Here is a 46,010-nt window from a genome sequence, read left to right on the forward strand (position 1 = left end):
GCGATAGCTTTAGTGAATTCACTAAAGCTATCGCAGGCAAGCCAGCTCCCACATTAGACCGAGCCAAGCCGCCCCTCCCGCCCGTAAAACCCTATATAATGTGCGACTTTTAGCCATCCCTGACTCTCAAGGAGCTTTAGTGAGCACGTTGCCACCCTGCCCGAAATGCAATTCCGAATACACCTACGAAGACGGCGCCCAGCTGATCTGCCCGGAATGCGCCCATGAGTGGTCCGCCAATGGCGAGACCGAAGCAGCCGGCGATGAAACCGTGAAGAAAGACTCTGTGGGCAACGTCCTGCAAGACGGCGACACCATCACCGTGATCAAGGACCTCAAGGTCAAGGGCACCTCCCTGGTGGTCAAGGTCGGCACCAAGGTCAAGAACATCCGCCTGTGCGATGGCGACCACGATATCGATTGCAAGATCGACGGTATCGGCCCGATGAAACTCAAGTCCGAGTTCGTCCGCAAGGTCTGAACCTGCTGCTTCCATCCCGCGCCCGCCGCGGGATGGCGTTTCGCCCTCCCGTTTGATCCCGCGCAATATCCACACAGAAAAAACCACAAACCGCCAATAGGCACTTGCTATTCTACGAATAAGAATTATTCTCATTGAAACTTATCAAGGAGAACCACCATGACTTATTTGATAGATGCCTGGCTCGACCGCCCACATCCTTACCTGCGGATCCTGCATCGGGAAACCGGCGAAGTCTGTGCGGTGCTGGAAGAAGAAGCGCTCAGCGAGCTGCAAGACCAGGGTGACCTGGACGTGAATGGCTTGAGTTCGAGTGAACCGGGGGTGCTGAAGGAGGTGGTGCGTAATCTGTTTCTGTTCTGCTATGCCCGAGCGTTGCGCCCGGCCACCGAGTTGAATGGCAAGTTCCATCCATGAGCCCATCCTGTGCAAGCGAGCTTTGTGTGGGAGCGGGCTTGCTCGCGAAAGCGGTGGGTCAGTCAACAAATGAGCGACTGACACTCCGTCTTCGCGAGCAAGCCCGCTCCCACACAAGCCATTTCCCACAGTAATCAGCAGGTCTTACAGAACGTCGAGCAGCTCGACGTCGAACACCAGAACGCTGTGCGGCGGGATGCTGCCAACGCCTTGAGCGCCGTAAGCCAGTTCGCTCGGCACGTACAGGCGCCATTTGCTGCCGGCATTCATCAGTTGCAGGGCTTCGGTCCAGCCAGCGATCACGCCGCCCACCGGGAATTCTGCAGGCTGGCCGCGCTCGTAGGAGCTGTCGAACACAGTGCCGTCGATCAGGGTGCCGTGGTAGTGAGTGCGCACTTGGTCTTCACGGGTTGGCTTGGCGCCATCACCGGCAGTCAGCACTTCAAATTGCAGGCCGGAAGCCAGGGTGGTGATGCCATCACGCTTGGCGTTTTCAGCCAGGAAGGCCAGGCCTTCGCCAGCAGCCGCTTCTGCCTTGGCAGCCGCTTCGGCTTGCATGATTTCACGGATAACCTTGAAGCTGGCAGCCATTTGCTCTTGGTCAACACGGCTTGGCTTACCGGCAAAAGCGTCAGTCAGGCCCGCCAGGATCGCGTCCAGGCTCACACCCGGTGGCGGGTTGTCGCGCAGTTGGTCGCCCAGTTGACGGCCAATGCCGTAGCTGACGCGGGTTTCGTCGGTGGACAGATTAACTTCGGACATGAAGGTGCTCCGCTGTAGGACGACACACAAAAACCGCACGAAGGCCGCGTTTTCCCTGTCGCCCAGAACTAAAAGGGCCAGCAGACTAGCACACAACACCCGACCTTGATGAGCGCCCCGGCGTACCTATCTACAACCGGACACGTGTCGCCCCGCCCTGCCCATTCATCGGGCAGACCCGCTGTTTGCGCCTAACGGCGAAAAAGCCATTTCAGATTCACGTCTCGCCGCCGATACCCACCTACATACCTTGGCTGGCTCAAACAACAATACCGCCCAGCAAACAGATATCACCCTTGCGGAGCATTCGATGAATAGCTGGTTCGGCAACATTAGCGTCAACCTCAAACTGGGCCTGGGCTTCGGCCTGGTGCTGGTCCTCACCTCGATCCTGGCCCTCACCGGCTGGACCAGCCTGAGCGGTCTGATTGACCGCAGCAATTGGATGAGCGACATCACCCAGCTCAATGCCTCGCTGACCAAGCTGCGTATCGTGCGTCTGCAATACATGCTGGCCAACGGCGACGAAACCGTGGCCCAAAACGTCCAGACCAGCCTGGATGCCTTCGCCGCCCAGCAACAGAAACTGCTGGACAGCTTCAAGAGCCCGGAAAACCTCAAACTGCTCAATGAGCAGAAAGCCGTCATCACCGCCTACCAGCAGTCCCTGAACAAAATGCGCGAGGCCTACCGTAACGGCAATGCCGCGCGCCAGGTCATGGGTGACAAAGCCGATACCGCCAACACCCAGATCAACGCCCTCGATGCCAGCGTGCAGCAGATGGCCGAGAGCCCGGAGCGTTTCACCCAGTTCCAGGCCGTGACCCAGGCCAAGGAAGACTTCCAGTTGGCCCGCTACGAAGTGCGCGGCTACACCGGCAACGTCAACGCCGACACCGAAGCCCGCGCCGCTGCACAAATCGAAAAAGCCATCGGCGGCTTGAAAAAACTCAGCGCGGTCTTTGGCGCCGACCAGCAAACCGCACTGGCCGCCCTGGAAACCGCCCTCGGCGCCTACCGCACCGCGGTGCAAAGCTACAAGGCCGCCAATGCCAACATCGTCAGCGCCCGCGCCGAGATGACCACCCAGGGCGCCGATATCGTCACCATCAGCGACAAGCTCTACGACATCCAGCTTGACCGCCGTGACGCCGAAAGCGCCCAGGCCCGCAGCCTGCAATTGATCAGCACGTTGCTGGCCCTGCTGGTCGGCATCATTGCAGCCTGGGTTATCACCCGCCAAATCACCCGTCCACTTCAGGAAACCCTGGCCGTGGTCGAGCGCATCGCTTCCGGCGATTTGAGCCACAACATCCAGGTCACCCGCCGTGATGAACTGGGCGTGCTGCAACAAGGCATCCAGCGCATGGGCACGACCCTGCGCGAGCTGATCAGCGGTATCCGCGACGGCGTGACGCAAATCGCCAGCGCCGCTGAAGAATTGTCAGCCGTGACCGAGCAGACCAGCGCCGGCGTGAACAGCCAAAAGATCGAAACCGATCAAGTCGCCACCGCCATGCACGAGATGACCGCCACCGTGCAGGAAGTCGCGCGCAACGCCGAACAGGCCTCCCAAGCCGCGTCCGACGCCGACGGCCAAGCCCGCGAAGGCGACAAGGTGGTGGCCGAAGCCATCGCCCAGATCGAACGCCTGGCTGCCGAAGTGGCACGCTCCACCGACGCCATGGCGCACCTGCAACAAGAGAGCAACAAGATCGGCAGCGTGATGGACGTGATCAAGGCCGTGGCCGAGCAGACCAACCTGTTGGCGCTCAACGCAGCAATTGAAGCCGCACGTGCCGGTGAAGCCGGTCGCGGGTTTGCCGTGGTCGCCGACGAAGTGCGCGGCCTGGCCCAGCGCACACAGAAATCCACCGAGGAAATCGAAGGCCTGGTCGCCGGCTTGCAGAACGGCACCCAGCAAGTGGCCACGGTGATGAACAACAGCCGCAGCCTCACCGACAGCAGCGTCGAGCTGACACGCAAGGCCGGTGTGTCCCTGGAAAACATCACCCGTACGGTGTCGAATATCCAGTCGATGAACCAGCAGATCGCCGCCGCCGCCGAGCAGCAGAGTGCCGTAGCTGAAGAGATCAGCCGCAGTATCGTGAATGTGCGGGATGTGTCGGAGCAGACGGCTACGGCGAGTGACGAGACGGCAAAATCGAGTGTGGAACTGGCGCGCTTGGGCAGCCAGTTGCAGCAGATGGTCAGTCACTTCCGGGTGTAAAAAACCAAAAAGCCGCCTCGGCCTGAACCGAGGCGGCTCCACTTCTCAGACCTTAGCGGTCATCAAAGCTGTCCCGCAGGAACTTCCACACGTGATAAGCACGCAGGCAGTTCACTACGAGGTTCCACGTACGTCGTGCAAACTTGGACATACTCGGCCCTCCGTGAGTTGGGCCTTACCTCCAGCGCACTTACCGGAACACGTGGGCCTTCGGACGCAGGTCGATGCGTCCTTTGAGGTGGCCGGGCTAATGGTCCTTCCGCATCAATCCGGCACGGATTACTAGCCCGTGGCGGTCGGTCCAGAATTCGCGCGCATACCCGGCCCACCCAAAAAGCGACAAACGCAGAACGGAGGAAATCCTAACCAACAGTTCCGCCGAAGGTGTGTCGGACAGTGACCAAATATCCAGTATCGTGCGATGAATTCATTACAAGCTTTTGCAGTCAGTGCTTACCCGAGAAAATGCCGGAAAGTGTCCCTTTCCGAACATCGTTCAGCCTTGTGTGATGAAATTACCGGAGGTAATATCGGCCTGCGGGTCGATGCGTCCTTTGAGATCGCAACCCCAGCCACTAACTGGGTTTGCAATAAAAAACCGCCCTACTAAGGCGGTTTTTTATTGCCCGCGATTCCCCCCTCAGCCCTCACCATCCTCAACAAACACCAGCCGATTCCCAAACGGGTCCTTGATGCTCATCTCCCGCGAGCCCCAAGGCGTCTCTTCAACCTCAGGCTTGGCATAACGGTAATCCTTGCCCGCCAACTGCTGCCGGTAACCGTCCACCCCTTGCGCCTGAATCCGCACCGCCGCGCCCGGTGACGCATCGCCATGATGCTCGGACAAATGCAGCACGCACTCACCCAGCGACACCTGCAAATACAACGGGAAATTCGCCTCGAAGCGATGCTGCCAATCCACCGTGAACCCCAGGAAGTCGACGTAAAACTCCAGCGCCTTGGCCTCGTCGAAAATCCGCAAGATGGGGGTGACTTTTCCTAAGTGCATGGCGACCGCTCCGTGTGTGAAAAGCGACCACTATAGAGACGAAAACCCCTTACGCAAATCCCCGCTACGCGCCAGGAAGCGACCCGGCCGTTGGCCATTGGCCTGGCCGTCGCGGTAGCTCAACACGCCGTTGACCCACACCCCGTCAATCCCTTCTGCCGCGCGCTGCGGCTCCTTGAAATCGGCCACATCACGCACACGCAACGGGTCGAACAACACCAGGTCAGCCCAATGCCCTTGGCGAATCTCGCCCCGCTCGGCCAAGCCAAACCGCGCCGCCGACAACCCGGTCATCTTGTGTACCGCCGTGTGCAACGGAAACAAGCCCACATCCCGGCTGAAATGCCCCAACACCCGTGGGAAGGCGCCCCACAAGCGCGGATGGGGGAACGGATCTTCCGGCAACCCATCCGAGCCCACCATCGACAGCGGATGCGCGAGGATACGTCGCACATCCGCCTCATCCATCCCGTAGTACACCGCCCCCGCCGGTTGCAGGCGGCGCGCCGCATCCATCAGCGAAACGTCCCACTCGGCGGCGATGTCCTGCAAATCGCGCCCACCCAGTTCAGGGTGCGGCGTCGACCAGGTGATGGTGATACGAAACGCATCGGTGACCTGCTTCAGATCCAGGGTCGAAGAACTCGCCGCATAGGGATAACAATCACACCCCACCGGGTGGGTTTTCGCCGCCGATTCCAGCGCCGCCAATAGCTGTGGACTACGCCCCCAGTTACCCGCGCCGGCACATTTGAGGTGCGAAATGATTACCGGCACCCTGGCGTGCCGGCCGATCAAAAACGCTTCGTCCATGGCCTCCAGCACCGGTTCGAACTCACTGCGCAAATGGGTGGTGTACACCGCACCGAACGCCGTCAGTTCTTCAGTGAGCTGCAGCACCTCATCGGTCTCGGCATTGAAGGCACTGGCGTAGGCCAGCCCTGTGGATAAACCGAGGGCACCGGCCTCAAGGCTCTCTTGCAACTGCACGCGCATGGCGGCGATTTCATCCGGCGTGGCCGTGCGGTGCAGATCGTCCATATGGTTGCTGCGCAGCGCCGTATGGCCGATGAGTGCGGCGACGTTGACCGCCGGATGGGCGTTTTCGACGGCCGCTCGATAGTCGCTGAAACGCGGATAAACAAACGCCGAAGCGCTGCCGAGCAGGTTCATCGGGTCCGGCGGCTCACTGCGCAAGCTCACCGGCGAAGCGCTGATGCCGCAATTGCCGACAATCACCGTGGTCACGCCCTGGCTCAGCTTGGGCAGCATCTGCGGCTGACGGATCACCACCGTGTCATCGTGGGTGTGCACGTCGATAAAACCCGGCGCCAGCACGCGGCCGCTGGCATCCACCTCATGCTCAGCCGTCGCTGCCGACAAGTCACCAATCATCTCGATGCGTCCCGCAAGCAGCCCTACGTCGGCGAGGTAGCCGGGGGTGTTGCTGCCATCAATGATCAGCGCCTGGCGAATCAACGTGTCGTACTTCATTTCAGTCTCCAAGCGGCAGGCTGTCGGGGCCGCCGCGGTAATCGTCGAGGGCCAGCTTGATCCGGCGCAGGCGTTCCCGGTTGTCGTCCGGCATGGCCAGCGCCAGCTCGGTGGCGAGCAGGTCGATGGCCAGCAGCATGCCGTAGCGCGCTGCCGTGGGTTTGTAGATAAAACTGGTTTCGGCCGGTTGCAGCGGCAGCAGCACATCGGCCAGGTGCGCCAAGGGTGAATCGGCCAGGGTGATGGCGATGATGCGCGCGTCGTAGTTGCGCGCCAGCGCCACCACGTCGAGCAACTCGGGAGTGCGGCCGGTCAGGGAGCACACGATCAACGCATGCTCCGGGCCCAGGGTTGCCGCGGTGACACGCATCATCACCGGGTCATGGCAGGCCGCAATCGGATAGCCCAGGCGCACCAGGCGCACCTGCAACTCATCGCTGCACAGGCTCGACGGGCCGCCCATGCCAAATGCGTGGATCATCCGCGCCTGGCCCAGCACGTTCACAGCATCGACAAAACCCGCCTGATTGAAGCCGGACAAGTGCTGACGCAACGTCGCCTCGATATCACCGAGAATCTGCCGATGAAACGCCGACTGTTCCGGCTTGCCCGCCGGGTCGAGGAAGCGGCTGCCGACGCCACTGGCCTGGGCCAGTTGCAGGCGCAGGTCGCGCAAATCGCGGCAGCCCACGCTGCGCGCAAACCGCGACAGCGTGGCGGTGCTGACCTCGGCCCGCTGGGACAACTCTTCCAGGCTGGCCGACGCGGCAAAACCCACGTCATCGAGCATCAGCCTGGCGATACGGCCTTCGCCGGCGCTGAAGGAATCCTGGCGGGCGCGGATCTGGTAGAGGATGTCCATGAAGTCTCCGGGTTACAGGATGCAGGACAGACCATAGGTGAGACCGAAAGCGACCAAGGAAATCAGGGTCTCCAGCACGGTCCAGGTCTTGAAGGTCTGGATCACCGTCATATTGAAGTATTCCTTGATGAGCCAGAAGCCGCCGTCGTTGACGTGGGAAAAGATCACCGAGCCCGCACCGGTGGCCAGCACCAGCAATTCCGGGTGGGGATAACCCAGGCCCATGGCCACAGGCGCGACCACACCGAATGCGGTGGTCATGGCCACCGTCGCCGAACCCGTGGCGATACGCATCAACGCGGCGAACAGCCAGCCCATCACCAGCGGCGACAGCTGGAAGGCGTGGGCCAGGCCGAGGATTTCGTTAGTGACGCCGGCATCCACCAGAATCCGGTTCAAGCCACCGCCCGCGCCCACCAGCAGCGTGATGCTCGCGGTCGGCGCCAGGCATTCGTTGGTGAACTTGAGGATCGACTCGCGGTTGAAGCCCTGGGCGATGCCCAAGGTCCAGAAACTCACCAAGGTCGCCAGCAGCAGCGCGATCACCGAGTTGCCGATAAACAACAGGAACTGGTTGAAACCGCTACCCGGCGTGGAAAGCACGTTGGCCCAGCCGCCGATCATCATCAACACCACCGGCAACAGGATGGTGCCCATGGTCAGCGCAAAGCTTGGCAGGCGCGTGCGCGGTTCACGCTCGATGAACTGGCGTTCCAGCGGGTTTTCCGCCGGCAGGTGAATGCGCGGCACGATGTATTTGGCGTACACCGGGCCGGCGATGATCGCGGTCGGGATACCGATCAAAATCGCATACAGCACGGTCTGCCCCACCGACGCGTTATACGCCAGCACCGCCATCATCGCCGCCGGGTGTGGCGGCACCAGCGCATGCACCACCGACAAGCCGGCGACCATGGGCAAGCCGACCATCAGGATCGACACGCCTACACGCCGCGCCACGGTAAAGGCAATCGGCACCAGCAACACAAAACCGACCTCGAAAAACAGCGGCAACCCCACCAGGAACGCGATGCACACCATCGCCCAGTGCGCGTTGCGCTCGCCGAACCGGTTGATCAGGGTGCGCGCCACCTGCTCGGCGCCGCCCGACTCGGCCATCATCTTGCCGAGCATGGTGCCCAGCGCCACCACCAGGGCGATATGCCCCAGGGTCTTGCCGACGCCCGCCTCGTAGGAGCCCATGATGGTGTCTGCCGGCATCCCGGCCGTCAGCGCCAGGCCGATGGACACCAGAGTGATGACGATAAACGGGTTGAGCCGGTAACGTGCAATCAGCACGATCAAAGCAATGATGGCGATGGCAGCGTATGCCAACAGCCCGAAGCCCAGTGATGCGGCCATGCGGTACTCCTCGGAAAGGGTCACGTCGAATTGGTTGTGAAACTCATAAATCATTACCGAGGAGGATTTTCAATTTTTATGAAAATAATTTTCGCCCACAGACACGCGCTGTCGCGTTGGGACATGCCCGACGGCCGCTGATGAAAATTCGGGGGGTGTTCTTACATGAAGATCAGAGGATGGCGGAAACTCAAACGTCGCCATCCAGTCATAGACTGCGCAACCACTCACAGCCAGGAAAACCGCCCATGATTCGCACATCCCTCGCCGCCAGCGCCCTGCTCCTTGCCCTGTGCGGCAGCGCCTCGGCCGCCGATAACGCGGCGCTGAAAAAATGCATGGACGGCGCCAACACCACCGCCGACATGGTCAATTGCAATGCCAAGGAAACCAAGGTGCAGGACAAGCGCCTGAACACGGCCTACAAGACCGCCCTCGCCGCCCAGGAAGGGCCGCGCAAGCAGCAACTGCAAGACGTGCAGCGCCTGTGGATAAAGTACCGTGACGCCAATTGCGCCTTTGCCGGCAGCGCCACCGGTGGCAGCATCGACCGGGTCAACGGCTCCGGCTGCGTGCTGGACATGACCCAGACCCGCGCCCAGGAGTTGGAAGACCTGGTCGGGCCATGACCCTTCAGTCGTGATGAACCTTGGCGCGCTTGAGCAGCTTCTTGCAGCGCTCCGACAAGTGCAGCACCCGCAGGTGCTTGCCGGCCTTGGCGTAGCGCTCGCGCAGGGTCATCAGCGCGGCAATCGCTGAATAATCGACAAAGCTCAGGTGCCGGCAATCCAGCGTCACCTGGGCCGGGTCGTTGGCCGGGTCGAACCTGTTCAGAAACGGCGTGGTCGAGGCGAAGAACAACGTGCCGTGCAGGCGATAGAGCTTGCTGCCATCGGCCTCCAGATGCTCATCGGCATACAGCTCCCGCGCCTGCTGCCAGGCAAAGTTCAGCGCCGCAATCACAATCCCGCACAACACCGCCGTGGCCAGGTCGGTGAATACCGTGATCACCGTCACCGCGATAATCACCAGCACATCGTTGAGCGGCACCTTGTTGATCACCCGCAAGGAGGCCCAGGCGAAGGTCTGCTGGGACACCACGAACATCACCCCGACCAGCGCCGCCAGCGGAATGCGCTCGATAAACGGCGACAGGAACAAGATGAACAACAGGATCATCACCCCGGCAAACACCCCGGAGAAACGCCCGCGACCACCGGAACTTAAATTGATCACGGTTTGCCCGATCATCGCACAACCGCCCATGCCGCCAAACACGCCAGAGACCATGTTCGCCGCGCCCAGGGCCACGCTTTCGCGGTCGGGGTAGCCACGGGTCTCGGTGATTTCGTCGGTGAGGTTCAGGGTGAGCAGGGTTTCCAGCAGGCCGACCATGGCCATCAGGAACGCGTACGGCGCGATGATGCCGAGGGTTTCCAGGGTCCAGGGAATTTGCGGCAGGGCAAAGGTGGGCAGGCCACCGGCGATGTGGGCCATGTCACCCAACGTGCGCGTCGGCAGGCCGAGCAGGTAAACCGCCAGGCCGACGCCGAGGATCGCCACCAGCGCCGGCGGCACTGCACGGGTGATGCGCGGCAGCAGGTAGACAATGGCCATGGTCACCAGCACCAGGCCGATCATCACGTACAACGGCGTGCCGCTGAGCCAGTGCTCACCGCTCTTGAAGTGCTCCAGTTGCGCCAGCGCGATGATGATCGCCAGGCCATTCACAAAGCCGAGCATCACTGGGTGCGGCACCATGCGCACCAGCTTGCCCAGGCGCAGCAGGCCGAACGCGATCATGATCAACCCGCCCAGCAGCACCGTGGCCAGCAGGTAGTCCACGCCGTGTTGCACCACCAGCGCGACGATGACCACCGCCATCGAGCCCGCCGCACCGGAGACCATACCGGGCCGGCCACCGAACAGCGCGGTGAGGGTGCAGATGATAAAGGCGCCGTAGAGCCCCATCAGCGGGTTGAGGTGGGCCACCAGGGCAAAGGCGATGCATTCGGGCAGCAGCGCGAAAGACGTGGTGAGGCCGGCCAGGGCATCGGCGCGCAGACGGGTGAGGTTCATGAGGTACCAGGGTAATGCGGGGATAAGGCTGGGGATGGTACGGAATTGAGCGGGGTGGGGCTAGTCTCGAAGACCGCGTCGCCTTCATCGCAGGCAAGCCAGCTCCCACACTTGAATGTGTTCACAAATCAAAATGTGGGAACTGGCTTTTGTGGGAGCTGGCTTGCCTGCGATGGCCGCGACGCGGTGCTAAGCGAACATCAAACCATCTCGCGACGAATCCACTCAACCACCGAAGTCCGCTTCGGCACCCACCCCAACACCTCCCGCGCCCGCTGGCCGCGCACCCGGCTGTTGGAACCCAAACCATAGTTGGCCATTTCATAACCCCACTCAGCCTCAGCCTCGGCCAACGGCCAATCCTGCGGTTTACCCAGGTTCAAGGCTTCGGCAATCGCCGAGGTCATGTCGATAAACGACGCCTCGCTGCTTTCGACGAAGTAGAACGTACCCGGCACATTCTTGGTCAGCGCCAGCAAATACAACGCCATCACATCCTCGATATGCACGTTGGACCAGATGTTCTGCCCCGTCCCCACATGGCGCACCACCCCACTCTTGCGCGCCTGCTTGAGCAAGCGCGGCAATTGCACGCTGTCACGCTTCACGCCGAGGCTGTGGCCGTAGATCAGGGTGTTGCAGATGACCGCCGAATTCACGCCGTCGTTGGCGGCGGCCAGGATCAGGTTGTCGATGGCGACGCGTGCGGCCTTATCCACCGTCGGTTCCGGCAGGTTGTCCTCGAAGTAGATGACATCGCTGGCCTTGCCGCCCGACGCATCACCGACGATGCTCGACCCGCTGGTGTGCAGGAACGGCTTGTTCGACCCTTTCAGCGCCGCCAGCAAGGTTTCCACTGCCGCACGATGGTCACTGCTGGCGGCGTTGATCACCGCGTCAGCCTGCTGCGCCTGCTCGATCAATACGGCCGCGTCGTCCAGGCTGCCGATCACCGGAGTGATGCCCAAGGCGGTCATTTCAGCGGCTTGCTCGGCGCTACGCACCAGGCCGGTGACGGTGTGGCCAGCCTGGACCAGGCCGGTGGCAATGGAACCGCCAATAAAACCGGCGGCGCCGGTAACGAATACGTTCATGAAAGGTGCTCCTGACGGGGTAAGTGATGGGCCCAGTATCAATGCCCGAACCCCACCGAATAAGCCCGTGCCGCCCAATTCACTCTTGCGCGGCGGTCACGAATCAGCAGGCATACCGCGCCAGTTTGGCCTGGATAAAATCGAGGAAGCACTGGATGCGCAGCGCCAACTGCGAGTTGCGGTAATACACCGCGTGGATCGGCTGGCGATAACCGCTGTTGAACGCCTCCAGCACCGGCACCAGGCGGCCGGCGTCGATGTCGGCGCTGGTCATGAAGTTCGACAGGCAGCAAATGCCCTGCCCTTCCAATGCCAACTGGCGCAGGGTTTCGCCGCTGGACGCAGAAACGCTCGGTTGGATCAGCCAGCGGTCGCCTTCCACATGGCGCAGCGGCCAGTGGTTGAGGGTTTCGGTCTGGGTGAAGCCCAGCAAGGTGTGATCGGCCAACTCGGCCACAGTGGTCGGTGCACCGAACTGCGCGATGTAGGCGGGGCTGGCAAGGATATGCAGCGGCGTACAGCCGAGGGAACGGGCATGCAGGGTGGAATCAGCCAGCACGCCGATACGGATCGCAATGTCGGTGCTCTGTTCCAGCAGGTCGATGATCAAGTCATCGCTGTTCAGCTCCAGCTGGATGTCCGGGTACAAGCGGCGAAATTCGGCGATGTACGGCACGATCCCATGCAGCATGAACGGCACCGCCGCATTGATGCGCAGGCGCCCGGCCGGGTGTTTCTGGCGCGACGACAGGCGTTCTTCCAGCTCATCCATCTGCGCCAGGATCACCTTGGCGTGCTCGAAGAAGTACTTGCCCTCTTCGGTCAGGTCCATGCGCCGCGTCGTGCGGTTGATCAGCGTGGTGTCGAGCTTGGCCTCCAGGCGCGACAGCGTGCGGCTGACCGCCGACGGCGTCTGCCCGACCTGCTCCGCCGCCGCGGAAATCGAGCCGCACTCGATCACGCTGACAAAAATTTGTAGCTCGTCGGATCGGGCTTTCACAGGCGGTCCTCGTTATCGGTTCGCCGCAGCTTACACCGAGAGGTTGAACACCTGCGCCAAGTGCTGCTCATAGCGCGCCACGTCGGCTTCGATGGCCGGGCGTTTCATCACGTCCACACAGAGGAAGGTCGGCAAGGCGGTCATGCCGAGGAATTCGTTGGCCTTGTGGAATGGGAAGTACACAGCATCCACGCCCTTGGCTTCGAAGAAGTCGCTCGGGTCGTCGAAGGCTTGCTGCGGTGCGTTCCAGGTCAGCGACAGCATGTACTGCTTGCCCTGGATCAGGCCGCCGCTGCCGTATTTCTGCGACGCGTCGGAACGGGTGCGACCGTCGCTGGCATACAGGCTGCCATGGCCTTCGGTGAAGACTTCGTCGATGTATTTCTTCACGATCCACGGCGCGCCCATCCACCAGCCGGGCATCTGGTAGATGATCACGTCGGCCCAGAGGAACTTGGCGACTTCTTCGGCCACGTCGTAGCCAGCGTCGATATGGGTGACCTTGACGTCGATCCCGCCACGGTCCAGCACGGCCAGGGCGGTGTCATGCAGAGTGGTGTTGTAGCGGCCGTCGGAGTGGGCGAATTGTTTGCCGCCGTTGAGCAGGAGTACTTTTTTCATGGGAGGGTATCCAAGAGGTTGAAAATGTCTGGACGCAGACTATCGACCTCGGCCCCTTGGAATAAGCGGCAGCACGGCAAAATACATTTGACTGAAATGCACGAATACCTTGGCGATTGTTAACCACTGATCAGCAGATGAGCGCCCAACAGCGCCATGCCGATAAAAAATACGCGCTTGAACATCTGCGCACTGATGCGCTGACGCACCACCTGGCCGAGCCACATGCCCAACAACGCCGGCACCAGCGCCAGCAGCGAAGCATTGATCTCGCCGCCGCCCAGCGTACCGCGCCAGGCCAACCCGGCGGCCAGCGCCAGGGTCGAGACGGTGAATGACAGCCCCAGCGCCTGCACCAGCTGATCGCGATTCAAACCCAGCGCCTGCAGATACGGCACCGCTGGAATCACAAACACGCCGGTGGCCGAGGTAATGACGCCGGTGATCACGCCACACAGCGGGCCCAACCAGCGTTCGTTTGCAGGCTTGACCTTGAACGTGGGCAAGAACAGACCGCTTAACGCATACACCAGCAATGCCCCGCCCAATGCGTGAACGACCCAGCCACCGCCGTCCATCCCCAGCCACACCGTGCCGAGCCCGGTGCCGAGAGAGATCAATAACAGCATCGGCCACAGGCGTTTGAGCAAGGCGCTCAAGTGGCCACCGAACGCCAGTTGCCAGAGGTTGGTGACCGTCGAGGGGATGATCAGCAGCGCAGCAGCCTGCGCCGGCAGCATAGCCAGGCCGAGCAGCCCCATGGCGACGGTGGGCAGGCCCAGGCCGATCACGCCCTTGACCGTGCCGGCCAGCAGGAAGGTGCCGAATACCAGCAGGGTCAGGGCGGGGCCGATGTCTTGGTAGAACGCGAGAAGGGTATTCATGGGGAGATTGTGCGGGGTTGGGGCGGGGTTGGGAATTCGCCATATACTGAGGCAGCCTCTTGTTTTGCGTGAGGCTGATGCCGCCATCGCAGGCAAGCCAGCTCCCACCTTTGACTGTGTTCACACATCAAAATGTGGGAGCTGGCTTGCCTGCGATGAGGCCAGTCCAGTCACCGGAAGCCTCAAGCCATGCACTTTGACCTGATCGACCTGCGCCTCTACCTGCACATCCTCGACACCGGCAACATCACCGCCGGCGCCGCCCGCAGCCACCTATCCCTGGCCGCCGCGAGCGCACGCATCCGCGCCATGGAAGCCTCGCTGGGCATCGAATTCCTTGAACGCGGCCGCCGTGGCGTCACCCCAACACCCGCCGGCATCGCTCTCGCCCGCCACGCCCGCCTGCTGCTGCAACAGGCCGAGCACCTGCAACAGGACCTGGCGGAATACGCCAATGGCAGCAAAGGCCAGGTGCGCCTGCTGTGCAACACCACCGCCCTCAGCGAATACCTGCCGGAGCTGCTGGCGGATTTTCTGCGCGAACACCCCAACCTTGATATCGACCTGCAAGAACTGCCCAGCCTGCGCATCACCCAGGCGTTGCGCCAGGGTACGGCGGACCTCGGGATTATTTCCGACGCCGTCGACACCCACGGCTTGCAGACCCTGCCCTTTCGCGATGATCCGCTGGTGTTGATCATGCCGCTGGACCATCCCCTGGCCACGGGCAGCGTGAGTTTTATCGACAGCCTGCAACACGACTACGTCGGCCTGGCCGCCAGCAGCGCACTGGCGGTGTACCTGGAGGAACAGGCGCTGCACGCCGGGTTTCGCCTGCACACACGGATTCGCGCCGAGGGGTTTGATGGGGTGATCCGCATGGTCGCCGGTGGCGTCGGCCTGGGCATCGTGCCCCAGGCCGCACTGCTGCGGTGGCCGGCGGCGCAGCACTTCAAGGCCCAGCCGCTCAATGAGGACTGGGCCCGTCGCCGCTTGCTGTTAGCCGCACGCTCGTTCGATCAACTGCCCGGTTACGCCAGAGCCTTGTCGGACGCCTTGGCCCGGCCCTTGCGGAAGAACCCGTAATACACCGCCGATAGAATCACGAGAAACGGCACGCCAAACACCAAGGTCATCTTGAACGCCTCGGTGAAGTAGGTGGTGATCATCACCGCGCCCATCAGCACCAGGCCCAGCAGCGTGCTGTAGGGAAACAGGCGCAGCTGGAACGACAGCTTCGGCCCGCCATGGCGCTTGCGATAGCGGCGGAAGAACAGGTGCGTGAGAAAGATCATGAACCAGGTGAAGATCGCGCCAAACATCGAGATGGCCATCATCAGGGTGAACGAGCTTTTCGGGTACACCACGTTGAGCAGGGTCGCCAGGGCAATGCCCGAGCTGGACAGCAACAGCGCGTTCAACGGGATGCCGCTCTTGCTCAGGGCGCCCATGGACTTGGGCGCGAAGCCAGCGCGGGACAGGCTGAACATCATGCGCGTGGTGATATACAACTGGCTGTTCATTGCCGACAGCGCCGCGATCAGGATCACGAAGTTCATCACCCCGGTAGCGCCGGGAATGCCGATGGTCTGCATCACCGTGACGAACGGGCTCTGGGTCTGCCCGGCCTGGTTCCACGGCACGATGGCGAGCATCAGCGCCAGGGTCAGCAGGTAAAACACCACCAGCCGCACAATGGTGGCGCGGAAGGCTTTTTTCACCGCCTGCTCCGGGTCGGCCGCTTCACCGGCGGCCACGGCGATCATCTCCACGCTCAGGTAGCTGAAGATCGACACGATCACCGCCATCCACATGCCGCTCAGGCCATGGGGGAAAAAGCCGTCGTGGGCCGTGTAATTCTGCACGCCGTATTCCGGGTTGCCGGAACCGAACACCACGTACACCGCGAGGATGATGAAACCGACGATGGCGCTGATCTTGATCGTCGAGAACCAGTATTCGAAGTTGCCGAAGGTCTTCACGCTGATGGCGTTGAGCAGGATCAGCACGCTGGAAAACGACACGATCCACACCCACTCCGGCACGTTGGCGAACCAGTACTTCATGTACATCGCCACCGCCGTGACCTCGGCGCCCACCGCCAGCACAATCGCCGCCCAGTAGGCGTAACGCACCAGGAACCCGGCCAGCGGGCTGATATAGAACTCGGCGTAGGCGCCAAACGAGCCAGAGGTGGAATGGGCCACCGTCATCTCCGCCAGGCAGCCCATCAACAGCAAGGTGATCAACGCACCGATGGCGTAGCTCACCAGTACGCTGGGCCCGGCATAGCCGATGGCGTAGGCGCTGCCCATGAACAGCCCGGTGCCAATGGCGCCGCCGATGGCGATCATGCTCATCTGGCCGGAAGTGAGCTGGCGCCTCAGGCCCAGTTCGCGTTGGGTGATTTCTGCAAAGCCGGTGTCTGGCGTGGTCACGTGGTGTGCCCCTTTATTATTGTGATTGCACTGTTTTAGGCGGATGTCACAGATCCCTGTGGGAGGGAGCTTGTGTGGGAGCTGGCTTGCCTGCGATAGCGGTGGATCAGTCGATGTATAAGTGACTGAAACACCGCTATCGCAGGCAAGCCAGCTCCCACAGTTTGATCGGTGTTGTGTCAGGTGACGCTGTTGCGGACTTTGAATTGCGGCTGGTTCCAGGTGTTGTTGTCGAGGATTTCACCGAGGATCTCCACGGCATCAAATACCTCGGTAAAGCTTGTGTACAACGGCGTAAACCCAAACCGCATGATGCGCGGCTCGCGGTAGTCACCGATCACGCCCCGGGCGATCAGGGCCTGGATCACCGCATACCCTTCTGGATGTTCAAAGCTCACGTGACTGCCGCGCTGGGCGTGTTCACGCGGGGTAATCAGCGCCAGGCCATGGGCGGCACAACGCGCTTCGACCAAGGCAATGAACAGGTCGGTCAACGCCAGGGACTTTGTGCGCAAGCTGGCCATATCGGTCTGCGCAAAAATCTCCAGGCCGCATTCCACCATGGCCAGCGAGGTGATCGGCTGGGTGCCGCACAGGTAACGGGCAATCCCGGCGCTCGGCGCGTAGGTCGACTCCATGGCGAACTGGCGCGTGTGCCCAAACCAGCCCGACAACGGCTGGCGCACCAGGTCCACCAGCGCCGGGTTGACCCACACAAACGCCTGGGAACCCGGGCCGCCATTGAGGTATTTGTAGGTGCAGCCAATCGCGTAATCCGCCTCGGCCTGGTGCAGGTCGATGGGCACCGCGCCCGCCGAATGCGCCAGGTCCCAGATACTCAGCGCGCCGCATTCGTGGCTCAACGCGGTGAGCGCCTGCATGTCGTACATGTAGCCGGTCTTGTAGTTGACGTGGGTGAGCATCACCACCGCTACGTCGCTGTCGATGGCGTGTGGCAACTCGTCCGGGCTGTTGACCAGCCGCAGGGAGTAACCCTGTTGCAGCAGCTCGGCCAGGCCTTCGGCGATGTACAGGTCGGTGGGGAAGTTGCTCGCTTCGCTAACGATCACCTTGCGCTGCGGGTAACGCTGGCGCTGCACCGTCAACGCGGCGCTGAGCACCTTGAACAGGTTGATCGAGGTGGTATCGGTGATCACCACTTCGCCATCGCGCGCGCCGATCAACGGGGCCAGGCGATTGCCCAGGCGTTGGGACAACTCCGCCCAGCCGGCACTGTTCCAGCTGCGGATCAAGCCATTGCCCCACTCCTCGCTGATCACCTGTTGCGCCCGCGCCAGCGCCGCCACCGGACGGGCGCCGAGGGAGTTGCCGTCGAGGTAGATGACGCCGTCGGGCAAGGCGAACTGCTGGCGCAGCGGCGCCAGCGGGTCTTGATCGTCGAGGGTTTGGTAATGGCTTCGGGTGGTCATGGTCTGTCCTGGTTTTTATAAGTGAAGATGGACCAAATAATGAACGAAGATTTAGAGAATTTTCGTGCAAAGTGGTGGGTAACAAGCTAATTAAGCTGTAGGAAATTCGAATTAAACCTCTAAACACGCGGATTTATTCTAAGCATGATTCTCGACGCCACCGACCTGCGCCTCCTGCATTTTCTGCAACAGGATGGGCGTATCAGCAACCAGGAACTGGCAGAGAAAGTCGCGCTGTCACCGTCCGCCTGCCTGCGCCGTTTGCGCCTGTTGGAAAGCGAGGGAATCATCAGCGGCTACCGCGCCGTGCTGAATGCCGAGCAGTTGGGGATCGAGTTGGAGGCCATCGTCCACCTGTCCCTGCGCCAGGATGTAGAGGATTGGCATGAGACGTTCATCAAGAAGGTGCAAGGCTGGCCGGAAGTGGCCAGTGCCTATGTGATCACCGGCGCGAGCAACTATGTGCTGCGGGTGCAGGCGCGCAACCTCAAGCACTTTTCGGACTTTATCGTGAACCACCTGAACCGCACGGCGGGGGTGATGGATATCCGTTCGGAGATTGTGTTGCAGAAGATCAAGGATCGGGATGAGGTGTTGGACCTGGTGATCCGCAAGTAACCAGCAACCCCACAAAAAACCTGCGGAAACCGGAACCTGTGGGAGCTGGCTTGCCTGCGATGGCGGTGGTGAATGTTACATAGCTATCGCAGGCAAGCCAGCTCCCACAGGGTCCAGTTCCGACATTTTAGACCGTGTTATTCAGTCTTCCAGGGCGCGCACGCGCTGCATGCGCTTTTGCTCTACCGGCGCAGCCGCAGCCTGCAACTCAAAGTCAAAATCAATCTGCGCAAACCGCCCTTCCACCCCAAACTCCCGCGCCAGCTGCTGATCGTCACTGAAACGGATCTCGGCAATCAACTCATCCCGCGTCGCGTAGGCAAAATCATCGTGCAGGTATGGATCATCCGACAGGTTGATCTGCGTGGTCAGGTGCCGATGCCCCGGCGCCGAGATAAAGAAGTGAATATGCGCCGGCCGCTGCCCATGGCGGCCCAGTTGATCGAGCAACTGCTGGGTCGGCCCGGTCGGCGGGCAACCGTAGCCTGACGGCACGATGCTACGGAAACGATAGTTGCCCTGGGCATCGGTCTCAATGCGGCGGCGCAGGTTGAACTCGGACTGGGAAGGATCAAACCACGAGTAAGTCCCGCCCGTGTTGGCCTGCCACACATCGACAATCGCCCCGGCCAGCGGCTTGCCGTCGGTGTCACGCACCTGGCCGCGCATAAACAGCGGCGCCGCCGCGTCCGTGCCATCATCCAGCCGTGCTTCGTATTGGGAGAGCGGCGCGCCGGCCACGTACAGCGGGCCTTCGATGGTGCGTGGCGTGCCGCCGGATTTGCCGGCTTCCTCGTCGGCCGCGTCCATCAGCAAGTCCAGGTAGTGCTCCAGGCCCAACCCGGCAGCGAGCAAACCCGCTTCCTGGTTCTTGCCCAGCTCGTTGAGGTAGTTGACCGCCTTCCAGAATTCTTCCGGGGTCACTTCCAGGTCTTCGATGATGTTCACCGTGTCCCGCAGGATTCGGTAGATCAACGCCTTGGTGCGCGGGTTGCCGCCGTCGTTGAGGTTGCCGCTGGCTTCTTCGAGAAACCGTTGGGCATGGGCAGTCTGGGAAATTCGGATGGACATGGTGCAATCCTCATCTTGTAATTATTAGTGTTGAAAACAGGCTTAACGGTCGTCCTCATGGATCGACGAAGGGTGCCGGCACAGCGCGTTCACTTCGATGGCCATGTAGGGGTAAAGCGGCAGTTGCATCAGCAGGTCGTGCAGTTCTTGCACGCTGTCGACATCAAACACGCTGTAGTTGGCGTAGAGCCCGGCGATGCGCCACAGGTGGCGCCATTTGCCCTCGTGTTGCAGGCGCTGCGCCAGGGCTTTTTCTTCGGCCTTGAGGGTGGCGGCACGCTCGGGGTGCATGTCCAGCGGCAGGTTCACGGTCATTTTTACGTGGAACAACATGGCAGGCGCCTCTTAGTGTTTGTCACGACGGAAGAACGCCAGGCGCTCTTCATCAATGGCCAGGCCCAGGCCCGGGGCGGTGGAGACATGCAGGTGGAAGTCGCGGTACACCAGCGGCTCGGCGAGGATGTCCTCGGTCAGCAGCAGCGGGCCGAACAGCTCGGTGTCCCACGCCAGTTTGTTCAGGGTCAGGAACGCATGGGCCGAGGCCAGGGTGCCAATGCCGCCTTCGAGCATGGTGCCACCGTACAGGCCGATACCGGCCGCTTCGGCAATCGCGGCGGTGCGCAACACGGCGCGCGGGCCGCCGTTCTTGGCGATCTTGAGGGCGAACACCGAAGCCGCGCCTTCGCGGGCCAGGTTGAAGGCGTCTTCCACGCACTCGATGGACTCATCCGCCATGATCGGCGCCGGGCTCGACAGGTTGAGCCGGGCCATGCCGCCCCGGTTGTTGCGCGAGATCGGCTGCTCGATCAGGTCGATACCGTTGTCACCCAACACCTTGCAGGCACGCAGGGCGACGGCCTCATCCCAGGCCTGATTGACGTCCACCCGCACACTGGCGCGGTCGCCCAAGGCTTTTTTGATCGCGATCACATGGGCCAGGTCGTGGCTGACTTCGCCGGCACCGATCTTCAGTTTGAAGATGCGGTGGCGCCGTAGGTCGAGCATCTTCTCGGCCTCGGCGATGTCTTTTTCGGTGTTGCCGCTGGCCAGCGTCCAAGCCACCGGCAGCGCATCGCGCACACGGCCGCCGAGCAGTTCGCTGACCGGCAGGTTCAGGCGTTTGCCCAAGGCGTCGAGCAAGGCGCTTTCGATGCCGGACTTGGCAAAGGTGTTGCCACGGATGCTGCGCTCCAGGCGCAACATGGCGGCGTTGATATTGCTCGCATCCTGGCCGATCAGCAGCGGCGCAAAGTGGCGGTCGATGTTGACCTTGATGCTGTCCGGGCTTTCGTTGCCATAGCTCAAGCCGCCGATGGTAGTGGCTTCGCCGATGCCTTCGATGCCATCGGCGCAGCGCAGGCGGATGATCACCAGCGTCTGGTTTTGCATGGTGTGCATCGCCAGCTTGTGCGGGCGGATGGTAGGCAGATCGACAATAATCGTCTCGATCGACTCGATGGCGCAAATCGGCATGGCAATACCCGTTGGGTTCTTTATAGATTTGCGTCGATTCTGTCCCGCATTTTTTCTGGGTTCCAATATAGAATTAGTCTCAAACAATACTCTCAAGGTATGAAGGGAGCTGACATGGAACTGCGTCACCTGCGCTATTTCCAGGTGCTGGGTGAAACTCTCAACTTCACCCGCGCCGCCGAACGCCTGCACATCGCCCAACCGCCGCTGAGCCGGCAGATCCAGCAATTGGAAGAGGAACTGGGCGTGATCCTGCTGGAGCGCGGCCGCCCGCTGCGGCTGACCGAGGCCGGGCGGTTTTTCTATGAACACGCCAATGTGTTGCTGGAGCAACTGCACAAGGTGTGCGACAACACCCGCCGCATTGGCCAGGGCGAGAAGACCTGGCTGGGCATCGGCTTTGCGCCCTCGACGCTGTACGGTGTGCTGCCGGAGTTGATCCGCCGCCTGCGCAACCACGAGGCGCTGGAGTTGGAGCTGGGGCTGTCGGAAATGACCACCTTGCAGCAGGTCGAAGCGCTCAAGGCCGGGCGCATCGATGTGGGCTTCGGGCGGATTCGCATCGACGACCCGGCCATCGTCCAGCGCGTGTTGGTGGAAGATCGCCTGGTGGCCGTGCTGCCCGCCGGCCACCCGTTGCTCGCCGCGCCTGCCACGCTTGCGCAGTTGGCCGCCGAGCCGTTTGTGCTCTACCCCGGCAACCCGCGCCCCAGCTATGCCGACCACGTGATCGCCTTGTTCGACGCCCATGGCTTGAGCCTCCAGGTGGCGCAGTGGACCAACGAGTTGCAGACCGCCATCGGCCTGGTCGGCGCCGGGATGGGCGTGACGCTGGTGCCGGCGTCGGTGCAGGTGCTGCACCGGGCGGATATTGGCTACACGCCGGTGGTGGAGGCCACGGCGACGTCGCCGATCATCCTTAGCCGACGGGTGAATGATCAGTCGCCGGGGCTGAGGCATTGTTTGCAGTTGGTGGAGGAGCTGATCTGAGGTCTCACAAACACTGCACATCCAAAGTGGGGCCTGGCTTGTGTGGGAGCTGGCTTGCCTGCGATACAGGCGACTCGGTTTTCAGTTGGATCGAGTTGATGCCATCGCAGGCAAGCCAGCTCCCACACAAGCCAGCTTCCACAGTTTGATCTCCGTTGTGCTTAACAGCTGCGCAGGCGCTTGCGTTGCAGCGTCTGGCTGGGGGACTCGTCAAACAACTTGCGGTACTCCGCCGAGAACCGCCCCAAGTGGGTAAACCCCCACCCCAAGGCAATCTCGGAAATAGTCCGCGTCGCGCCAAGCTCAAGAATCTCCTGGCGCACCGCACTCAACCGGTACTTCTTCAAATAGACCATGGGCGACAGGGCAAAATACTTGCGAAACGCATCGAACAGCTTGAACCGCGACACCCCAGCAGCGGCTTCCAGATCTTCCAGGTGCACCGCTTCGCGGGCGTTTTCGTGGATAAACTGCCGCGCCCGGATCAGGTAGTGCGGCAATTTCACCCCCAGTACATCGCGCAGTTCTTCTGAATAATTGTTCGGCTGTGCGAGGATCAAGCCCTTGATCAGCGAGCTTTCCAGGTCCCGGGTAAATGCCGCCTGTTCATACAGTTCACTGCTGCCTTCCAGCTCGGCAATAAAGTACCGCGCCATGCGCCACCACGATGCCGACGCGCCCTCCACCGCATCCATCACCGATTCAAAGCGCAGCGGCGTGTCAATCGGACGTTGCAGCAAACCCTCCAGGGACTCGCTCATCGCCGCCCGCGTGATCACCACCTGCAACTTGCGGCAGTCGCCGGAAATCGCCAGCACCTGGTGTTCGTTGGGCGAGATGATCACGCCTTGGTCGCGGTTGGAGCTCAGGCGCTCGCCGTTCTTGCTCAACTCCTGCTCGCCTTCCAGCGGCAGGCTCAGGCTGTAGCTGCTGAAGTGCTCGGCGTCTTCGATGTCGATGGTCACGTCGGTGCCGTATTCGATCACGCCCAAGGTGGTGGCGCGGGACTTGAGCACATTGGCACTGTGGTGGAAACGCAAGCGCTCGGGTGTGGCGGTAGTGAGGCGATGGGGCCCGCAGATACCGGACATCCAGCTACGGGCGCCCTCCAGGTCGAAACGTTGAATCGTTTGGCTGCTCATCAGGATGCACCCACGGCGGTTAGGCGTTTGCGCGCTCTGGCGGCGCGTCATTGTGGTTGTTCGACAGCAAGTTCCACGCCACGCCGGGGGCATTGCCACTGAGTGGATAGCACCGACGGACTATGTGGATAAACGTGGGACTTTTCCGGCAATTGCCTGCCAAGACAGTAGCGCATTGCGTCACCGTCCTGCACCGCCGTGGGTATTTGCTGCCCAATTATCCGGCGCACCTTCCCCGATTAAGCGGATAGCCCGCGCCCTGCCCCGCTGCCTCTAATAAACCACCGATTAGCCCCTATCAAAAAAGGTGCCTCCCATGAGTGGTGCAAGAAGCGTCGAGCAGTGGAAAACGTTTATCGAAGGTTGTCTGGATTTTCGCCCGGTGGACGAGGTGTTCCGCATCGCCCGCGACATGTTCACCGAGCCGCAACTGTTCGACCTGGAGATGGAACTGATCTTCGAGAAAAACTGGATCTACGCCTGCCACGAAAGCGAACTGGCCCATAACCACGACTTCGTGACGATGCGCGCCGGGCGCCAGCCGATGATCATCACCCGCGACGGCGAGGGCCAGCTGAATGCGCTGATCAACGCCTGCCAGCATCGCGGCACCACCTTGACGCGAGTCGGCAAGGGCAACCAGTCGACCTTTACCTGCCCGTTCCACGCCTGGTGCTACAAGAGCGATGGCCGGCTGGTGAAGGTCAAGGCGCCGGGGGAATACCCGGAAGGTTTCGACAAGGCGACGCGCGGCCTGAAAAAAGCCCGTATCGAGAGCTACAAGGGTTTTGTGTTTATCAGCCTGGATGTGAATGGCACCGACCGCCTGGAAGACTTTCTCGGCGACGCGAAAGTGTTCTTCGACATGATGGTCGCCCAGTCCGCCAGCGGTGAACTGGAAGTGCTGCCGGGCAAGTCCGCCTACACCTACGACGGCAACTGGAAGCTGCAAAACGAAAACGGCCTGGACGGTTATCACGTCAGCACCGTGCACTACAACTACGTGGCCACGGTGCAGCATCGTCAGCAGGTGAATACGGAAAACGGCACCGCCTCCGGCAGCACGCTGGACTACAGCAAACTCGGCGCCGGCGATGCGAATACCGATGACGGCTGGTTTGCCTTCAACAACGGCCACAGCGTGCTGTTCAGCGACATGCCCAACCCGAGCGTGCGCTCCGGCTACGCCACCATCATGCCGCGCCTGGCCTCCGAACATGGCCAGCAAAAAGCCGAATGGATGATGCACCGCCTGCGCAACCTGAACATCTACCCAAGCCTGTTCTTTCTCGACCAGATCAGCTCGCAACTGCGCATCATCCGCCCGGTGGCGTGGAACAAGACCGAGATCATCAGCCAGTGCCTGGGGGTGAAGGGCGAGTCGGACGCCGACCGCGAAAACCGCATCCGCCAGTTTGAAGACTTCTTCAACGTCTCCGGCATGGGCACGCCCGACGATCTCGTGGAGTTCCGCGAAGCCCAACGCGGTTTCCAGGGCCGGCTGGAACGCTGGAGCGACATCTCCCGCGGCAGCCACCGCTGGCAAACCGGGCCCACGCCCAACAGCGAAGCCATCGGCATCCAACCGGCGATGACCGGCACCGAATTCACCCACGAAGGCCTGTATGTGAACCAACACCGCAACTGGCAACGATTCCTCTTGAGCGGCCTCGACAAACAAGCGCTGACACTGCGGGAGGTGGAGTGATGAATGCCCAATTGCAGTACCAGATCGAGCAGTTCTTCTACCGCAAGTCCGAGCTGTGCGACGCCCAGGACTGGGACGCCTACGTGCAACTGTTCGACCCGCAGAGTGAATTCCACCTGCCGCAATGGGACTCGGAACACGTCTACACCCGCGACCCCAAGCGCGAGATGTCGTTGATCTACTACGCCAACCGCTCGGGCCTGGAAGACCGCGTGTTCCGCCTGCGCACCGGCAAGGCGGCGTCGGCGACACCGATGCCGCGCACCTTGCACCTGATCAATAACGTGCGCATTGCCGAGCAGGCCGATGGCACGCTGCAAGTGAAGTTGAACTGGCACACGCTGTTTTATCGCCTGGCCACCTCGGAGCAGTTCTACGGCCATGCCACTTACAGCCTCAAGCCCCATGGCGACAGTTGGCTGATCACGCGCAAGCATGCGTTGTTGCTCAACGACACGATCAACTCGGTGCTGGATTTCTATCACCTCTAGGCACCGGGAGTGTTGTTGATGAATCACAAAGTGGCGTTCAGTTTTGCCGACGGCAAGACCCTGTTCTTTCCCGTGGGCAGCCATGAAATCCTGCTGGATGCGGCACTGCGCAACGGCATCAAGATCCCCCTGGATTGCCGCGAAGGCGTCTGCGGCACCTGCCAGGGCCGCTGCGAATCCGGCGATTACAGCCAGGACTATGTGGACGAAGAAGCCCTGTCCAGCCTCGACCTGCAACAGCGCAAGATGCTCAGTTGCCAGACGCGGGTGAAGTCCGACGCGACCTTCTACTTCGACTTTGATTCAAGCCTGTGCAATGCGCCGGGGCCAGTGCAGGTACGCGGGACGGTGAGCGCGGTGGAGCAGGTCTCGGCCAGCACGGCGATCCTGCACGTGCAACTGGACCAGGCGCTGGATTTTCTGCCCGGCCAATATGCGCGCATTGCGGTGCCGGGCACGGACAGCTGGCGCTCGTACTCGTTTGCCAACCGGCCGGGCAACCAGCTGCAATTTCTCGTGCGCCTGCTGCCCGACGGCGTGATGAGCAACTATTTGCGCGAACGCTGCCAAGTGGGCGATGAGCTGCTGATGGAGGCGCCGCTGGGGGCCTTCTACCTGCGCCACGTGACCCAGCCATTGGTGCTGGTGGCGGGCGGCACCGGGTTGTCAGCGTTGCTGGGCATGCTTGATGAGCTGGCCGCCAACGGTTGCGACCAGCCGGTGCACCTGTATTACGGCGTACGCGGCGCCGAGGACTTGTGCGAAGCGTCGCGCATCCAGGCCTATGCCGGGAAAATTCCGGGGTTCCGCTACACCGAAGTCCTCAGCGCGCCCTCGTCGCAATGGCTCGGCAAACGCGGCTACCTCACCGAGCATTTCGACCTGGCGCAATTGCGGGACAGTTCGGCGGATATGTACCTGTGCGGCCCCCCTCCAATGGTCGAATCCATCCAGCAATGGCTGGCGGATCAGGCACTTGTTGGCGTTCAGTTGTATTACGAAAAGTTTACGCAGAGTAATATCTGACCCCTCAGCACTTCTGAGGGGCTGATGCGGCGTGCACTCAACCCTGAGAAAAACAAGTAGAAGGGAATGTTAATGGCGGATGACATGGTTAACCCGGTAGGCCTCAAGCGAGGCCTGAAGAACCGGCACATTCAGCTGATCGCCTTGGGAGGGGCGATTGGCACGGGGTTGTTCCTCGGCTCGGCCGGGGTGCTCAAGTCGGCGGGCCCGTCGATGATCCTCGGCTACGCAATCGCGGGATTCATCGCGTTCCTGATCATGCGCCAGCTCGGCGAAATGATCGTCGAAGAGCCAGTGGCCGGCTCCTTCAGCCACTTCGCCCACAAGTATTGGGGCGGTTACGCAGGCTTCCTCGCGGGCTGGAACTACTGGGTACTCTACGTCCTGGTGGGCATGGCCGAATTGACGGCGGTGGGCAAGTACATCCAGTTCTGGTGGCCGGAGATTCCGACCTGGGTCAGTGCGCTGGTGTTCTTTGTCGCGGTGAACCTGATCAACACCCTGAACGTGAAGTTCTTTGGTGAAGCCGAGTTCTGGTTCGCGATCATCAAGGTGGTGGCGATTGTCGGCATGATCGTGCTCGGCTGCTACCTGCTGTTCAGCGGCACCGGCGGCCCGCAGGCGTCTATCAGCAACCTGTGGAGCCACGGCGGGTTCTTCCCGAACGGCGGCATGGGGCTGTTGATGTCGATGGCGTTCATCATGTTCTCGTTTGGTGGCCTGGAACTGGTGGGCATCACTGCCGCCGAGGCCAGCGAGCCGCGCAAGGTGATCCCGAAAGCGATCAACCAGGTGGTGTACCGGATCCTGATTTTCTACGTCGGCGCCCTCACCGTGCTGCTGTCGCTGTACCCGTGGGACCAACTGCTGCAAACCCTCGGCGCGTCGGGCGATGCCTACAGCGGCAGCCCGTTTGTGCAGATCTTCTCGCTGATCGGCAATGACACTGCGGCGCACATCCTCAACTTCGTGGTGCTGACCGCGGCGTTGTCGGTGTACAACAGCGGCGTGTACTGCAACAGCCGCATGCTGTTCGGCCTGGCCGAGCAAGGCGATGCGCCGAAAGCGCTGATGAAGCTGAACAAACAAGGCGTACCGCTGCGCGCCTTGGCGATTTCGGCCCTGGTGACGATGCTGTGCGTGGTGGTCAACTACGTGGCGCCGCACAGTGCGCTGGAGCTGTTGTTTGCGCTGGTGGTTGCCTCGTTGATGATCAACTGGGCGCTGATCAGCCTCACCCATATCAAGTTCCGCAAGGCCATGGGCGAGCAAGGCGTGACGCCGTCGTTCAAGACCTTCTGGTTCCCGTTCAGCAACTACCTGTGCCTGGCGTTCATGGTGGTGATCATCAGCGTGATGCTGGCGATTCCGGGGATTCGCAATTCGGTGTTTGCGATGCCGGTGTGGGTGGGGATTATCTTCATTGCCTACCGGTTGCGGGTCAGAAAGGGTAATGCGGCAGTGAGCGCACAGTGATACCTGTGGGAGCCGGGCTTGCCCGCGATAGCGGTGTGTCAGCCACTGAATGAGCTGGCTGATGTACCGCTATCGCAGGCAAGCCAGCTCCCACAGTGTTGATTGCATTCCAAATGAAAAGCCCCGGTGATCCGGGGCTTTTTTTGTTTAGAGGGTTGAACGTACTCGCCACAGTTCGGGAAACAACACGGTGTCGAGCATCTTGCGCAAATATCCCACGCCTTCAGTGCCGCCCGTACCCGGCTGGAAGCCAATGATCCGCTCCACCGTGGTCACATGCCGGAAGCGCCACTGGCGGAACGAATCCTCCAGGTCGATAAACTTCTCGGCCAACTGATACAAATCCCAATACCGGCTCGGATCGCGATACACCTCGCGCCACGCCGCTTCCACGGATTCGTCGTGCACCGTCGCCGCCGTCGGGTCGCGCTCGGCGCGTTTTGGATCAATCGCCAGGCCCGCCTTGAGCATCAGATTGATCGCCTCGTCGTACAGCGACGGCGTGGCAATCGCCACTTTCAATTCGTTCAGCAGTTCTGGCCGATGCGCGTGGGGCCGCAACAGCGCCGCGCTTTTATTGCCGAGGATAAATTCGATCTCACGGTACTGGAACGACTGGAACCCAGAAGACTGCCCGAGAAACGGGCGAATCGCCTTGTACTCGGACGGGGTCATGGTCGCCAGTACCGCCCAAGCGTGTACCAGTTGATCGAAGATTCGCGACACCCGCGCGAGCATCTTGAACGCCGGCGGCAACTCCCCCAGGCGCACGTGTTCGCGGGCGGCCTTGAGCTCGTGGAGCATCAGTTTCATCCACAGCTCAGACGTCTGGTGCTGGATGATGAAGAGCATTTCGTTGTGGTCCGGCGACAGCGGGTGCTGGGCGCTGAGGACTTTGCCCAGGTCCAGGTAATCGCCGTAGCTCATGGACTCGGAGAAATTCAGTTCGGCGTTGTGCCATTCTTCGGGCGGTTGGTAGTCAGCAGAGAAGGGACATTGGCTCATCGCGTGGGCTCCTTGAGCGGGCGGAGAATGGCGCGGACCGGGCTCGCGTCGAGGTTGGCAAAGCGCAGCGGCAGGGCGATCAGTTCGTAGTCACCCTCGGGCACATCATCGAGCACGATGCCTTCGAGAATCGCCATGCCATGGCGCGCCACGGCGTTGTGGGCATCCATGGTCTTCGACTGTTGCGGGTCCAGGGAGGGCGTGTCGATGCCGATCAAACGCACACCCAGGCTGGCCAGCAGTTCGATGGTTTGCGGGGCGACGGCGGTGAAGTTCGAATCCCACTCAGTGAGCGGCGCTTGTGGATAAGTGCGCAGCAGCACGCGCTCGGGCAAGTTATCCACACGGCCTTCGAGCTGATGCGGCTGCACCAGCGCGCCGCTGTCCAGGCAATGCAACACGCGGCACGGGCCCATGTACACGTCCAGCGACACCTCGCCGATCGGCGCACCGTCCGCGCTGTAATGCAGCGGCGCATCCACATGGGCGCCGGTGTGCGGCGACAGGGTTATGCGCCCGACATTCACCGGGCACTCCGGGCCGAATTGCCACACGCGCTCTTCCTGGAACGGCGTGTCCCCCGGCCAGGTCGGGGTCGCCGTACTCAAGGGCGGGCTGATATCCCACCACGTTTTTATTGGGTTCATTTCAAGGCTCTCGGCGGTTACTGGAGTGAATGATACGAGGGCCTGCTGCGAATTTTCTTGCGAATTCTGGCGTGGAGTGGGAAATCTTTCGCACTTACTGCGAGGAAATGGCTGATTTACGCACAAACCTATCGCTCGGGCACACCCCAATCCCCTGTGGGAGCCGGGCTTGCCCGCGATAGCGGTGTATCAGGCAATAAAGATGCAAGCTGGGCCGGCGCCATCGCGGGCAAGCCCGGCTCCCACAGAGATCTGTGGTGTTGGTGGGATCATCATGCGGCTGCGCTTCTGGACATCCCGATGTCGAGTTCAGACCACTGGCCCTGCGCCCAAGGCCTTAGGGTGCATCTTTCCATTCCCTGCCTCGGAGACATCATGTCCAAGCCCATCACCGTACTGCGTGACACCCACCCCTTGCCGGTCCTGGATGCCTGCAAATGGGAAAAGCTCGAAGGCGACCCGCACACCGTCAACCTCAACGCCTACACCAGCGAAGACGGCAGCAAGATCATGGGCACCTGGATCTGCACACCGGGCAAGTGGTACGTGGACTACGTGAAGTGGGAGTACTGCCACTTCCAGGAAGGCTACTGCATCATCACCCCGGAAGGCCTGGAGCCGATCCACTTGCGGGCTGGGGATATCTTTGTGGTGGAGCCGGGGATGAAGGGGACGTGGGAAGTGGTTGAGACGGTGCGTAAGTATTTTGTGTTTGCCTAAACACCTTGTGGCGAGGGAGCTTGCTCCCTCGCCACAGTGTTTATTTGGGTTTGCGGTAGCTGTTGATGATTGCCGAGAAGTCCTTGCCCCCTTCCCCACGCTGACTCATTGATTGGTACAACTGCTGCGCCACCGCGCCCAGAATCACCGGTTGCTTAGCCTGGCGTGCCGCTTCAGTCGCCAGCCCCAAATCCTTGAGCATCAGGTCAGCACCAAACCCACCGGTATAACCACGGGACGACGGTGCAGTCTCAATCACACCCGGCCACGGGTTGTAGGTGTCGGAACTCCAGCAACGCCCGGTGGAGCTGTTGATGATCCCCGCCAGCACCTGGGTGTCGATGCCCAGTGCATCGCCCAAGGCCATGGCTTCGCTGACGCCGACCATGCTGATGCCCAGCAGCAGGTTGTTGCAGATCTTGGCGATCTGGCCGGTGCCGACGTCGCCGCAGTGCACGATGTTGCGGCCCATTTGCGTCAGCACCGGTTGCAGGGTGGCGAACAGTTCCGGGTTGGCGCCGACCATGAAGGTCAGCGTCCCTGCTGCGGCGCCGCCGGTGCCGCCGGAGACCGGTGCGTCGGCGACTGCAACGCCTTGCTTGGCCGCCGCAGCGGCGACATCGCGGATGGTTTGCGGGTCGATGGTGCTGCAATCCACCGCCGGTACGCCTTTGCCGATGGCGGCCAATACGCCGTCTTCACCGAGCCAGACGCTGCGCACATGGGCCGCCGCCGGCAGCATGGTGATCACCAGCTCCGCGCCGCTTGCGGCATCACGCGGTGAATCGCTGATGCTGCCGCCCAGTTCGGCCAGTTCCTTGAGCACTGTCTGGTTCAGGTCAAACAGGTTCAGCGCGTGGCCAGCCTTGATCAGGTTGCGGGCCATGGGCGCGCCCATGTTACCCAGGCCGATAAATGCAATCTTCATGGTCGTCTCCCGGAATCAGCGCAGGTTGATGGTGGTGTTGACGCCATCGTTGACCGTGTCGTCGTCGAACCAGCGGCTGGTGACGGTCTTGGTCTGGGTGTAAAACTGCACCACTTGCTTGCCGTACGGGCCGAGGTCGCCGAGCTTGGAACCCCGGGAACCGGTGAAGCTGAAGAACGGCACCGGCACCGGGATCGGGATGTTGATGCCGACCTGGCCTACATCGATTTCACTCTGGAACTTACGCGCCGCCGCACCGCTTTGGGTGAACAGGCCGGTGCCGTTGCCGAACGGGTTGGCGTTGACCAGTGCGATGGCTTCATCGAGGGTCGCGACTTCGAGCACCACCAGCACCGGGCCGAAGATTTCCTGGGTGTAGATCTGCATGTCGGTGGTCACGCCCGAGAACAGGGTCGGGCCGACGAAGTTGCCGTGCTCGTAGCCCGGCACCTTGATATCGCGGCCATCCAGCTCCAGCTTGGCGCCTTCTTTCACACCGCTTTCAATCAAGTCCAGGATGCGTGCTTTAGCGCGCTTGGAGATCACCGGACCAACATCCGTGCCCGCTTCGCTGCCGGCATTGACCTTGAGTTTCTGCGCCAGCGCCTTGAGGTCCGGTAGCCATTGCTTGGCCGCGCCCACCAGCACCACCACCGAGGTTGCCATGCAACGCTGGCCCGCCGCGCCGAAACCGGCACCCACCAGGGCGTTGAGGGTGTGTTCGCGGTTGGCATCGGGCAGCACCACGGCGTGGTTTTTCGCACCCATCATCGACTGCACGCGCTTGCCGTGTTTGCCGGCCAGGTCATAGACGTGGGTGCCGACGGCGGTCGAACCGACAAAGGACACGGCCTTGATGTCTTTGTGGGTGCACAGCGCATCCACCACATCCTTGCCGCCGTGGACCACGTTGAGTACGCCAGGCGGAACACCCGCTTCGAGCGCCAGCTCAACCAGCAGCACGGTGGACAGCGGGTCCTGCTCGGACGGTTTGAGCACGAAGGTGTTACCGCAGGCAATTGCCATCGGGAACATCCACAGTGGAATCATCGCCGGGAAGTTGAACGGGGTAATCCCGGCGCACACGCCGATAGGTTGGCGCAGGGTGTAGGTATCTACGCCACCGGCGACGTTCTCGGCGAATTCGCCCATCTGCAAGGTGCCGATGGAGCACGCGTGTTCGACCACTTCCAGGCCACGGAAAATATCGCCTTCGGCATCGGCAATGGTCTTGCCCTGCTCGGCGCTGAGGACGACGGCGATGCGTTTGGAATGTTCGCGGATCAGCGCTTGCAGCTTGAGCATGATGCGCATGCGCGCGCCGATCGGCGTCAGCTTCCAGGTCTGGAAGGCGCGGTGCGCGGCGTCAATGGCAGCGTTGACTTCATCGGCCGTGGCGAACGGGACTTTGGCCAGCACCTCTTGGGTGGCTGGGTTGACGATGTCATGCCATTCGGTGGTCTTGGACTCGACCCATTCACCGTTGATCAGCAATTTGACCTGTTGTACGGAAATATCGGCAGATGCGTTCATGGGGTCTCCAATTCTTATTGATATGCAGAGAACCAAGGCGTTGAACCGCCTTGAAGAATGAGGCGTTCGGACTGTTTTTGGAGTATAGATGTGCAAACTTCTAATAAGAACGCACATAAAAGCCGGTCCAATATGCAAAAAAACATCACGTCACTGGGCTCCCTGAACTGGGATGACCTGAAGTTTTTCCTCGAAGTGGCCCGCACCCGCAAGGCCAGCGTCGCCGCCAAGCGCCTGGCGGTGGACTACACCACGGTGTCGCGGCGCATCAGTTCGCTGGAAGTGTCACTCGGCACCCTGCTGTTCGAAAAATCCCGCACCAGCGGTTTCGTCCTCACCCCCGAGGGCCAGCGTTTGCTGGGCTACGCGGAGTCCATCGAAAGCACCTTGCACATGGCCTGCGAGCAAGTCTCCGGCTCCGGCGTGGCGCTGTCCGGCCATGTGCGCATGGGCTGCACCGAAGGCTTCGGCAGTTTCTTCGTCACCCCGCAGTTGAGCCATTTTGTCGACACGTACCCGGCGATCTCGGTGGACATCCTGCCCCTGCCCCACTTCATCAGCCTGTCCAAGCGCGAAGCCGACATCGTCATCGCCTTGGAACGCCCGGAACACGGGCCCTACGTGTGCTGCAAACTGTGCGACTACAAATTGCAGCTGTACGCGACCCAGGACTACCTCGACCAACACCCGCCCATCCGCAAACCCACGGATTTGGCCGAGCATCCGTTTATCAGCTATGTGGATGATCTGGCCTTCAGCTCGGAGCTGCTGTACCTGGCGAATGTGGTGCCTGGCGCCAGCGCCAGTTTGCGCAGCACCAGCGTGATTGCGCAGTACGTGGCGGCGCAGCAGGGGCGGTCGATGGCGATACTGCCGTGCTTTTTGGCGGCACAGGACCCACGGTTGTTGCCGGTGCTGGGGGAGGAGATAACGATTACGCGGCAGTTTTGGATGTATTGCCGGGAGGATTTGCGCAAGTTGAAGCGGATTACGTTGTTGTGGGATTACATCCGCGAGGTGACGGAGCAGAACCAAGGGTTGTTGATGGGGGAAACGCGCCAGATGAGATTTACCGAAGCCCACGAATAAGTGTGGGAGCTGGCTTGCCTGCGATGGCGGTGTGTCAGTCAGCATATTCATTGCTGATAGACCGCTATCGCAGGCAAGCCAGCTCCCACAGTTGATTGGGTTTCAAATTGAAATGGGGGACTGACTCAGTCCGCAATCACCACAATCGACACCCGCCGATTCTCCGTGCGCCCCGCCACCGTGGTGTTCGACGCCACCGGCTCGCTGCTGCCCAGGCCACGCAGCTGGATGTTTTCTTCCTTCATCCCCACGCCCGTCAGCACCTTGGCCACACTCTTGGCGCGGCGCAGGGACAGTTGCTGGTTGTAGGTTTCTTTGCCCGACGCATCGGTGTGGCCGTCCACGCGCACGCGTTCGATGCCGACACCCAGCAGGGCCTTGCCGATGCGTTCGACGATATCGGTGCTGGGTTTGTTCAGCGCTTCGACGTCGCTGCCAAACAGCACTTTGCCTGACAAGCCAAACGCCCAACCTTCGTCGGTGAGTTCAAAACCCTGTTGCTTGAGCACGGCGACTTGCGCCGGGGTCAGGCCTTTGGGTGGGGCAGTCTGGCAGCCGCCGAGGGCGAGCAGTGCCACCAGCAGGGTGATAAACATAAAACGCGCGGTCGAGAACAAGGGATCAACTCCTGTGTTGAACATTGACGACGGGGCTCTCCGGCTCCGCCGTTTGCTGGCCGCCGAGCGACAGGCGCTTGGCCTGGTACATCGCTGCGTCGGCGGCATTGAGCAAGGTGCCAGGGGTGGCGCCATGATCGGGGTAGATGGCGATGCCGATACTGAGGGAGGTCAACACCTGGGTGTTGCCCGGCACCGGGATTGGCAAGTCCATGCTGGCGATGATTTTGTCGGCGATGCGCTGGGCATCTTCAAGCTTGTGCAGGGGCGCCAGCAGGATGGCGAATTCATCGCCACCCAGGCGCGCGACCAGGTCGTCTTCACGCAACTGTGCACGCACGCGCTCGGCCACGGCGACCAGGACGGCATCGCCGGCGGCGTGGCCGAAGTTGTCGTTGATGTCCTTGAAGCGGTCGCTGTCGAGGAACAACACGGCGACGCGCTCGTTGAGTTTGGCGGCGCTGCGCAGGGCACGGATCAAGCGACCTTCGAAAAAGGCGCGGTTGGGCAGGCCAGTAAGACTGTCGTGGTTGGCCTGGTGCGCGAGGGTTTCGTTTTCGCTTTGCAGGTGGCTTTGCCAGGCTTCCATCTCGCCGAGCAAGGCGTTGAAGTCGCTGCCCAGGCTGTCGAGTTCGGCGATCTGCGCCGGTGGCACGCGCCGGTCGAAATCACGCTCGCTACGGGCAGCGTGGGCCACGGCGGCGAGGCTTTGCAGCGGGCCGGTGATGCCACGCAGCAGGCGCTGCGCCAGGTGCAGGGCGACCCAGGCGCTGAGGGCGGTGCAGATCAGGATGCCGGCCAGGCCGCTGAGCAAAAAGCGCAGCAGGCTGGCGCCGTGACCGGTCAGGTGGATGCTGCCCACGGTGCGCCCTTGATGGAGGATCGGCTGGCTGATGGGCTGTTCGAGCAGGGTATGCGCCAGTTCCAATTCAACCCGCGAGAGCATGCCGGTGTCCGGGCGTACCCATTGCGCCAGCAGCTTGCCGTTGGCGTCGAAGACTTCGGCCCGGGCCACTTCTTCGGTGGAGGCGATCAGGCTCAGGGCTTCGGTGGCGGCCGCGCTGTCGTTGAACACCACCGCCGCTTCCACGGTGTAGTTGATGGAGCGCGCGATCAGGTGCAGGTTGTGCTCGGCGTACACCCGCAGCGCCAGCACGCCGAGCAGGGTCAGGGACACGCTGGCCAGGCTCACCGCCACCAGCGCCAGGATCATGTGGCCACGCCCGATGACCGAGCGCAGGGTCGGGCGCACGTTCAGCGCGCTCATGGCTCAGGCGCTCGACGGCGCGACAGTTGCAGCACGCTGGGGTGAATGCGTACGCCACTGCGTGCCACGGAATCGAGATTGACCTCGAACGACACTTGCTCATCCCCCACCCGCAGGCAGAACAGGCTGCCCACCGTGCATTGGTCACCGCCTTCACTGATGCTCAGCACCGGGTGTCCGATCAGCGAAGCAAACAATTGGTTGCGCTCATCGCCACTGAGCTTGCCGATATACACAGCGTTGCAGGCGTTGACGATATCGGGATGGTCCGCCAGCAACCGCTGCACCAGCACCGGACGGCCGGTAGCCTGAGTGGTGCCTTTGATCAGGTCGTCGGTGTACTGGGTCGGCCCGACGATGCACAGGCGCAACTGCGCCGGCTCCACTGGCCAACGGGCATAGCTGAGGATGCCGAGCACCACTTGGGTCACTGCCTGGGCGCGGTGATCTGCCGGGCTGGGTGCCTGGGCAAATACGCGGGGCGCGAGTATGCCAAGAACCGCCACCAGTAACATGCGTCTCCAGCTCAAACTACGCTCTGTGGACGAGCCAGCCACGTTCATGCAGCGATTCTCTCAGGTCTTTTCAAGATGATGCCGCAACGATAGCACAGCGACGGAAACCCCCGCGATATGGCGCCATAAATGACCTATCAGTCAGATTTTTCCGCGTCATGTTCCAACTCCAGCATCAGCCCACTCAAGCGCTTGACCTTGCGCCCAACGGCCTCTTCAAACACCCCGCCACGGGGCTCGATCAGGCTGAACCATTGCTTGGCCCGGGTGATGCCGGTGTAGATCAGTTCTTTGGTCAGCACGGGGTTAAGCGCGTCCGGCAGGATCAGCGCGGTGTGGGTAAATTCCGAGCCCTGGGATTTGTGCACGGTCATGGCGTACACGGTTTCCACATCATTCAGACGGCTAGGCAGAACAAAGCGCACGCCGCCCTGGCCATCATTACGTGGGAAGGCCACCCGCAGCACGTGGGACCCGCCGTCGCTTTCCGGCAGCTTGAGGGCGATGCCGATATCGCCGTTCATCAAGCCCAGGCCGTAGTCGTTGCGGGTCATCAGCACCGGGCGGCCTTCGTACCATTGCTCATCGCCGTCGATCAGCCGCACTTTGCGCAAGGCGGCGGTGATGCGCAGGTTCAGCCCTTCCACACCCCATGGGCCTTTGCGCACGGCGCAGAGCAATTGGAAGGCGTCGAAGGCTTGCAGCAGTTGTTGGGCCCAGTGGGTCCAGGCCCCGTCTTCGCGCGGGGTGTCGAGGGCCGGACGCGCGCTGCGCAGCAGGTCGAGGTAGTAGCGATAACCCTGGGCACCGTCGCTGCCCTGCCCGTCCAGCACCAGGCGCTCCAGGGCGTGGTCGTGCTCGCCTTTGAGCCTGACGCAGGCCAGGTCGCTGTGGCTGCCGGCATTCAACAGTTGCCGGGCTTGCTCGGCGTGTTGCTGGTTGACCAGGCGCGCCAGCTGGCCGATGCCGCTGCCTTCACCAAAACGCCGCGAGTAGCGCAGCATCACCACTTGCTGGGCCAGTGGGTGGCTGGCGTCGAGGTCTTCTTCCAGGCCGCTGGCGCTGAGGTCTTCGCCGCTGACGGCTTGCAGCCATTGCCGGGTCTCGGCGCTGTACCAGCCTGCTTCGGCGTCGCGGCACAAGTCGCCGAGTACGGCACCGGCCTCGACCGAGGCGAGTTGGTCCTTGTCACCCAGCAGCACCAGCCGCGCATGCGGCGGCAAGGCGTCCAGCAGGTTGGCCATCATTTCCAGGTCGATCATCGAGGCTTCGTCCACCACCAGCACATCCAGGGGCAAGGGGTTGCCCAAGTGATGACGGAAGTGCCGCGTGCCCGGGCGGCTGCCCAGCAGACGGTGAACGGTGGTGACCTGGGTCGGGATTTTATCGCGCACGGTGTCGGGCACCGTCAGCGACTGCACTTGCTGGCTGATGGACTCGGTGAGGCGCGCGGCGGCTTTGCCGGTCGGCGCGGCCAGGCGGATGCGCAACGGGCTGCCGGCCTCCACTGCCGGCGCCTGCAACAATGCCAGCAGGCGCACCACGGTGGTGGTCTTGCCCGTGCCGGGGCCGCCGGTGACGATGCTGAACGCACCGCGAGTCGCCAGGGCGCAGGCGAGTTTTTGCCAGTCGATCACGCCATCGGGCGGCGGCTGGTCGAACAGGCCGTTGAGGCGCTGGGGCAAATCCGCGGCGATGGTTTCCTGGCTGGCGAGGCGTCGGCGCAAGGCGCTGTCGATGCGCCGCTCGTAGGTCCAGTAGCGGCGCAGGTACAGGCGCGTGCCGGACAACACCAGCGGACGGCTGCGGGCCGACTCGCTGCCATCGCCGCCCAGCGCGACCAGGCGACTGGCGGCCAGGGCCTGGCACCAGTGATTGCCATCGAGGCCGTTGAGCAGTTGCGATGGCAGCAACATCGCCCCCGTTTGCAGATCGCCTTCGGGCGGCAAGGACAGGGCGAAGTCCGGCGCCTTGAGGGTTTCGACCAGGTCCAGGCACACGTGACCGTGGCCCAGTTGGTGGCTGGTCAATGCGGCGGCCAGCAGCACCACGGGGTCGGCCTGGGGGGCGAGTTCGTGGAGGAAGCCGACGAAGGCCTTGTCCAGGGCGCGCAGCCAGCCGCGGTCGACCCAGCGCTCAAGCAGTTGCACAAGGTCCGCGGCACGGCTGAGGGGTTCCAGCGCCTCAAGCGGCAGGGGCGACAGGCTCATAACAGGACTCCTTGTTCCCAGGCGGGCTCAACCTTGGGCGGGATGGGCTTGCCCTGGAACAACAGGTCCAGGCTTTCGATCAGCTCACGGGGCGGGCGTGTGAAGTACGCGCCCCGGCTGGCGGATTGAACGCCGCGCAGGAACACATACAGCGCGCCGCCGACGTGACGGTCGTAGTCATAATCCGGCAGGCGCGCCTTCAGTTGGCGGTGCAGGGCCAGCAGGTAAAGGACGTATTGCAGGTCGTACCGATGATCAAGGATCGACTGTTCCATGGCTTCCAGTGTGTAAGCCGAATCGTCAGGGCCAAGCCAGTTGGATTTGTAATCCGCCACGTAATAGCGACCGTCGTGTTCAAACGTCAGGTCGATAAAGCCCTTGAACATACCATTGAGCAACACCGGTTCGGCGGCGACCCGGGAGACGCCGTTGTGGGTGTGCTGGCACACCAGTTTGTCGAGGGCGAGTACGTCGACCTTGTGGCTGGCAAACCAGAACTCCATTTCGATCTGGTACTGCTGCAGGCTGCTGAGGGTGACCTGGTCGTTATCTACCGGCAGCGGCGTTTGCAGCAACTGGCCGAGCCAACCACTGAGGGTGGTGATCCAGCCTTCCCAGTTGCGGCGGTTGCAGCGCGCGCCGACAGCTTTTTCGATGGCTTCAGCCGTGACGTTGAAGCCATCTTCGCCGGCCCATTCCAACAGGCCGTGGAGGAAGGTCCCCGGATTCGGGCCGCGTGGGAAACGGTGTATATCACCGCCGGACGCCGCCACTTCGCGCGGTGCGTCGGGATCGAGACGCTCGTCATCAAACAGCTTTTGCGCTTGTGGGCTTTCCGGCGCTTCCGGCGTGGCCACGCTCATGCTGTCGCCAATGCGCAAGGCGCTGTAGGAGGCGATCCACCAGTTCTCCGCAGCCTTGCGTTTGGGCAGCAGCGGCGCGAGCAGCGTGGCTTCGTTACGTGGCGGGTGGAAGAGGATGTCTTGCACTTCGGGTACGTGGCTGTAATGCATGGCGGGGCAGCCTTCCTGCAAGTCCAGCAGCCAGCGCGCCAGGGCGGCGGACTCGCCCAACGAAGCGCCGGCGCCGAGCAGGTAGCCCAGTGCAGACAAGTGCAACACGGAACTGCTGCTATTGCCGCGCTTGAGGTCGGCAATGCCCAGCCAGCAGGCGTGTTTGGCGCGAGTCAGGGCGACGTAGAACAGGCGCAGGTCTTCGGCCAGGCGCTCGTCGTCGGCCTGGGCGATCAGCTCGGCGGTCGGGCGCAGGCTGACTTGGGGTTTGCCGTTTTCATCGTGGTAATGCAGCGGCAAGCGGCTGCCATCCACCGGTTTGGCCGAGCAGATGAAGGGCAGGAAGACCAGGTCGTATTCCAGGCCCTTGGATTTGTGGATCGTCACGACCTTGACCAGTTGCTCGTCGCTTTCCAGGCGCAGGATCTGTTCTTCACCGGCCTGCCCCGACAGCGCCAGGTGTTCGGCCAGGTGACGGATCAGCGCTTGCTCGCCGTCCAGTTCCGACGCGGCCTGTTGCAGCAACTCGCTGAGGTGCAGCAGGTTGGTCAACACGCGCTCGCCATCACTGCGGGCGATCAGGGTTTGCGGCAGCTTGAAATCGTGGAGCAGGCGCCGCAGCATCGGCAGCACGCCTTGGCTACGCCAGATCGCGCGGTAGCCACGGAACTGCATCACGCGGGTTTCCCACGCCAGTTCGTCCTGGTTCAGACGCTCCAGTTCCGGCAGTGACAGGTTCAGGGTTACGCAGGCCAGGGCGGCGCGCAGTGGGCGTTCGACGTCCGGCTCGGCGCAGGCCTTGAGCCAGGCCAGCAGGTCGTGGGCTTCCTGGGCAGCGAAGACCGAGTCTTTGTCCGACAGGTACACGCTGCGCACGCCACGGGCGGCCAACTCGGCGCGTACGGCTTGGGCTTCCTTGCCGTCGCGTACGAGGATGGCAATGTCCGACGGCAGCACGCCGATGAAGCTGTCATCCGCTTGCAGGAAACCGGCAGTGCCCTGCTGCCCGCCGTTGAGCAATTCGACAATCTGCGTGGCACAGGCGGCGGCCAATTGTTGGCGGTACACCACGTTGGAAATCGGCTGGTCGGTGGGCAGGTGCCACAGGTTCATCGCCGGCAGCGTTTGGCCATCGACTTGCAATTGCTCTTTGCGGCCCTGGGACAATACCGGCTGGAACGGCACCGGGTTTTCACCGTCCGGCTTGCGGAACAGGAACGCGCCACGCCCGGTTTCGGCACGCTGGAACACATGGTTGACCGCCTCGACCATCGCATGGCTGGAGCGGAAGTTGGTGCCCAGGGTGTGATGGCGCCCGGTGGTGGCCGCGCGTGCGCGCAGGTAGGTATAGATGTCGGCGCCACGGAAGGCATAGATCGCCTGCTTCGGGTCGCCGATCAGGAACAGGCCACTGTCGCGGTGGTTTTCTTCGATGCGGTAGATGCGGTCGAAGATGCTGTATTGCACCGGGTCGGTGTCTTGGAATTCGTCGATCAACGCGACGGGAAACTGTTCACGAATCACACTCGCCAAACGCTCGCCGCCTTCAGCCTGTAGGGCGCTGTTGAGGCGGGTGAGCATGTCGTCGAAGCCCATTTCGGCGCGGCGCCGTTTCTCTTCTTCGAAACGTTTGCCGACCCAACCGGCGGCATGTTGCAGCACGGCGGCGTCGGGGGTTGGCAGGGCGTCGAGGGCGGCCTTGAGGCCGGCCATCGCATCGATACCGGGGTGATGCGGCGGGTCGCCCTTCCAGGCTTCGGCCATGCCATCCGGGGTCAGGCGGGTGAAGCCGGTGCCGATGTCGAGTTGTTCAAGGGTTTCGTCCGCGGCCCAGGCGCTGATCTTTTCGAACCACGGTTCGAAGTAACGCGCCTGCATTTTACGGCCGTCGACGGCTTTGGCGGCCACGGCTTGTAGGCAGATGTCACGTAGCTCGATGGCCCATTGTTGCCAGGGCGCCTTGAGCTCCCTCAGGGCTTCGCGGCGCTCTTGCAGGCAGGCGTTGATCAGCTCGGCAGGGTCGCGGGTTTCACCGGTGGGGCGTTCGCTGCCGAACAGTGCGCGCACCCGTGGCATCAATGCAGCGGGGCCACCCCAGTTGTTGCGCACCCAAGTGAGCGCGTCATCGTGCATCGGGTAGCAGAACAGTCGCCAGTAATCGCGCAGGACTTCACCGAGCAGGTCGCTGTGGTCGGTTTCCAGGGTCTGGGTAAACAGGCTGCCGCTGTCGAACGCGTGTTCGCGCAGCATGCGCTGGCACCAACTGTGGATGGTCGAGACGGCGGCTTCGTCCATCCACTGTGCGGCGATGTCCAGGCGGTTGGCGCAGGCGGGCCATTGCTCCGGTGCGTATTGGTCACGCAGTTCGGTGATCAGCGGGTCGAGTTTGTCGATTTCACTGCGGAAGAAACGCGCAGCTTCGGCGAGCCGGATGCGGATGCGCTCACGCAGCTCCTTGGTCGCGGCGTCGGTAAACGTCACCACGAGGATTTGTGGCGGTAGCAGTTCGCGGCCAAAACCGGACTCATCGCCGCCGTTACCCAGTACCAGGCGCAAGTAGAGGGCCGAGATAGTGAACGTTTTGCCCGTGCCGGCGCTGGCTTCGATCAGCTGGCTGCCTTTTAGCGGGAAGGCCAGGGCCAAGGGTTTGCTGCTCATGCGCTGGCCTCCTCGCTGGTAAGTGATCGCCACGGGGCGTTGATGAGCGGGCGATACAGGGTTTCGCACCAGCCGTCGAATTCTTCGCTGGCGATGAGCGTGGCGTAGTCTGGGAATTGGCGGGTGAGCGCCGGGGTTTCGCGGCGCTCGCCGTCGGTGTTCACGCCGTCGCCTTCGTAGGCTTTTTGGGCGGCGGCTTCAGCCTTCGCGGGGTCCGATTGACCAAGCCAGGCGAAGGCGGTTTTGACCGCGACCGGGAGCGGCTTTTTCATCCCTGCGTGCCAGGCCAGCAGCAGGTTGCCGAGGATTTCCCGGGCTGCGCTTTTTTCCAGCGGCGACAGTAGCAAGGTGTCATCGCTGGCCACCAAGCCGGTGCTCAACGAAAGGCCGCAGGCACACGCGACGACGTGATTGACCCAAGGGCGAATCAGGCGATGCCATTTGCGGGTCTTGATTGAGCCGATGCTGTTGGGGATGGTGGTCACGCTTAGCAAACCGCCATCACTGCGCCGGTGCAGGCCGCTGATCCAGCCTTCCAGTTGAATACCTTGATGCTCAAAACTGACCGGTTCGGCGCCGGTGTGTGGCGTCGGCCAGAGGGCCAACAACTGTTGGTAGCGTTGTAGCAGGTCGGGCAGGGGTTCGATCAATTCGTTGCGCAGGCATTCGCCGAAGCCGACCATCGGCAGCAGGCCGCTGCCTTGCAGGCGTAGGGCCTGAGCGTTGAGGGCCAGGTCGAGATGTTCGGGTTGGGCCAGCGCTGCGTTCAACAGGCTATCGCTGAGGCTGTAGCGTTGCAGCGCATCGAGTACGAAGGGTTCTTCATCGGCAAGGGGCACTTCGGCCGCTTCAAAGAACACTTTCAGGCGCTGACTGAAGAAGTGTTTGACCGGGTTGCGTAGGAAATCTTGGAGCTGGCCGAGGCTCAGGGGCTCTTCTTGTTGGTGCTCTGGTAGCTCGTCTGCTGTGGGTTCGGCAGCGGAGGCTTCGTGCAGCAACTGCCATTCGCGGGCGTAGCTGAACAGCGGGTCGCCTTCGTGGAAGTAGCGGGCACTGAAGGGTTGCAGTGGATGCTCTTGGGTCATCGCTTCGAGGAGCGGCTCCTCGCTTTGGGCGTGGTGCCAGCCGCTGGCGAGATGGTCGCGTAGTTGACCGATCAGGACCGAGGCCGGGCGCTCGCTGTTGTCGCGGATGCTGCGGCCGACCCAGCTGATATAGAGCTGGTCCCGGGCGGAAAGCAGGGCTTCGAGGAGCAGGTAGCGGTCGTCTTCACGGCGTGAACGGTCGCCGGGGCGGTAGTCGCTGCCCATCAGGTCGAAGTCCAGCGGTGGCTGGGCGCGGGGATAGTCGCCGTCGTTCATGCCAAGCAGGCAAACGAGCTTGAACGGGATCGCGCGCATGGGCATCAGGGTGCAAAAATTGACAGCTCCGGCGAGGAAACGCTGGGACAGGCGGCCTTGGTCCAGGCCGGCGAGCCAGGCTTCGCGGACGACGGTGAGCGGTAATTCGTCTTGCAGGCCGACGGACTCGCAGGTTTCCAGCCAGGTTTCGCGCAGTTGTTCAAGTTGGCCGAGCAGGTAGTCGTCGTGTTCACTGCTGGGCAGGAAGAACAGTTGCATCAGGCGTTGCAAGCGCTCGCCCCACACTTGGGGAGCGGCCGACTGGGACAGGGTTTGGTGGGCGTCATTCAGCGCATCAAGCAAGGCGACCAACGGACCGATCAGGGCAGCGTCGAGTCCGCCGATTTCATCATAGGGCTCGATGCCTTCGCAGGCTGCGCCGGTGCCTACGGCGTAACCCAGCAACATCCTACGCAAGCCGAATCGCCAGCTGTTTTGTTCCAGTTCTTGTGGCAACCCAAGCCCCGCGCGTTGTTCCGCGTTTAGCCCCCAGCGAATTCCGGCGCCTTCGATCCAGCGGTGCAGCGTGGGCAGATCGCGCTCTTTAATGGCGAACCGTTCGCGCAGGGCCGGGACGTCGAGCAGGTCGAGGATTTCACTGACAGGGAAGCGGCTGTCGGGGAGTTTCAGCAGGTGTTCGACGGCGATCAGCAAAGGGTCGCGGCCGCGTTGGCCTTGGTCGGTCAGGGTGAAGGGGATGAAGCGCGGGTCGTTGCGCTCAAGCTGGCCGAACACGGCGCGAATGTGCGGCGCATAGCTGTCGACGTCGGGGACCATGACGATGATGTCGCGGGGGCGCAGCGTGGGGTCGGCGCTGAAGCGGTGGAGCAGTTGGTCGTGGAGGATTTCCACTTCGCGTTGGGCGCTGTGGGCGATGTGGAAGCGGATGGAAGTGTCGCGTTCAAGATCGACAGCAGGCCAGAGTTCGCGGGTTTCATTGAGCGGACGCAGCTCGAGGATGTCGTCCTGGAGTTGGTTGAGCAGCGTGGTGGGTTCGCTGTCGCTGAACAGGTCGATGCGACCATCGCGGAACGCGGCGCGGTAGCTGTTGGGGTCGTCGTAGCTGTCTAGCAGGCTGATGTAGTCACGGCCTTGTTTGCCCCAGGCGGCCAGCAGCGGGTGGGCATGCTGGTGCAGGGTTTGTGGGTCGATGGTGACTGGCATACCGGTCTTACGCGCCTGGCGTTTGTATTCGTTACGCAGCAGGTCTTTGTCGGCAACGATGTCGGACCAGTGGTGACGGCAAGGGTTGTGTACGCACAGCAGGACTTGGCTGAAACGTGCCAGACCGGCGAGGGCTTCCAACGCTTGGGCCGGCAACGATGAAATGCCGAAGACGATCACTCGGGAAGGAAGGCCCGGTGGGGCTTTTTCCAGGGTATTGATGCGTTCGATGAAGCGCTGATGCACGCCGGCGCGGCTTTCGGCCATGCCTTCTTCACCCACATCCAGCAACAGTGCACGCCATAACTCGGCTTGCCAGCAGTTGGCTGGGTCGAGGGGCTTTGACTCGCCTCGACCGTTACGCAATTGGTGGCTGCCGGCGGCCCAGTCTTCCAGCCAATCGGCGCGGTAGACCTGGTATTGGTCGAACAGGTCAGCCAGGCGCTCGGCAAGTTGGTAGCGCTTGCGCAGGTCAGTGTCATGGGTGAGGAAGCGTTGCAGCGGCTCGAAGTGGGGTTGATCGATGAGCTCCGGGAGCAAGCGCATCAGGCGCCAGGTTAGCGGGGCTTTGTCGAGCAGGGACTTGAGCGGGATTTCGTCACGGCCAAGGACCATGCGGTAGAGCTGCCACATGAAGCTGCCGGGGAGTTGCACATCGATTGCGGCGGCGATGCCACAGCCGCCCATGTCGTCATCTTCCGGGTCTTCGGCCAGGGCCAGTTTGAGCCATTGGGCGATGCCGTTGCTTTGTACCAGGGCGATTTCGTTTTCCAGAGGAGCCAGGGGATAGCGGCGCATCCAACTGACGACCAGGCCGCGCAGTTCGTCCAGGCGGTTGCCATGAACCACCATGAATCCAGCGCTGAGGGACGTCGCATCCGGCATAACGGCTTCCTTGGGAAAACAAAATCGAGGCGTGGACTTTAGCATTGAAGGTCACCGTAATGGCCCTTCACGTACTTTTCTCGCGCCCAAAACAAAACCCCATCTGCTTTCGCAAATGGGGTTTCGGAATTTAATCTTGACGATGACCTACTCTCACATGGGGAAACCCCACACTACCATCGGCGATGCATCGTTTCACTG

At 62.0% G+C, this 46,010-nt stretch carries 39 protein-coding genes; 13 read left to right on the forward strand and 26 right to left on the reverse strand.

The annotated features are described in order from the left end of the window. Positions 1–139 precede the first annotated feature (139 nt). Together J1G37_RS26435 and J1G37_RS26440 are read left to right on the forward strand one after the other, a co-directional pair. Positions 140–481, forward strand: a complete 342-nt coding sequence (locus J1G37_RS26435) for a zinc ribbon domain-containing protein YjdM (protein WP_017735022.1) — start codon at positions 140–142, stop codon at positions 479–481. Positions 482–640: 159 nt separating this feature from the next. Beyond that, complete coding sequence (locus J1G37_RS26440) at positions 641–898, forward strand: hypothetical protein (protein ID WP_056858344.1); 258 nt, start codon at positions 641–643, stop codon at positions 896–898. A gap of 144 nt (positions 899–1,042) precedes the next feature. On the opposite strand, the gene J1G37_RS26445 is transcribed toward J1G37_RS26440, so the two are convergent. Continuing rightward, complete coding sequence (locus J1G37_RS26445; protein WP_017477811.1) at positions 1,043–1,660, reverse strand: FKBP-type peptidyl-prolyl cis-trans isomerase; 618 nt, start codon at positions 1,658–1,660, stop codon at positions 1,043–1,045. 310 nt (positions 1,661–1,970) lie between these two features. On the opposite strand from J1G37_RS26445, the gene J1G37_RS26450 reads away from it, so the two are divergent. Beyond that, positions 1,971–3,890 carry a methyl-accepting chemotaxis protein gene (locus J1G37_RS26450; protein ID WP_207046473.1) on the forward strand — a complete coding sequence of 640 codons (1,920 nt, stop codon included), beginning with the start codon at positions 1,971–1,973 and terminating at the stop codon, positions 3,888–3,890. A 640-nt stretch (positions 3,891–4,530) separates the two neighbouring features. Here J1G37_RS26450 and J1G37_RS26455 read toward each other — a convergent pair. Genes J1G37_RS26455 through J1G37_RS26470 form a run of 4 tightly spaced genes read right to left on the reverse strand, consistent with a single transcriptional unit; the run spans position 4,531 to position 8,617 of the window. Continuing rightward, positions 4,531–4,899 (reverse strand): glyoxalase superfamily protein, encoded by a 369-nt coding sequence (locus J1G37_RS26455; RefSeq protein WP_207046474.1) that lies wholly within the window; start codon positions 4,897–4,899, stop codon positions 4,531–4,533. Between the two features lie 30 nt (positions 4,900–4,929). Beyond that, positions 4,930–6,393 (reverse strand): D-aminoacylase, encoded by a 1,464-nt coding sequence (locus tag J1G37_RS26460; RefSeq protein ID WP_207046475.1) that lies wholly within the window; start codon positions 6,391–6,393, stop codon positions 4,930–4,932. 1 nt (position 6,394) lies between these two features. Then, a complete protein-coding gene (locus tag J1G37_RS26465) occupies positions 6,395–7,255 on the reverse strand; it encodes a MurR/RpiR family transcriptional regulator (protein ID WP_207046476.1) in 861 nt (286 codons plus the stop codon). A 12-nt stretch (positions 7,256–7,267) separates the two neighbouring features. Then, entirely contained in the window at positions 7,268–8,617 is a 1,350-nt protein-coding gene (locus J1G37_RS26470) for a gluconate:H+ symporter (protein WP_242551750.1), read from the reverse strand. A gap of 248 nt (positions 8,618–8,865) precedes the next feature. On the opposite strand from J1G37_RS26470, the gene J1G37_RS26475 reads away from it, so the two are divergent. Continuing rightward, positions 8,866–9,246 (forward strand): lysozyme inhibitor LprI family protein, encoded by a 381-nt coding sequence (locus J1G37_RS26475; RefSeq protein ID WP_207046479.1) that lies wholly within the window; start codon positions 8,866–8,868, stop codon positions 9,244–9,246. Between the two features lie 4 nt (positions 9,247–9,250). On the opposite strand, the gene J1G37_RS26480 is transcribed toward J1G37_RS26475, so the two are convergent. From J1G37_RS26480 to J1G37_RS26500, 5 genes are all read right to left on the reverse strand, one after another. Then, positions 9,251–10,696 carry a SulP family inorganic anion transporter gene (locus J1G37_RS26480; RefSeq protein WP_207046481.1) on the reverse strand — a complete coding sequence of 482 codons (1,446 nt, stop codon included), beginning with the start codon at positions 10,694–10,696 and terminating at the stop codon, positions 9,251–9,253. 200 nt (positions 10,697–10,896) lie between these two features. Continuing rightward, entirely contained in the window at positions 10,897–11,790 is an 894-nt protein-coding gene (locus J1G37_RS26485) for an NAD-dependent epimerase/dehydratase family protein (protein WP_207046483.1), read from the reverse strand. 103 nt (positions 11,791–11,893) lie between these two features. Next, on the reverse strand, positions 11,894–12,790 hold the full coding sequence (locus J1G37_RS26490; protein WP_207046485.1) for a LysR family transcriptional regulator: 897 nt from the start codon (positions 12,788–12,790) through the stop codon (positions 11,894–11,896). Positions 12,791–12,820: 30 nt separating this feature from the next. Next, complete coding sequence (locus J1G37_RS26495) at positions 12,821–13,411, reverse strand: NAD(P)H-dependent oxidoreductase (protein ID WP_207046488.1); 591 nt, start codon at positions 13,409–13,411, stop codon at positions 12,821–12,823. A 119-nt stretch (positions 13,412–13,530) separates the two neighbouring features. Continuing rightward, positions 13,531–14,295 carry a sulfite exporter TauE/SafE family protein gene (locus J1G37_RS26500; RefSeq protein ID WP_207046490.1) on the reverse strand — a complete coding sequence of 255 codons (765 nt, stop codon included), beginning with the start codon at positions 14,293–14,295 and terminating at the stop codon, positions 13,531–13,533. A gap of 189 nt (positions 14,296–14,484) precedes the next feature. Between J1G37_RS26500 and J1G37_RS26505 the strand changes: the two genes are divergently transcribed. Further along, complete coding sequence (locus J1G37_RS26505; protein ID WP_207046491.1) at positions 14,485–15,381, forward strand: LysR substrate-binding domain-containing protein; 897 nt, start codon at positions 14,485–14,487, stop codon at positions 15,379–15,381. Here J1G37_RS26505 and J1G37_RS26510 read toward each other — a convergent pair. After that, positions 15,327–16,733: an amino acid permease gene (locus J1G37_RS26510; protein WP_207046493.1), complete on the reverse strand. Its 1,407-nt coding sequence runs from the start codon at positions 16,731–16,733 to the stop codon at positions 15,327–15,329. The genes J1G37_RS26505 and J1G37_RS26510 overlap by 55 nt on opposite strands. 179 nt (positions 16,734–16,912) lie before the next feature. Then, a complete protein-coding gene (gene kynU, locus J1G37_RS26515; RefSeq protein ID WP_207046495.1) occupies positions 16,913–18,163 on the reverse strand; it encodes a kynureninase in 1,251 nt (416 codons plus the stop codon). A gap of 144 nt (positions 18,164–18,307) precedes the next feature. Here kynU and J1G37_RS26520 point away from each other — a divergent pair, with 144 nt between their 5' ends. Beyond that, the gene (locus J1G37_RS26520) at positions 18,308–18,781 is read left to right on the forward strand and encodes an Lrp/AsnC family transcriptional regulator (protein WP_016974903.1); all 474 of its coding nucleotides are present in this window, start codon (positions 18,308–18,310) and stop codon (positions 18,779–18,781) included. Between the two features lie 141 nt (positions 18,782–18,922). On the opposite strand, the gene catA is transcribed toward J1G37_RS26520, so the two are convergent. The 3 genes from catA to J1G37_RS26535 are packed head-to-tail and all read right to left on the reverse strand — an operon-like array spanning position 18,923 to position 21,325. After that, positions 18,923–19,852, reverse strand: a complete 930-nt coding sequence (gene catA, locus J1G37_RS26525; protein ID WP_207046497.1) for a catechol 1,2-dioxygenase — start codon at positions 19,850–19,852, stop codon at positions 18,923–18,925. A gap of 42 nt (positions 19,853–19,894) precedes the next feature. Then, positions 19,895–20,185 carry a muconolactone Delta-isomerase gene (gene catC / locus J1G37_RS26530; protein WP_207046499.1) on the reverse strand — a complete coding sequence of 97 codons (291 nt, stop codon included), beginning with the start codon at positions 20,183–20,185 and terminating at the stop codon, positions 19,895–19,897. 12 nt (positions 20,186–20,197) lie between these two features. Further along, positions 20,198–21,325 (reverse strand): muconate cycloisomerase family protein, encoded by a 1,128-nt coding sequence (locus J1G37_RS26535; RefSeq protein WP_207046501.1) that lies wholly within the window; start codon positions 21,323–21,325, stop codon positions 20,198–20,200. A gap of 114 nt (positions 21,326–21,439) precedes the next feature. On the opposite strand from J1G37_RS26535, the gene J1G37_RS26540 reads away from it, so the two are divergent. Next, complete coding sequence (locus J1G37_RS26540; RefSeq protein ID WP_207046503.1) at positions 21,440–22,315, forward strand: LysR family transcriptional regulator; 876 nt, start codon at positions 21,440–21,442, stop codon at positions 22,313–22,315. A gap of 161 nt (positions 22,316–22,476) precedes the next feature. On the opposite strand, the gene J1G37_RS26545 is transcribed toward J1G37_RS26540, so the two are convergent. Further along, a complete protein-coding gene (locus J1G37_RS26545; protein ID WP_207046504.1) occupies positions 22,477–23,457 on the reverse strand; it encodes a helix-turn-helix domain-containing protein in 981 nt (326 codons plus the stop codon). Between the two features lie 316 nt (positions 23,458–23,773). Between J1G37_RS26545 and antA the strand changes: the two genes are divergently transcribed. The 4 genes from antA to J1G37_RS26565 all read left to right on the forward strand — a co-directional run bounded on the left by antA (position 23,774) and on the right by J1G37_RS26565 (position 28,158). Then, positions 23,774–25,165: an anthranilate 1,2-dioxygenase large subunit gene (antA, locus tag J1G37_RS26550; protein ID WP_207046506.1), complete on the forward strand. Its 1,392-nt coding sequence runs from the start codon at positions 23,774–23,776 to the stop codon at positions 25,163–25,165. After that, complete coding sequence (gene antB / locus J1G37_RS26555) at positions 25,165–25,656, forward strand: anthranilate 1,2-dioxygenase small subunit (protein WP_207046508.1); 492 nt, start codon at positions 25,165–25,167, stop codon at positions 25,654–25,656. The genes antA and antB overlap by 1 nt, the downstream gene beginning before the upstream one ends. A gap of 18 nt (positions 25,657–25,674) precedes the next feature. Next, the gene (gene antC, locus J1G37_RS26560) at positions 25,675–26,682 is read left to right on the forward strand and encodes an anthranilate 1,2-dioxygenase electron transfer component AntC (protein ID WP_207046510.1); all 1,008 of its coding nucleotides are present in this window, start codon (positions 25,675–25,677) and stop codon (positions 26,680–26,682) included. A gap of 72 nt (positions 26,683–26,754) precedes the next feature. Then, the gene (locus J1G37_RS26565; protein WP_207046512.1) at positions 26,755–28,158 is read left to right on the forward strand and encodes an amino acid permease; all 1,404 of its coding nucleotides are present in this window, start codon (positions 26,755–26,757) and stop codon (positions 28,156–28,158) included. A gap of 147 nt (positions 28,159–28,305) precedes the next feature. Here J1G37_RS26565 and kynA read toward each other — a convergent pair whose 3' ends face one another. Continuing rightward, positions 28,306–29,163, reverse strand: coding sequence for a tryptophan 2,3-dioxygenase (gene kynA, locus J1G37_RS26570; RefSeq protein WP_017738408.1), 858 nt, complete (start codon positions 29,161–29,163; stop codon positions 28,306–28,308). Next, positions 29,160–29,810, reverse strand: coding sequence for an arylformamidase (gene kynB / locus J1G37_RS26575; protein WP_207046514.1), 651 nt, complete (start codon positions 29,808–29,810; stop codon positions 29,160–29,162). The genes kynA and kynB overlap by 4 nt, the downstream gene beginning before the upstream one ends. A 375-nt stretch (positions 29,811–30,185) precedes the next feature. On the opposite strand from kynB, the gene J1G37_RS26580 reads away from it, so the two are divergent. Beyond that, positions 30,186–30,530: a cupin domain-containing protein gene (locus J1G37_RS26580; RefSeq protein WP_010206533.1), complete on the forward strand. Its 345-nt coding sequence runs from the start codon at positions 30,186–30,188 to the stop codon at positions 30,528–30,530. Positions 30,531–30,570: 40 nt separating this feature from the next. Here J1G37_RS26580 and mmsB read toward each other — a convergent pair whose 3' ends face one another. Together mmsB and J1G37_RS26590 are read right to left on the reverse strand one after the other, a co-directional pair. Next, a complete protein-coding gene (mmsB, locus tag J1G37_RS26585; protein ID WP_207046516.1) occupies positions 30,571–31,458 on the reverse strand; it encodes a 3-hydroxyisobutyrate dehydrogenase in 888 nt (295 codons plus the stop codon). A 15-nt stretch (positions 31,459–31,473) separates the two neighbouring features. Further along, a complete protein-coding gene (locus tag J1G37_RS26590; protein WP_207046518.1) occupies positions 31,474–32,991 on the reverse strand; it encodes a CoA-acylating methylmalonate-semialdehyde dehydrogenase in 1,518 nt (505 codons plus the stop codon). A 132-nt stretch (positions 32,992–33,123) separates the two neighbouring features. Here J1G37_RS26590 and J1G37_RS26595 point away from each other — a divergent pair, with 132 nt between their 5' ends. Further along, on the forward strand, positions 33,124–34,080 hold the full coding sequence (locus tag J1G37_RS26595; RefSeq protein ID WP_207046520.1) for a LysR family transcriptional regulator: 957 nt from the start codon (positions 33,124–33,126) through the stop codon (positions 34,078–34,080). Between the two features lie 125 nt (positions 34,081–34,205). Here J1G37_RS26595 and J1G37_RS26600 read toward each other — a convergent pair whose 3' ends face one another. The 6 genes from J1G37_RS26600 to recC form a co-directional block, all read right to left on the reverse strand. Beyond that, a complete protein-coding gene (locus tag J1G37_RS26600; RefSeq protein ID WP_207046522.1) occupies positions 34,206–34,697 on the reverse strand; it encodes an OmpA family protein in 492 nt (163 codons plus the stop codon). A gap of 4 nt (positions 34,698–34,701) precedes the next feature. Beyond that, positions 34,702–35,964, reverse strand: a complete 1,263-nt coding sequence (locus J1G37_RS26605) for a diguanylate cyclase (RefSeq protein ID WP_207046525.1) — start codon at positions 35,962–35,964, stop codon at positions 34,702–34,704. Next, entirely contained in the window at positions 35,961–36,527 is a 567-nt protein-coding gene (locus J1G37_RS26610) for a YfiR family protein (protein WP_207046527.1), read from the reverse strand. Before J1G37_RS26610 ends, J1G37_RS26605 begins: the two co-directional genes overlap by 4 nt. Before the next feature lie 89 nt (positions 36,528–36,616). Then, positions 36,617–38,689: an exodeoxyribonuclease V subunit alpha gene (gene recD / locus J1G37_RS26615; RefSeq protein WP_207046529.1), complete on the reverse strand. Its 2,073-nt coding sequence runs from the start codon at positions 38,687–38,689 to the stop codon at positions 36,617–36,619. Next, complete coding sequence (gene recB, locus J1G37_RS26620; RefSeq protein ID WP_207046532.1) at positions 38,686–42,360, reverse strand: exodeoxyribonuclease V subunit beta; 3,675 nt, start codon at positions 42,358–42,360, stop codon at positions 38,686–38,688. Before recB ends, recD begins: the two co-directional genes overlap by 4 nt. Next, on the reverse strand, positions 42,357–45,809 hold the full coding sequence (gene recC, locus J1G37_RS26625) for an exodeoxyribonuclease V subunit gamma (protein ID WP_207046534.1): 3,453 nt from the start codon (positions 45,807–45,809) through the stop codon (positions 42,357–42,359). Before recC ends, recB begins: the two co-directional genes overlap by 4 nt. Positions 45,810–46,010: the final 201 nt, after the last annotated feature.

The sequence above is a fragment of the Pseudomonas sp. Marseille-Q1929 genome, assembly GCF_017316265.1.
In the GTDB taxonomy this organism is placed as follows: domain Bacteria; phylum Pseudomonadota; class Gammaproteobacteria; order Pseudomonadales; family Pseudomonadaceae; genus Aquipseudomonas.

Bases quoted from the DNA above. Each gene is read 5' to 3' on its own strand.
- J1G37_RS26465 (WP_207046476.1), bottom strand. From the start codon at position 7,255: ATGGACATCCTCTACCAGATCCGCGCCCGCCAGGATTCCTTCAGCGCC.
- J1G37_RS26485 (WP_207046483.1), bottom strand. From the start codon at position 11,790: ATGAACGTATTCGTTACCGGCGCCGCCGGTTTTATTGGCGGTTCCATT.
- J1G37_RS26470 (WP_242551750.1), bottom strand. From the start codon at position 8,617: ATGGCCGCATCACTGGGCTTCGGGCTGTTGGCATACGCTGCCATCGCC.
- J1G37_RS26580 (WP_010206533.1), top strand. From the start codon at position 30,186: ATGTCCAAGCCCATCACCGTACTGCGTGACACCCACCCCTTGCCGGTC.
- J1G37_RS26590 (WP_207046518.1), bottom strand. From the start codon at position 32,991: ATGAACGCATCTGCCGATATTTCCGTACAACAGGTCAAATTGCTGATC.
- J1G37_RS26595 (WP_207046520.1), top strand. From the start codon at position 33,124: ATGCAAAAAAACATCACGTCACTGGGCTCCCTGAACTGGGATGACCTG.
- antB (WP_207046508.1), top strand. From the start codon at position 25,165: ATGAATGCCCAATTGCAGTACCAGATCGAGCAGTTCTTCTACCGCAAG.
- J1G37_RS26520 (WP_016974903.1), top strand. From the start codon at position 18,308: ATGATTCTCGACGCCACCGACCTGCGCCTCCTGCATTTTCTGCAACAG.
- recC (WP_207046534.1), bottom strand. From the start codon at position 45,809: ATGCCGGATGCGACGTCCCTCAGCGCTGGATTCATGGTGGTTCATGGC.
- mmsB (WP_207046516.1), bottom strand. From the start codon at position 31,458: ATGAAGATTGCATTTATCGGCCTGGGTAACATGGGCGCGCCCATGGCC.
- antC (WP_207046510.1), top strand. From the start codon at position 25,675: ATGAATCACAAAGTGGCGTTCAGTTTTGCCGACGGCAAGACCCTGTTC.
- J1G37_RS26450 (WP_207046473.1), top strand. From the start codon at position 1,971: ATGAATAGCTGGTTCGGCAACATTAGCGTCAACCTCAAACTGGGCCTG.
- J1G37_RS26610 (WP_207046527.1), bottom strand. From the start codon at position 36,527: ATGAACGTGGCTGGCTCGTCCACAGAGCGTAGTTTGAGCTGGAGACGC.
- J1G37_RS26605 (WP_207046525.1), bottom strand. From the start codon at position 35,964: ATGAGCGCGCTGAACGTGCGCCCGACCCTGCGCTCGGTCATCGGGCGT.
- J1G37_RS26445 (WP_017477811.1), bottom strand. From the start codon at position 1,660: ATGTCCGAAGTTAATCTGTCCACCGACGAAACCCGCGTCAGCTACGGC.
- J1G37_RS26495 (WP_207046488.1), bottom strand. From the start codon at position 13,411: ATGAAAAAAGTACTCCTGCTCAACGGCGGCAAACAATTCGCCCACTCC.
- J1G37_RS26535 (WP_207046501.1), bottom strand. From the start codon at position 21,325: ATGCCGATTTGCGCCATCGAGTCGATCGAGACGATTATTGTCGATCTG.
- J1G37_RS26545 (WP_207046504.1), bottom strand. From the start codon at position 23,457: ATGAGCAGCCAAACGATTCAACGTTTCGACCTGGAGGGCGCCCGTAGC.
- catC (WP_207046499.1), bottom strand. From the start codon at position 20,185: ATGTTGTTCCACGTAAAAATGACCGTGAACCTGCCGCTGGACATGCAC.
- J1G37_RS26505 (WP_207046491.1), top strand. From the start codon at position 14,485: ATGCACTTTGACCTGATCGACCTGCGCCTCTACCTGCACATCCTCGAC.
- antA (WP_207046506.1), top strand. From the start codon at position 23,774: ATGAGTGGTGCAAGAAGCGTCGAGCAGTGGAAAACGTTTATCGAAGGT.
- kynU (WP_207046495.1), bottom strand. From the start codon at position 18,163: ATGACCACCCGAAGCCATTACCAAACCCTCGACGATCAAGACCCGCTG.
- J1G37_RS26455 (WP_207046474.1), bottom strand. From the start codon at position 4,899: ATGCACTTAGGAAAAGTCACCCCCATCTTGCGGATTTTCGACGAGGCC.
- recD (WP_207046529.1), bottom strand. From the start codon at position 38,689: ATGAGCCTGTCGCCCCTGCCGCTTGAGGCGCTGGAACCCCTCAGCCGT.
- J1G37_RS26460 (WP_207046475.1), bottom strand. From the start codon at position 6,393: ATGAAGTACGACACGTTGATTCGCCAGGCGCTGATCATTGATGGCAGC.
- J1G37_RS26565 (WP_207046512.1), top strand. From the start codon at position 26,755: ATGGCGGATGACATGGTTAACCCGGTAGGCCTCAAGCGAGGCCTGAAG.
- J1G37_RS26475 (WP_207046479.1), top strand. From the start codon at position 8,866: ATGATTCGCACATCCCTCGCCGCCAGCGCCCTGCTCCTTGCCCTGTGC.
- kynA (WP_017738408.1), bottom strand. From the start codon at position 29,163: ATGAGCCAATGTCCCTTCTCTGCTGACTACCAACCGCCCGAAGAATGG.
- J1G37_RS26480 (WP_207046481.1), bottom strand. From the start codon at position 10,696: ATGAACCTCACCCGTCTGCGCGCCGATGCCCTGGCCGGCCTCACCACG.
- kynB (WP_207046514.1), bottom strand. From the start codon at position 29,810: ATGAACCCAATAAAAACGTGGTGGGATATCAGCCCGCCCTTGAGTACG.
- J1G37_RS26440 (WP_056858344.1), top strand. From the start codon at position 641: ATGACTTATTTGATAGATGCCTGGCTCGACCGCCCACATCCTTACCTG.
- J1G37_RS26500 (WP_207046490.1), bottom strand. From the start codon at position 14,295: ATGAATACCCTTCTCGCGTTCTACCAAGACATCGGCCCCGCCCTGACC.
- recB (WP_207046532.1), bottom strand. From the start codon at position 42,360: ATGAGCAGCAAACCCTTGGCCCTGGCCTTCCCGCTAAAAGGCAGCCAG.
- catA (WP_207046497.1), bottom strand. From the start codon at position 19,852: ATGTCCATCCGAATTTCCCAGACTGCCCATGCCCAACGGTTTCTCGAA.
- J1G37_RS26540 (WP_207046503.1), top strand. From the start codon at position 21,440: ATGGAACTGCGTCACCTGCGCTATTTCCAGGTGCTGGGTGAAACTCTC.